We start from the raw sequence: 56135 nt of genomic DNA on the forward strand, positions 1-56135 counted from the left end.
CGGCACCGTCACCACGGTCGCAGAAGCGCTGGCCTGGGAAGCGGTCGGCGCCGACGCGGTGGTGGCGTCCGGGATCGAGGCGGGCGGACACCGCGGCACGTTTATCGGGCGCCAGGAAGAGGCGACGCTCGCGGGTGCAGAGCTATGGCCGGCGGTGGTGGCAGCGGTGAACATTCCCGTGATTGCCGCTGGCGGCATCATGAATGGTGCAGATATCCGGCGGGCGCTGGCGCTGGGTGCGCGCGCGGTGCAGATGGGCACCGCTTTTCTCGTCACCGATGAAGCGGCGCTGCATCCGGCGTATAAAGCGCGGCTGCTGAGCGGGGAAGGGCGGACGCGCTTGACGCGCAGTTTTTCCGGACGCTACGCACGCGGTATCGAGAACCGTTTCATGCGCATGATGGAAACGGCCGAGCCGAACGTGCCGCCGTATCCGGTGCAGAATGCCTTGACCGGTCCGATCCGCGCGGCGGCAGCGCAAAGCGGCGATACCGAACTGATGTCGCTATGGGCCGGCGCCGAATTCAAACGGGCGCGGCCGATGCCGGCGGCGGACCTGGTGAAGTTGCTGGAATCCGAATTGGCATCCAAACAGTAACCCTGAGGAGTGCGCGTGGAATCGGCTGGAGAATACGACTACATCATCGTTGGCGCCGGCACCGCGGGCTGTGTTCTTGCCAATCGCCTGACCCAAAACAAGCACGTCAAGGTGCTGCTGATCGAAGCCGGCGCGCGCGACGATTATTTGTGGATCCACATTCCCGTCGGTTACCTGCATTGCATCGGCAATCCGCGTACCGACTGGCTGTTCAATACCGAACCCGATCCCGGCCTCGGCGGGCGCGCCCTGATCTATCCGCGCGGTAAAGTGCTGGGCGGCAGTTCGTCGATCAACGGCATGATCTACATGCGCGGCCAGAAGCAGGATTACGCGCGCTGGGCCGAGGCCTGCGGCGACGATGCCTGGCGCTGGGAGCAGGTGCTGCCGCTGTTCAAGAAAAGCGAAGACCACTACCTGGGTGCCAGCGAGGTACATGGCGCCGGCGGCGAATGGCGCGTCGAAAAGCAGAGACTATCCTGGAAAATCCTGGATGCCTTCCGCGACGCCGCCGCCGAAGTCGGCATCGCCAAGGTCGACGATTTCAATACCGGTGACAATGCCGGTTCCTCGTATTTCGAAGTCAACCAGCGCCGCGGTATCCGCCTGAACACGGCGAAAGCATTTTTAAAGCCGGCGGCGCAGCGGCCCAATCTGACCATCATGACCGGCTGCCACGTCGAGCGCCTGCTGCTGGAAACGACCGAATCCGGCACCGTTTGTCGCGGCGTGCAATTTACCGGCGGCGGCCGCGCCTTCAGCGCCACCGCCCAGCGCGAAACTTTATTGGCCGCCGGCGCGATCGGCTCGCCGCATATCCTGCAATTGTCCGGTATCGGCGCCGCGAATCACCTGCATCGGCATGGCGTCGCGCCGCTGGTCGACCTGCCTGGCGTCGGCGAGAATTTGCAGGATCACCTGCAACTGCGCATGGTTTATAAGGTGCAGGGCGTCAAAACCCTGAACATGAGTGCGGCGAGCTGGTTCGGCAAGTTCAAGATCGGGCTCGAGTATGCGTTGACGCGCAGCGGGCCGATGTCGATGGCGCCGTCGCAGCTGGGCGCATTTGCCAAGTCACACCCGCAGCAAGCGACGCCGGATCTGCAATACCATGTGCAACCGCTGTCCCTGGAAAAATTCGGCGACCCGCTGCACGGTTTTCCCGCATTCACCGCCAGCGTCTGCAACCTGCGCCCGACTGCGCGCGGGCACGTGCGCCTGGGATCGCACGACAGTTACGCAGCACCGAAAATCACGCCGAATTATCTCAGCACGGTGGAAGACCGCCGTACCGCGGCGGCGGCGCTGGCCTTGACGCGCCGGATCGTCGCCGCACCCTCTCTGGCGCGCTACCAGCCGCAGGAATTCAAGCCGGGCCCGCTCTACAACACCGAGGAAGAACTGGCGACGGCGGCTGGCCAGATCGGCACCACGATTTTTCATCCGGTCGGCACCTGCAAAATGGGCAAATTCGACGATCCGCTCGCCGTGGTCGACAGTCAATTGCGGGTGCGCGGAGTAGGGCGGCTGCGCGTGGTCGATGCCTCGATCATGCCGTTTATTACCTCCGGCAACACCAACTCGCCGACGCTGATGATCGCGGAAAAAGCGGCGGCGCTGATTGCTGCCGATGCAGGCTGAATAAAAGCGCTCTGTGTAAACCTGCACAATCGGTCTGCGCCAGCAGCACCATTGTGCACGGCTGCACAGGATGGCGTTGTATTGTGTAAAGACCCAATCTGTGACATATTTGCCAAGTAGTCCCGCGGCAGATCGTATTCACGCACTGGAGACACAATGGCAGACGTCATTCTTGAAACGAAGAACTTGACCAAAGAGTTCAAGGGATTTACCGCAGTTAATGATGTCAACCTGCGCGTCCAGCGCGGACACATCCATGCTTTAATCGGCCCGAACGGCGCCGGCAAAACCACCTGTTTTAATCTGCTCACCAAATTCCTGGTGCCGACCTCGGGCCAGATCCTGTTCAACGGGCGCGACATCACCCGCGACAAACCGGCGCAAATCGCGCGCCGCGGCATCATCCGCTCTTTTCAGATATCCGCCGTATTTCCCCATTTGACCGTGCTGCAGAACGTGCGGATAGGATTGCAGCGCGAATTGGGTACCAGTTTTCATTTCTGGCGCAGCGAGGGTTCCCTGTCCACGCTCGACGCGCGCGCCATGGCGCTGCTCGACGAAGTCGATTTGGGCAGCTTCGCCGACACCGTCACCGCCGACTTGCCGTATGGTCGCAAGCGCGCGCTCGAGATCGCGACGACCTTGGCGATGGAACCGGAACTGATGCTGCTCGACGAGCCGACCCAGGGCATGGGCCACGAAGACGTGCACCGCGTCACGGCCCTGATTAAAAAAGTGTCACAAGGACGCACGATTTTGATGGTCGAACACAATATGAACGTCGTCTCCGGCATTTGCGACCGCATTTCCGTCCTTCAGCGCGGCGCCATGCTGGCCGAGGGAAGCTATGCCGAGGTATCGAAAAATCCGCAAGTGATGCAAGCCTACATGGGCACCGCCGACGGCGAACTCGAAGCGGGGCACGCATGAGCGGGGCACGAACGGCCGGGCCACGAGAGGCCGCGCCACGGGAGGCCGGGCCACGAAAGGCGGCGGCGCTGGAAATAAACGACTTGCAGGCCTGGTACGGCGAATCGCACATCCTGCACGGCATCAGCCTGGCGGTCGCACCCGGTGAAGTCGTCACCTTGTTGGGCCGGAATGGCGCCGGCCGTACCACCACGCTGCGCGCCATCATGGGCTTGACGGGCCGGCGCACCGGCTCGATCCGCATCAATGGCGTCGAGGCGATCGGCTTGCCGACCCACCGCATCGCCCACCTTGGCGTCGGCTATTGCCCGGAAGAGCGCGGGATTTTCTCGTCGCTGTCGACCGAAGAAAACCTGCTGTTGCCGCCGGCTTTGAAAGAGGGCGGGACGGCGATGTCGATCGACGAAATCTACGAGATGTTCCCGAATTTGAAGGAGCGCCGCCATAGCCAGGGTACGCGCCTGTCGGGCGGAGAGCAGCAGATGCTGGCAGTGGCGCGCATCCTGCGCACCGGTGCGCGCCTGCTGCTGCTCGATGAAATTTCCGAGGGACTGGCGCCAGTCATCGTGCAGGGACTGGCGCGCATGATCACCATGCTCAAGGCCAAGGGCTACACCATCGTCATGGTCGAGCAGAATTTCCGGTTTGCCGCGCCGCTGGCCGACCGCTTCCACGTCGTCGAACACGGGCAAATCGTCGAAACCATCGAGGCGCGCGATCTCGAGGCGAGGATGCCGGTCCTGACCGAACTGCTCGGCGTGTAGTTTAGTAAATACCATCCATCACAACAACGGAGACACCACAATGAAACGCACCGCCCTTGCCCTCGCCGCCAGCGCCCTACTGACCGGCTTCATGGCGCCTGCCCAGGCGCAGATCAGCGACGACACGATTAAAATTGGCCTCATTACGGACCTGTCCGGCGTCTATTCCGATGTCGACGGCAACGGCGGCGCCGAAGCCGTGCGCATGGCGATCGCCGACCTCGGCGGCGCCGTCAACGGCAAGAAGGTTCAGTTCATGGTCGCCGACCACCAGAACAAACCGGACATCGCCGCCTCCAAGGCGCGCGAATGGTTCGACCAGCAAGGCGTCGACATGCTGATCGGCGGCACCAATTCCGGCGCCAGCCTGGCCATGGCCAAAGTCGCGGCCGAGAAAAAGAAAGTGTTCATTGCGATCGGCGCCGGCACTGCCCAGCTGACCAACGAACAGTGTTCCCCGTACACCGTGCACTATGCCTACGACACCGTGGCGCTGGCGCGCGGCACCGGTTCGGCGGTGGTGAAGCAAGGTGGCAAGAGCTGGTATTTCATGACCGCCGACTATGCCTTCGGCCAGTCGCTGGAACGGGACACCACCGAGGTGCTGAAGAAAACCGGCGGTCAAGTGCTGGGCAGCGTCAAGCACCCGTTGTCGGCGTCGGATTTTTCGTCCTTCCTGCTGCAGGCGCAATCGTCCAAGGCGCAGGTGCTGGGCCTGGCCAATGCCGGCGGCGACACGATCAACTCGATCAAGGCGGCCAAGGAATTCGGGCTGACCAAGAACATGAAGATCGCCGGCTTGCTGGTGTTTATTAACGACGTTCACACGCTGGGCCTGAACGCGACCCAGGGCATGTATCTCACCGACGGCTGGTACTGGGACATGAATGCCGACACCCGCGCCTGGTCGAAGCGATATTTCGCCAAGATGAAGAAAGAGCCGTCGATGCTGCAGGCGGCCGATTACTCGGCGACGACCAATTACCTGAATGCCGTCAAAGCGATCGGTACCGACGATTCGACCAAGGTCATGGCCAAGCTGCGCGCGACCAAAATCAACGACATGTTCGCCAAGAATGGCGAGATCCGCCCGGATGGCCGCATGGTGCACGACATGTACCTGATGCAAGTGAAAGCGCCGAACGAATCGAAGTATCCATGGGATTACTACAAGCTGGTTGCCACCATCCCGGGCGCGCAGGCGTACACGACCAAGGCCGAGACCAAGTGCGCGGCGTGGAAGTAATTTGAATGGTTTCGCGCCTGCGGTAATGCAGGCGTGCGTTGAACGCGTGGGCGGGTGACCCGCCCACCTTACGTCCCTCCGGTTCAAGCAGGTGTTCCGCGAGCCTGCGTAAGGTGGGCGGGTTCCCCGCCCACGCGTTCAACGACGATTCGCAAGTCGCGTCCTTTGTATGTTTTCGTTGTTGCTTCACTCCCTTTGGCCGGTCCGGCCGCCCCCGCTGGCCGCCATCCCGCTATCCTGACTTTTGCTTTGGGTACCTATGGAAATTTTCGGCGTCCCCCTCCAAGCCATGATGAGCCAGCTGCTGCTGGGCTTAGTAAATGGTTCCTTCTATGCGATGCTCTCGCTCGGCCTGGCCGTCATTTTCGGTCTGTTGAACGTCATCAATTTCTCGCACGGTGCGCTGTACATGATGGGCGCCTTCATCGCCTACATCGGCGTCACCTCGTACGGCCTGAACTACTGGATGATGCTGGTGCTCGCGCCCTTGGTGGTCGGCGCCTTCGGCATCGCCGTCGAAAAGACGATGCTGCGCTGGCTATATAAACTCGACCATCTGTATGGGCTGCTGCTGACCTTCGGCATCACACTGTTATTGGAGGGCGTGTTCCGCTCCTTCTTCGGCGTGTCCGGCCAGACCCTGGACGTACCCGAAGCGCTGATCGGCGCCACCGACCTCGGCTTCATGATGCTGCCGAATTACCGTGCCTGGGTGGTGGTCGCCTCCCTGGTGGTCTGCCTCGGCACCTGGTTCGTGATCGAAAAAACGAGACTCGGCGCCTACCTGCGCGCCGGCACCGAAAATCCGAAACTGGTCGAAGCCTTCGGCATCAACGTGCCGCGCATGGTGACATTGACCTATGGTTTCGGCGTGGCGCTGGCCGGCCTGGCCGGGGTGCTGGCGGCGCCGGTGATCAACGTCACGCCGCTGATGGGCTCGAACCTGATCATCGTCGTCTTCGCCGTGGTCGTGATCGGCGGCATGGGCTCGATCCTCGGGTCGATCATCACCGGCCTGCTGCTGGGGGTGATCGAGGGGTTGACGCGCGTCTTCTATCCGGAAGGGTCCGAGGTCGTCGTGTTCGTGGTCATGGTCATCGTGCTGCTGCTGCGCCCGGCCGGCCTGTTCGGTAAGGAGAAATAAGCGATGAACAAGAAACTCATGGTCGCAATAGCCTTCGCCGTCGCCCTGGCCGCACCATACTTCGGCTATCCAGTGTTCCTGATGAAGCTGCTCTGCTTCGCGCTGTTCGCCTGCGCCTTCAACTTGCTGATCGGCTTTACCGGGCTGCTGTCGTTTGGCCACGCCGCCTTTTTCGGCAGCGCCGGCTACGTCACCGGCTACCTGCTGACCACGGTCGGCTTGCCGACCGAGCTCGGCATCCTGGCCGGGGTCGCCGCCAGCGCCGTGCTGGGACTGGTCATCGGTTCGCTGGCGATCCGCCGCCAGGGCATTTATTTTTCGATGATCACGCTGGCGTTGGCGCAAATGGTGTATTTCGCCGCGCTGCGCAGCCCATTTACGCATGGCGAAGATGGGCTGCAGGGTGTTCCACGTGGAACACTGTTCGGCGTGATCGATCTCGGTAACGACCTCACCTTGTACTACGTCGTGCTTGCCATTGTCGTGGCCGGCTTCGCGCTGATCGTACGCACCGTGCATTCGCCGTTCGGGCAAGTACTGAAAGCGATCAAGGAAAACGAGCCGCGCGCGATCTCGCTCGGGTATGACGCCGACAAATACAAATTGCTGGCGTTCGTGCTCTCCGCTGCGCTGACTGGCCTGGCCGGTTCCACCAAAACCCTGGTGCTCGGCTTCGAAACCCTGACCGACGTCCACTGGACCATGTCTGGCCTGGTGGTGCTGATGACCCTGGTCGGCGGCATGGGCACGATGGCCGGTCCGATCATCGGCGCCTTCATCATCGTTGCGCTGGAAAACAAGCTGGGCGAGGTCGGCAACTTCCTGGCCGAGGGGACCGGCATTAGTTGGTTCTCGACCTTGGGCGAGTCGGTCGGCATGGTCACCGGCCTGATCTTCATCGTCTGCGTGCTGCTGTTCCGGCGCGGTATCGTCGGAGAAATCGGCGCCTTGTTCGAACGCATGGGCCGCAAGAAGTCGGCGCCGGCGGCGCGCGCTGCTACGCCAGAACGGGAAACCGCATGAGACAGGAATCGCTGCAACTGATGGTGAATGGCTTGCGCCTGCAAGTGCAAAGCGTGGGGCAGGGGCCGGCAGTGGTGCTGCTGCACGGTTTTCCGGATTCCCACGTCGTCTGGCGCAAGCAGGTAGCGCCGCTGGTGGCCGCCGGTTACCGGGTGCTGGCGCCCGACCTGCGCGGCTATGGCGGCAGCGACGCGCCGCTGGCGGTCGACGCCTACCGCCTCGACCACCTGTGCGCCGACGTGCTCGCCATGCTTGATGCGCTCGGCATTCCGCGTGCGCGCATCGTCGGCCACGACTGGGGCGCGGTGATCGGCTGGCTGCTGTGCATGCGCGCGCCGGAACGCATCGACCAATTCGTCGCGCTGTCGGTCGGCCATCCGGCGGCGTTCGCGCGCGCCGGCATCATGCAAGCGCTGCGCTCGAGCTACATGATGTGGTTCCTGGTGCCGGGGCTGGCGGAACGCTCGCTGCTGGCCGGCGACTTTTATCTGATGAGCCGGTTCACCAAAGACCGCGCCCAGGTCGGGCATTGGAAGCGCAGTTTCCGCGACCCGAGCCGGATGACGGCGGCGCTGAATTATTACCGGGCCAACGTACCGCGCGGACTCGGACTGGCGAGCCAGGATGAACCGGTGCGGGTACCGGTGATGGGCGTCTGGAGCAGCGGCGATCAGGCGCTGGGCGAAACGCAGATGCGCGATTCAGCGCGCTACGTCGCCGGCGGTTGCAGGTATGAGCGCATCGACGGCGCCGACCACTGGCTGCAAGTGACGGCGCCGGATCAGGTCAACGCGTTATTGCTCGATTTCTTTGCAGGGTCGCCGCTGGCTGCGGCGCCCGTTTCTCCGCTCGACTAGAACGCCGCGGCGTAGATCGCGCGTGCATCGGCACGCGTGAGGTCGCGCGGATTGTTGCCCAGCAGGCGCGTCTGCAGCATGGCGTCGTCGGCCAAGCGGTCGAGGTCGGCTTCACCGATCCCCATTTCTTGCAGCCGCGTCTGGATCCCGGTGCGTGCGGCAATCTCCCGCATCGCCGCGATCAATGCCTCGGTGCGCTGTTCCGCGCTTCCGCTGCAGCCCGGTACCACGATGTCGGCCAGTTCGGCATACAGCGGCGCCGCATGTGAGGCATTGAAACGCAATACGTGCGGCAAGACCAGCGAATTCGACAGCCCGTGCGGCACATGAAAAATGCCGCCGATCGGGTAGGCGAGGGCGTGTACGGCGGCGACCGGTGCATTCGAAAACGCCTGGCCGGCCAGGCAAGCGCCGAGCAGCATGGCCTGTCTCGCTTCCAGGTTGGCGCCATCCTCGACCGCCACCAGTAGATTGCGCGACAGCAGGCGCAGCGCTTCGCGCGCCAGGTTGTCCGACAGCGGGTTTTTCTTGTGCTTGCTGGTATACGCCTCGATCGCATGCACCATCGCATCGATGCCGGTGGCGGCGGTGACCACTGGCGGCAAGCCGAGTGTCAGGCTTGCGTCGAGCAGGGCCAGATCCGCATACAGTTGCGGTGCGACGACGCCCATCTTGGTCGTCTCTCCAGTGGTGACGATGGCAATATTCGTGACCTCGGAACCGGTGCCGGCCGTGGTCGGCACTTGCACCAGCGGCAGGCGAGTACCAATAACGTTGCCGATGCCGTAGATCTGCTGCAGCGCCTGGCTGCTGTTGGCCAGCACTGCCACCAGCTTGGCGACATCCATCGAACTGCCGCCGCCGAAGCCGACGATCAGGTCCGCTTCCATGGCGCGCGCGGCGCCGACCGCATTGTCGACGATGTGCTCGGGCGGGTCCGCGACGACATCTGAAAACACGTCCACCGTAACACTCTGCTGCGCCAGGCTGGCGCGCGCCGGTTCGAGCAAGCCGGTGCGCAGGAAGCCGGCGTCGGTGACGAGCAGGACGCGGCGGGTGTTGGTGAAACGTTCGGCGATGAGCTGGCCGAGGCGGGCGGCGGCGCCAGGTTCCGAAACGATGCTGGCAACGGTATTGAAGGCAAAGGCAGTCATGGTTATCCCGAGTCGAAAGGAACGATCAGGTTACACCAGAAAGTGCGCAATGGACGGGCAGGGCCTTGCCGCGTTACCGTACAATTTCGCCTTTTCAAATTGAAGCGAAAGCAGTGAATCATGGATGTTGTTTGGCTCGGCGGCGCCGCCTTCCTGGCCGGGTTGGTAGATGCAGTCGTCGGCGGCGGCGGCCTGATCCAGGTACCGGCCATCTTTTCCTTCTTGCCGAAAGAAGCCGCGGCAACCCTGCTCGGCACAAATAAACTGGCCAGCATTTGCGGCACCGGCGCCGCCGCCGTGAATTATGCGCGCCGGGTGCGGGTCGCCTGGAGCGCAGCGGCACCGGCGGCAGTCGCCGCCTTTGCCCTGTCGTTTGTCGGCGCCTGGACCGTAACGCGCGTGCCCGGCGACTTCGTGCGCAGCCTGCTCCCTTTCGTTTTGCTGGCGGTGGCGTTCTACACCTTCCGCAAGAAAGACCTGGGCGCGGTGCACGCGCCGCTACACAGCGGCAGGGCGGAGCGCTGGTGGGCGGTCGGCATCGGCGCCGCGATCGGATTTTATGACGGCTTTTTCGGCCCCGGTACCGGCAGCTTCTTGATCTTCCTGTTCGTGCGCTTCTTCGGCTTCGATTTCCTCAGCGCTTCGGCGGCAGCGAAAATCGTAAACGTCGCCTGCAACCTGTCGGCACTGCTGTGGTTCGGGTACAGCGGTCACTTGCTGTGGCAACTCGGCTTGCTGATGGCCGTGTGCCAGGTCGGCGGCTCGCTGGTCGGTACACGCCTCGCGATCAAGCACGGCAGCGCCTTTGTCCGCAAGCTGTTCCTGGTCGTGGTGTCGACCCTGATCGTCAAGACGGGATTTGACGCAGTCGTACGGCTGGTTAGTTAAATTGTTTCACGTGGAACAAAGCCGGAGAGGTACGTACTGTCCGGTTTTTTATTGCTTGAAGTGTAGATAAACAGCCCCATTGTTTCACGTGAAACAGCCATTCACCTGCTCGCGACTGTGTTCCACGTGAAACAAAATCCGCCTCGATTTTGGCCACGCTGCGTTTGAGAACGCAAAAGATCCTATAATCGCGCATTAGACTCCTCGCCTCACACCTTCCCATCATGCTATTTCCAACTGAATTCGACGTGATCGTCGTCGGTGGCGGCCATGCCGGTACCGAGGCTGCACTCGCGTCCGCACGCATGGGGCAGAAAACCCTGCTCCTTACCCACAACATCGAAACCCTGGGCCAGATGTCCTGCAATCCGTCGATCGGCGGCATTGGCAAGGGCCACCTGGTCAAGGAAGTGGACGCCCTCGGCGGCGCCATGGCGATCGCCACCGATGAAGCCGGCATCCAGTTCCGCATCCTGAACTCATCGAAAGGACCGGCCGTGCGCGCCACCCGCGCCCAGGCCGACCGCATCCTCTATAAAGCGGCGATCCGCTCGCGCCTGGAAAACCAGCCGAACTTGTGGCTGTTCCAGCAGGCGGTCGACGATTTGTTGGTCGAAGGCGACCGCGTGGTTGGCGCCGTCACCCAGATCGGCTTGCAGTTCCGCGCCCGTGCCGTGGTGCTGACCGCCGGTACTTTCCTCGACGGTAAGATCCACGTCGGTCTGCAAAACCACACGGCCGGCCGCGCCGGCGACCCGGCCGCCGTCGCCTTGTCGAGCCGTTTAAAGGAGCTGAAACTGCCGCAAGGGCGCCTGAAAACCGGCACGCCGCCGCGCATCGACGGCCGCAGCATCGACTATGCGGTGCTGGCCGAACAGCCGGGCGACCTCGATCCGGTGCCCGTGTTTTCCGTCATGGGCAATGCCGCCATGCACCCCAGACAGGTGCCGTGCTGGGTCACGCACACGAATGCGCAGACCCACGACATCATCCGCAACGGACTGGATCGCAGCCCGATGTATACCGGCGTGATCGAAGGTGTCGGCCCCCGTTATTGCCCGTCGATCGAAGACAAGATCCACCGCTTCGCCTCCAAGGAATCGCACCAGATCTTCCTCGAGCCGGAAGGCCTCACCACGCACGAAATCTATCCGAACGGTATCTCGACGAGCTTGCCGTTCGACGTGCAAATCGCCCTGGTACGCTCCATGAAAGGTATGGAAAACGCCTTTATTTTGCGTCCCGGCTATGCCATCGAATACGATTATTTCGACCCGCGCGGCCTGAAATCGTCGCTCGAAACCAGGGCTATCCGCGGCCTGTTCTTCGCTGGCCAGATCAACGGCACCACCGGTTACGAAGAAGCCGCCGCCCAAGGCCTGCTTGCCGGCATGAACGCCGCCCTGCAAACCAAAGGGGAAGATGCCTGGACCCCGGGCCGCGCGGAAGCCTATCTCGGCGTGCTGGTCGACGATTTGACCACCCAGGGCGTGGCCGAACCCTACCGCATGTTCACCAGCCGCGCCGAATACCGTCTGTCTTTGCGCGAAGACAATGCCGACATGCGCCTGACGGAAATGGGCCGCAAGCTGGGCGTGGTCGGCGATGCCCAGTGGGCGGCGTTCGAGACCAAACGCGAAGCGGTGGCGCGCGAACTGGAACGCTTGCGCTCGACCTGGGTCAACCCGCGCATCCTGGCGGCTGCCGAATCCGAGCGCGTCGTTGGCCAGGCGTTGGAGCGCGAGTACAACCTGGCGGACTTGCTACGCCGTCCGGGTGTCGAATACACGACCCTGATGACGATGACCGGGGTCGAAGGCCAGCCATTGGCAGGACCAGGCGTTGCCGATCCTGCCGTCAAGGAGCAGGTCGAAATCCAGCTGAAATACGCCGGTTACATCGACCGCCAGGCGAAAGAGGTCGAGCGCCACGACCACTACGAAAACCTGAAATTGCCCGAGAACCTGGATTACCTGGACATCGCCGCGCTCTCCTTCGAGGTACGCCAGAAGCTCGATAAACAGCGTCCGCAGACCCTGGGCCAGGCGTCGCGCATCTCCGGCGTGACGCCGGCGGCTATTTCACTATTGCTGGTGCACCTGAAAAAACGTGGCGCAAAAGGGTTTACGGCTACTGCAGCGACCAACGAGGAGGCAGCACAGTGAGGGGTTTTGACCGCGAAAAATTGATGGGCGTGCTGAGCGACGGCATCGATGAGATGGATTTACCCCTGTGGGCGGCCCAGCGCGAACAATTGATGGATTACCTGGCCCTGATGGCCAAGTGGAACGGCGTCTACAACCTGACCTCGCTGCGCGACCCGCTGCAGATGGTCACGCACCACGTGCTCGATTCGCTGGCAGCGGTGCCGGCCTTCGCCGCGGCGAAGAACGTGCTCGACGTCGGGGCAGGGGGCGGTTTGCCGGGCATCGTGCTGGCGATTGCGCGGCCGGACATCAAGGTGTCGCTGATCGACACCGTGCACAAGAAAACCGCGTTTTTGACCCAGGTAAAAGCCGAACTGGGTTTGACCAACGTCACCGTGTACACGATGAAGGTGCAGGAACTGCAGGCCGGGCCCTTCGACGTCATCACCTCGCGCGCCTTTGCCGACCTGTCCGATTTCGTCAACTGGTCCGGGCATTTGCTGGCCGAGGGCGGGCAATTCATTGCCCTGAAAGGCACGGCGCCGGCCGAGGAACAGGAGCGGCTGCCGGCGGAGTGGAAAGTGAAGGAATTGCGGCCGATTCGGGTGGCAAAACTGGAAGCGGAGCGGCACCTGGTTTTCATCGAAAAGCAGAACGAAAAATCAGCGCAAACAAACTAACGATATAAATCGTTTATACAATTTATTCGATATAAATCAAGATAACGGTTTATTGAGAATGATCGGTATAAACCGTATGTTCGTGTCCGGAAAGAACAGATGGCAAAGATATTTTGTGTGGCAAACCAAAAGGGTGGCGTCGGCAAGACGACCACCAGCGTCAACCTGGCGGCGGGACTGGCCAAGCTGGACCAGCGCGTGCTGCTGGTCGATCTCGACCCGCAGGGTAATGCGACCATGGGCGCCGGCATCAACAAGGCCAGCCTGGCAGCGTCGACTTATCACGTGCTGCTCGGCGAAGCGGAAGTCACCGAGGCGCGCCAGCGTTCGGAAGCGGGGCGCTTCGACGTGCTGCCCGCCAACCGCGAGCTGGCCGGCGCCGAAGTCGAGATGGTGGAACTCGACAGCCGCGAGCGCAGGCTGAAGCACGCGCTGGCCAAGGTCGATGGCGACTACGATTTTATTCTGGTCGACTGTCCGCCGGCCCTGTCGATGCTGACCCTGAACGGCCTCTGTGCCGCCCATGGCGTGATTATCCCGATGCAGTGCGAGTACTACGCCCTCGAAGGTTTGTCCGACCTGGTGAACACGATCAAGAAGGTCCATGCGAACTTGAACACTGATCTAAAGATCATCGGGCTGCTGCGCGTGATGTTCGATCCGCGCATGACCCTGTCGCAGCAAGTCTCGGCCCAGCTCGAGCAGCATTTCGGCGGCAAGGTCTTTAAAACGATCATTCCGAGGAATGTTCGCCTGGCGGAAGCGCCTTCGTACGGTGTGCCGGGCGTGAGTTTCGACCCGTCCTCGAAGGGCGCGCAGGCATACATCGCATTCGGGGCCGAAATGGTCGAGCGCATCAAGACAATGTAAGGGTAAATAGACAACCATGGCGACGAAAAAACTCAAGGGCCTCGGCCGCGGCCTCGATGCGCTGCTGGGCGGGGACATGGACGATGCACCCGCGCCCGCCGGCGCCCCGTCCGCACTGCCGATCGCCCAACTGCAGGCCGGCAAGTACCAGCCGCGCACCCGCATGGACGAGGGCGCCCTGGCCGAGCTGGCCGCCTCCATCAAAACCCAGGGCATCATGCAGCCGGTGCTGGTGCGTCCCATCGCTGCGGGACGCTACGAAATCATTGCCGGCGAGCGCCGCTTCCGCGCGGCGCAGCTGGCCGGACTCGAGGAAATTCCGGTGCTGGTGCGCGACGTCGACGACCAGGCCGCGGCCGCCATGGCCCTGATCGAGAACATCCAGCGCGAAGACTTGAATCCCCTGGAAGAAGCGCAGGGCATCGCGCGCCTGATCTCGGACTTCGATTTTACCCACGAGCAGGCGGCGCACGCCGTCGGCCGCTCGCGCAGTGCCGTCTCCAATTTGCTGCGCCTGGTGAACCTGGCGCAACCGGTGCAGACCATGCTGATGGCGGGCGATATCGACATGGGCCATGCCCGCGCGCTGCTGTCGGTGGATAACGCCAGCCAGATCGCGCTGGCCAGCCACGTGGTGGCAAAACGCTTGTCGGTGCGCGACACCGAAAAGCTGGTGGCGCGCGCGCTCGAAGAGCAGGCAAGCTCGAACACCCAGCCGCGCCTGAAAGACAAGTCGGGAGACATCGTGCGCCTGGAAGAGGAACTGTCGGACAAGCTCGCCACGCCGGTCGTGTTCAAGATGGGGCCGAAGGGCAGGGGGCAGATGATCATCGATTTCGCCGACCTCGATATTCTGGAAGGGGTGCTGGCGCGCTTGCGGGCTTGAGTTGTTCAACTTCTGCGCCGCACGCTTGTGGATAAGCTTGCCGATAAGCGTGTGGGCAGGGGTGTATCAGCGTGTGGGCAAGCGGTGGAAAGGGTGAGGATAACGATGAAGCTCCACCGGAATGGCCCGAATCAGCGTGACGACATGCACGGGTGCGAACGCGTGGGCACGAGTGCCCACCCTACGGTATGCATCAGCTTGTGGATAAAGATGTGGGCAAGCGTGTGCGTAGCCGGTGGATCGGGTGTGCGTAAGTGGAGGCACCAATCTGGTGCATTCGTCCAGGACACAAATCGGCGCAGTAAGTCATCAACAGGGTGGCTTTCGCGTTAGCACAGGATCCCGAACAGCGCTACCGCAAAACTACCGTAGACACCACAGTGGCACACGGCATTTCTGCTTCCACATCTGTATTTCCTGTCGCGAACTACTGCGAAAACCCCTGTTTCGAGCAATATTCCGATGCCATTTCACGCTCGCAGGAAATGGATTGGCACAACGGGAATCGTTTGACTCAGATGCACTAACGAACATATAATCCCGCTGATTCATGTAATTACCACACCGTAACTCGGTTCAAACGGCCAAGGCGAAAGAATAAAAATGTTGCGCCTGGTCTCCCTGCAATTGATCGCAACAGCAGTCGTCGGCCTCATCGCCGCACTGTTGGGGGGATGGCCTGCGATGTTTTCGGCGGTACTCGGCGGAATCTGTTGTGTCGTGCCCAACGGCATCATGGCGGTGCGGCTGTTCGCCAGCGCGCAGAAAGCGGGCGGGGCAAACCCCGCAACGTTTTTCATCTGGGAATTTATAAAGATTGCACTGACGGTTGCTCTGTTATGGATGACCGCGACGCTGTACCACGACCTGAACTGGCTGGCCCTGATGGCCGGGTTCGTCGTAGCGCTGAAAAGTTACATTATTTTATTATTTAGGCACTGAAAATGGCGACGACAACCGTAGAAGGCGCACACCACGCGCCCACCGCATCAGAGTACATCACCCACCACCTTGGCCACCTGTCGAACAAGCATCAAAGCTTCGTCGTCGACTTCTCGGTCATCAACCTGGACACGATCTTCTGGTCGATCCTGATGGGCGTGGTCGGCTGCCTGTTGTTGTGGAAAGCGGCACGCCGCGCCACTTCCGGCGTGCCGGGCCGCTTCCAGGCCGCCGTCGAGATCCTGGTCGAGATGGTCGAGAACCAGTCGAAGTCGATCGTCCACGGCGACCGCAGCTTCATCGCCCCGCTGGCGCTGACCGTATTCGTCTGGGTTGCCCTGATGAACTCGCTGGACTTCCTGCCGGTCGACATGTTCTCGCAAGCATTCGCGTACCTTGGCCTGACCGACGTGTTCCCGTATCACCGCGTCGTGCCGACCGCCGACCTGAACGGCAGCCTGGGTATCGCCATCGGCGTGTTTATCCTGATGATTTACTACAACCTGAAAATCAAGGGCATCGGTGGCTGGATCCATGAATTGTTCGCCGCACCGTTTGGCATCTGGATGGCGCCATTCAATCTGCTCCTGAACATCATCGAATACGCAGCAAAAACCGTGTCGCTGGGCATGCGACTGTTCGGCAACATGTATGCCGGTGAGCTGTTGTTCCTGTTGATTGCTTTGCTCGGCTCCATGGCAACCGCGTTCGGCATTATTGGCCACGTGATTGCAGGTTCGATTTGGGCGATCTTCCACATCCTGATCGTGTTCCTGCAGGCATTCATCTTCATGATGCTGACGCTGGTGTATATCGGTCAGGCTCACGAAGGCCACTGATCGGCGCCACAAGCATCGAACAGAATTGTAGTAGTAACGAAGTAGTAGTTTTTAATCTAGTTTTTAAATTAACTTTTTGGAGTAATCATGACTGACCTTTCTTTTGTTGCACTGGCTTGCGGTTTGATCATCGGTCTGGGCGCTATCGGTGCATGTATCGGTATCGCTATCATGGGCGGTAAATACCTCGAAGCTTCTGCACGTCAGCCAGAACTGATGAACACCCTGCAGACCAAGATGTTCCTGCTGGCTGGTCTGATCGACGCGGCATTCCTGATCGGCGTCGGTATCGCCATGCTGTTCGTGTTCGCACGTCCATTCAGCTAATCAGATAGCGCCTCGTTCGTTCTGAAGGGCCGAACCATCGCGGTTCGGCATCCGTTTTTGTGAGAAGGAAAATACCGTGAACCTTAACGCAACCCTGTTTGCCCAGGTCCTGGTCTTCTTCGTCTTGGCGATGTTCACGATGAAGTTCGTCTGGCCACCGCTGATGAAAGCGCTCGACGAGCGCGCCGAGAAGATCGCCAATGGACTGGCCGCCGCCGACCGTGGCAAGGCCGACCTCGCAGCCGCCGAAAAGCGCGTGCAGGTCGAACTGGCCGGTGCCCGTGACGAAGGCCAGAAGCGCATCGCCGACGCCGAAAAGCGCGCTGCACTGATCATCGATGAAGCCAAGAAGACCGCCGCCGAAGAAGCCGCCCGCATCGTTGCCAACGCCAAGGCCGACGCCGAGCAGCAAGTCACGCGCGTGCGCGAAGAACTGCGCGGCCAGGTCGCTGCCCTGGCAGTGCAAGGCGCCGAGCAGATCCTCAAGCGTGAAGTGAACGCAGAAGCGCACGCCGCCCTGCTGTCGCAACTGTCGACCGAGCTGTAATCATGGCCGAACTCGCAACCGTCGCCCGTCCCTACGCCGAAGCGCTGTTCCGTGTCGCCCAACAGGGCGACATGGCAGCCTGGTCCGAACTGGTGTCGCAACTGGCACAAGTCGGCGCCAACCCTGATGTGCAGGCGTTTGCCGCCAACCCGAAACTGAGCGCCACCGACCTGGTCGCCACCCTGGCCTCGCTGGTCAAGGCGCCGATGACGGCAGAGGCGCAGAACTTCCTGACGATGCTGGCCGAAAACGGCCGCATCAGCCTGCTGCCGGAAATCGGCGCGCAGTTCCAGGAACTGAAGAACGCCCAGGCAGGTGCTGCCGACGCGACCATCTTCAGCGCCTTTGACCTGACCGATGCGCAGACCGCGCAACTGGTCGGTACGCTGGAAAAGAAATTCGGCCGCAAGCTCAACCCAACGGTGACCGTCGACCCGTCGCTGATCGGTGGTGTGCGCGTGGTGGTCGGCGATGAAGTGCTCGATACCTCGGTCCGCGCCAAGCTGCAACAGATGCATGTTGCGCTGACGTCGTAATCCGAACTTTGCACCATCGCCGGCATCTCACGTCCTTGCCCTACGCATCAAGAAACTATTAGGAGTTAGCACTCATGCAACTTAATTCATCTGAAATCAGCGAACTGATCAAGAGCCGCATCCAGGGCCTCGAAGGTTCCGCTGACGTCCGCAATCAAGGCACGGTGATCTCCGTCGCCGACGGTATCTGCCGTATTCACGGTCTGTCGGACGTGATGCAGGGCGAGATGCTGGAATTCCCTGGCAACACCTTCGGCCTGGCGATGAACCTCGAGCGCGACTCGGTCGGTTCGGTCATCCTGGGTTCGTACGAGCACATCTCGGAAGGCGACACCGTCAAGACGACCGGCCGCATCCTGGAAGTGCCGATCGGTCCGGAACTGCGTGGCCGTGTGGTCAACGCCCTGGGCCAGCCGATCGACGGCAAGGGTCCGATCGCCACCACGCTGACCGCCCCGATCGAAAAGATCGCGCCAGGCGTCATCGCGCGCGAATCGGTCTCGCAGCCAATGCAGACCGGCCTGAAGTCGATCGACGCGATGGTGCCGATCGGCCGTGGCCAGCGCGAGCTGATCATCGGCGACCGCCAGACCGGTAAATCGGCCGTGGCAGTCGACGCGATCATCAACCAGAAGGGTCAGAACATGACCTGCGTGTACGTCGCGATCGGCCAGAAAGCGTCGACCATCAAGAACATCGTGCGCTCGCTCGAGCAGCACGGCGCGATGGAATACACGATCGTCGTCGCCGCATCGGCATCCGAATCGGCCGCCATGCAATACATCGCCGCCTACTCGGGCTGCGCGATGGGCGAATACTTCCGCGACCGCGGCCAGGACGCGCTGATCGTCTATGACGATCTGTCGAAGCAGGCTGTTGCCTACCGCCAGATCTCGCTACTGCTGCGCCGCCCACCAGGCCGCGAAGCGTATCCAGGCGACGTGTTCTACCTGCACAGCCGCCTGCTCGAACGCGCAGCACGCGTGAACGCCGACTACGTGTCGAACTTCACCAACGGCGAAGTCACCGGCAAGACCGGCTCGCTGACCGCATTGCCGATCATCGAGACGCAAGCGGGCGACGTCTCGGCCTTCGTGCCGACCAACGTGATTTCGATTACCGACGGCCAGATCTTCCTGGAGACCTCGCTGTTCAACGCCGGTATCCGTCCTGCGATCAACGCCGGTATTTCGGTCTCGCGCGTCGGTGGCGCGGCACAGACGAAGGTCATCAAAAACCTGTCGGGCGGTATCCGTACCGACCTGGCGCAGTACCGTGAACTGGCTGCCTTCGCGCAGTTCGCATCGGACCTGGACGAATCGACCCGCAAGCAGCTGGACCGTGGCGCGCGCGTGACCGAGCTGCTCAAGCAGCCGCAATACTCGCCGCTGCCGATCTCGCTGATGGCCGCATCGCTGTTTGCCGTCAACAAGGGCTACTTCGACGACATCGAAGTCAAGCAAGTGCTGGCCTTCGAAAGTGGCCTGCACGGCTACCTGAAGACCAAGCAGGCTGCGCTCCTGTCGAAGATCGAAGAAACCAAGCAACTGGACAAGGACGCCGAAGCAGCACTCGCCGCCGCCATTGCTGATTTCAAAAAGTCCGGCGCATTTTAATGTATGAAGAATCCGGCGGCGCGCTTGCAAGGGCGCGCTGCCGGTGACCGGAAGGAGTAAGGACTCATGGCAGTAGGCAAAGAGATTCGTGGCAAGATCAAGAGCGTAGAGAATACGAAGAAGATCACCAAGGCGATGGAAATGGTCGCCGCATCGAAAATGCGCAAGGCGCAGGACCGCATGCGCGCCGCCCGTCCCTACAGTGAAAAAGTTCGGACCATCACCGCCAATCTGGCCGGCGCAAACCCGGAGTACACGCACGTCTTCATGGCGCAAGCCAAGCACGTGCAGGCAAAAGCTGTCGGCTTCATCGTCGTCACGACCGACAAGGGTCTGTGCGGCGGCATGAACACCAACATCCTGCGCCAGGTGACGACCAAGTCGCGCGAACTGGAAGCGGCGGGAAACCGCATCGAGGCAGTTGCCATCGGCAACAAGGGCCTCAGTTTCCTGAACCGCGTCGGCGTCAAGCTGGTGTCGCACGCGACCCAAATCGGCGACACCCCGCACCTGGACAAGCTGATCGGCCCGATCAAGGTCATGCTCGACGCATACCAGGATGGCCAGCTGGACGCCGTCTACCTGAGCTACACCAAGTTCATCAACACGATGAAGCAGGAGCCGGTGATCGAACAGCTGCTCCCGTTGCCAGCGAAACACCTGGAAGCGGAAAAGGGCGCGATCTCGTGGGATTACATCTACGAACCGGAAGCGCAAGTCGTGATCGACGAACTGCTGGTGCGTTATGTCGAGGCCCTGGTGTACCAGGCCGTCGCGGAAAACCTGGCGTCCGAGCAGTCGGCGCGCATGGTCGCGATGAAAGCCGCAAGCGACAACGCAGGCAGCGTCATCGGTGAGCTGAAGCTGATCTATAACAAGACCCGCCAGGCAGCGATTACCAAAGAACTCTCCGAGATCGTCGCCGGTGCGGCCGCGGTCTAAAAAACGAATTTAACTATATCTGAAGGAACGAACATGGCTGATGGCAAAATCGTTCAGTGTATCGGCGCAGTGGTTGACGTGGAATTCCCGCGTAACGCCATGCCGAAAGTTTTCGACGCACTGAAAATGGCAGGCTCCGAGCTGACCCTGGAAGTTCAACAGCAGCTGGGCGACGGCATTGTCCGTACCATTGCGCTGGGCAGCTCCGAAGGTCTGCGTCGCGGCATGATGATCCAGAACACCGGCAACCCGATCATGGTGCCGGTCGGCACCGCGACCCTGGGCCGCATCATGGACGTGCTGGGTAACCCGATCGACGAATGCGGTCCGGTCTCGCACGAGCGCATGGCATCGATCCACCGTACCGCACCGCAGTACGACGACCTGTCGCCATCGACCGATCTGCTGGAAACCGGCATCAAGGTCATCGACCTGGTCTGCCCGTTCGCCAAAGGCGGTAAGGTCGGCCTGTTCGGCGGCGCCGGCGTGGGTAAAACCGTCAACATGATGGAATTGATCAACAACATCGCCAAAGCGCACTCGGGCCTGTCCGTGTTCGCCGGCGTCGGTGAGCGTACCCGCGAAGGTAACGACTTCTACCACGAGATGGCGGACGCCAAGGTCGTCGACCTGGAAACGCCTGAAAACTCGAAGGTCGCGATGGTCTACGGCCAGATGAACGAACCGCCAGGCAACCGCCTGCGCGTCGCGCTGACCGGCCTGACCATGGCCGAAGCCTTCCGTGACGAAGGTAAGGACGTTCTGTTCTTCGTCGACAACATCTACCGCTTCACCCTGGCCGGTACCGAAGTCTCGGCACTGCTGGGCCGTATGCCGTCGGCAGTGGGCTACCAGCCGACCCTGGCCGAAGAGATGGGCCGCCTGCAAGAGCGCATCACCTCGACCAAGACCGGTTCGATCACCTCGATCCAAGCCGTCTACGTCCCTGCGGATGACTTGACCGACCCATCGCCAGCCACCACCTTCGCCCACCTGGATTCGACCGTCGTTCTGTCGCGTGACATCGCCTCGCTGGGTATCTACCCTGCGGTCGACCCGCTCGACTCGACCTCGCGCCAGCTGGACCCGCTCGTCGTCGGCCAGGAACACTACGACACCGCGCGCGCCGTCCAGGGCACCCTGCAGCGCTACAAGGAACTGCGCGACATCATCGCCATTCTGGGCATGGACGAACTGGCGCCGGAAGACAAGCTGCTGGTCGCACGTGCGCGTAAAATGCAGCGTTTCCTGTCGCAGCCATTCCACGTCGCCGAAGTGTTCACCGGTGCCCCAGGCAAGTACGTTTCGCTGAAAGACACGATCAAAGGTTTTAAAATGATCGCATCGGGCGAACTGGACCACCTGCCGGAGCAGGCGTTCTACATGGTCGGCACCATCGAAGAAGCGGTCGAAAAAGCCAAGAAACTGGCTGCCTAAGTCGGCTCTTCAAGGGAAGGACACACATGGCAAACACAATTCACGTTGACGTGGTCTCGGCCGAATCCCAGATTTTTTCCGGGGAAGCCACCTTCGTCGCGCTGCCTGGTGAAGCGGGTGAGCTCGGTATTTACCCGAAGCACACCCCGCTGATCACGCGCATCCGCCCGGGTGCCGTGCGCATCGAGAAGGCCGGCGGCGGCGAAGAATTCGTCTTCGTTGCCGGCGGTATTCTCGAAGTGCAGCCGAACGGCGTGACGGTCCTGGCCGACACCGCGATCCGCGGTGGCGACCTCGACGAAGCAAAGGCGCAGGCGGCCAAGCAGGCCGCCGAAGAGCTGATGCAGTCGCAGGATGCCCAGATCGACTACGCGAAAGCGCAAGCCGAACTGGCGTCGGCCATCGCCCAGCTGGCGGCAATTCAGAGATTGCGTTCGCGCGGTCGCTGATTCTAGAAACACACAGCAACAAGAAAGGCAGCGCTTCGGCGCTGCCTTTTTTTTCGCCTGTGCCCGCCGTAGCGGCCGCGTCAACCCACTTCCTTGATGGCGCTCAATACCGATATGGTTGGCGAGCAACAGTAGACTCTTGGTCGCTAGATTTCCATGGATAAATAAAAATGGCCTGCTTATGATGGCCGACGGTAACGCTGGAACCTGACAAGAAGCAACATTTCTTTACTCATTGGGGAAGCACATGACCTACCGTTCCAAGACTCTCCTGACCCTCGTTGGCATGCTGTCCGGGCTGGGCATGGCAGCCTGGAGTTCTCCCAGCTACGCTTGCGCCGCTGAACCACTGATCGCCAGCGTGTGCACCATGGCACTGGTGCCCGGCACGCGCTTCCAGTCGATGAACCAGACCTATCTGCTGGCGGCGGGGCAGGTCTTGCCGTTGCAGCAGTACGCCGCCCTGTATTCGCTGCTCGGCGTCACCTACGGCGGCGATGGCCGCACCACCTTCGGCTTGCCCGACCTGCGCGGCAAGGTCGTCGTCGGCTACGACCCGCGCGACCCCGCGCGCCAGACCGGCGCCGTCGGCGGCAGCGCCACCATCAAACTGAGCGTGGCCCAGCTGCCCCCGCACGCCATGACGCTGGCCAACGTGCCGGTCACGCTCACCAACTTGCAGGCAGCGACCACGCTCACGGGCCTGAGCGCTACCGCCAACCTGTCGGGCCTGGTACTGCAGGGTGCCGCCAGCGGCCTCACGATCAAGGTCGCGTCAAGCGCCAACGGCCAGCCTTCGCCGGCGGGTAACTACCTCGGCAAGTCGGGCGGCACCTCCAGCAATATTTATTCGAACACCAGCACGCCCGACGCCACGCTCAACCCCGCCTCGATCGCCGGCAACCTGAGCCTGACCGTGAACCAGGGCGTCACCGCGCCGGTGGCGATCGCCGGCACCGCCAGCACCACCGTCAGCGGCGCCGGCAGCGCCAGCGGCACCAGCGCGGTGATCGGCGCCGGCGCCGACGTACCCGTCATGCCGCCGTATGTCGTGCTGCCGTATTACATCGCCTCGAACGGCATCTATCCATCGGGCGACTGACCAACACCTGTGCCCGACATGCGCTTGCGACACTTGGTATTGACCGTTTCCCTGCTGGCCGCCGAGCTTCCGTGCCATGCCCTGGCGAAGGACTTGCGCACGCAACTGGCGCCGGCCGAGCGCGCGCTCGCCGCCCGCGATTACGCCGCCGCCCGGCAAGCGTATATTCTCCATGCCGGCACGAATGGCCTGGCCCAGTTCACCCTCGGCCTGTTCGAACAAAACGGCTGGGGCCGTCCCGCAGATCCGGCGGCCGCCTGCGCCTGGTTCGAAAAAGCGGCGCAGCGGGACATTCCCGCCGCCCAGCAATTCCTGGGCGACTGCCTGGCGCAGGGGATTGGACGCGCCGTCGACGGCGCGGCGGCGCTGCGCTGGTACGGCAAGGCGGCTAACGCCGGCCTGGCTTACGCGCACTGCGCGGCGGGCGAACTCCTCATCGCCGGCGCCATCGTGGCGCCCGACGTGGCGCGCGGCCTGTCTCTGTGCACGGCGGCGGCCCAGGCCGAATCGGTACCGGCCATGCTCAAGCTGGCGCATTACTACCGCGCAGGCGCGGGCGTGCCGTTTGACCCGCGCCTGGCGCGCTTCTGGTACGAACAGGCGGCGCAGCGCCATCACCATGAGGCGCAGTTCCGCCTCGGCGTGATGCTGAGCGAAGGAGAAGGGGGCAATGCGAACCCGGCGCAGGCCCGCTTCTGGCTCGAGCACGCCGCCATGGAGGGCTATGCCCCGGCCTACCTCGCCACCGCCATCCTGTACGCCAACGCGCCGCTCGATATCAACACCGGCGCGCTGGCGCCGCACGACCTCGCCAAGGTCTACATGTGGAACCGGGCCGCCCGCGCCAGTACCAGCAACCCGGACCAGCTGGCGGAGATCGCCCGCATCGACGCGCTGACCCTGGCCGCCATGCCGGCGCAATGGCAGGCCGACCTGGACCGCCGCGTCGCCCGGCACCTCGCCAGATTCGCTCCGCCCCCATCACGCTAACCAGAGAACACACCATGCACCGCCACGCCTCGCTCAACAGGATTTTCCGTCTGGTCTGGAGCCATGTGCACCAGACCTGGGTCGTCGTCGCCGAAACCTCGCGCGGGCGCGGCAAGTGCGCGCGCCGCAAGCTGCTGCTGGCCGCCGCCGCGCTGGCGGCGGTGAACCTGGCGCAGGCCGGACCCACCGGCGGCCAGGTGACTGCCGGCAGCGGCAGCGTCAACCAGTCGGGAACCACCACCACGGTGCACCAGTCCAGCCAGAACCTGTCACTGCAGTGGACCAGTTTTAATACGGGCGCGGCGGAAACGGTGAATTTCGTCCAGCCGTCGCGCAGCGCGATCGCGGTCAACCGCATCCTCGACACGAACGCCACCCAGTTCTTCGGCCAGCTCAATGCCAACGGCCAGGTGTACGTGATCAATCCGAACGGCGTGCTGTTCGGCGCCGGCGCCCAGGTCAACGTCGGCGGACTGGTCGCTTCCACGCTGGACATCGGCGACCAGGCCGCCGGCGGCGCCACGCGCCGCTTCGGTGGCAGCGGCGGCGGCAGCGTCGTCAACCACGGCGCCATCAACGCCGCCGAGGGCGGTTACGTCGCCTTCCTCGGCCAGCGCGTCGGTAACCAGGGGACGATCACCGCGCCCGGCGGCAGCGTGGCGCTGGGCGCCGGCAGCGAGGTCACCCTGGCGTTTGCCGGCAACCGCCTGATCAACATGCAAGTGGAACGCGGCACGCTCGACAACCTGGCCGAGAACGGTGGCCTGATCCAGGCCGACGGCGGCGCCGTGCTGCTCAGCGCCGGCGCGCGCGATGCGGTGCTTGCCAGCGTGGTCAACAATACCGGCCTGATCCAGGCGCGCAGCGTGCGCGAAGTGAACGGTACGATCGTGCTCGACGGCGGCCAGCAGAGCAGCGTGCAGCACAGCGGCACGCTCGACGCGTCCGGCCGCAATGCGGGAGAGACCGGCGGCAGCGTCCGGGTGCTGGGCCAGGAGGTGGCGCTGGCGGCCGCCAGTCTGGTCGACGTCGCCGGCGACGCCGGTGGCGGCACGGTCCTCATTGGCGGCAATTTTCTCGGGGCCGGACCGGAGCGCAATGCGCACAACACCAGCGTGGCGGCCGGCGCCAGCGTGATTGCCGACGCGTTTGGTGTGGGCGAGGGCGGCCGCGTTGCCGTCTGGTCCGACGGGACGACCCGTTTCGATGGCCGCATCAGTGCCCGCGGCGGGGCAGGGGGCGGCAATGGCGGCGCTGTCGAAACGTCCGGCAAACACCTGAAAATCGGCGCGCAGGCATCCGTCTCCACGCTGGCCGCGCGCGGCAGCGCCGGCGAATGGCTGCTCGACCCGCAAGATTTCACGATTGGCGGGTTCGAGCCGGGCGACAGCGACATCGACGGCGCCCTGGTCACGGCCGCCCTGCAATTCTCGAACGTGACGATCAAGACCGGTCCCACCGTCGCCTGCACCAACCTGGCCTGCAGCGCCGGACAATCGGGCAACGGCGACATCATCCTGGCCAACGGCGCCCTGGTCGGCGGCAACGACTGGACCAGCGGCACCACGCTGACGCTGAGCGCTTACCGCAACATCGACGTGCGCGGCACTGCCAACATCGATGCCTACGCCGGCGCCGGGAATATCGTCCTGCGCGCCGACAACAGCGGTACCGGCAGCGGCACTGTCATCCTCAGCAACCAGTCGAACATCTTCGGCAGCGGCAGCGGCAGCGTCAAGATCTACTACAACCCGACCAGCTACGCGGCGCCGACCGACTACGCCGGGCTGACCGACACGAACGGCGATCCGACCATCCGCTACGCCAACCTGAGCAGCTACATGCTGGTCAACCTCGGGGCCGCCATCGCCAATAAAACCTACGACGGCACGACGGTGGCGACGATCGCCGCCATCTGGCCGAACGCCGGCCTGCCGTCCGGGATCGTGATCGACACCAGCGGCGCCCATGCCAGTTTCGCCAACAAGAATGCCGGCGCCAACAAGGCGGTGACCATCGGCGGGATCGTCATGAGCGGCGCCAATGCCGGGATGTACGCATTGAATGGCCTCGACGGCAAGACCGCCACCATCAACAAGGCGAATCTCGCCCTCTCGGGCGTCAGCGCCAACAACAAGACCTACGACGGCACCGTGGCGGCGACGCTGACCGGCAGCGCCAGCGTGTCCGCCCTGGCCGGCGACGTGGTCAGCGTGGCCGGCAGCGGCGCCGGCAGCGTCTTCGCCAACAAGAACGCCGGCAGCGGCAAGGCCGTCACCGTGAATGGCTACAGCCTGGCCGGGTTTGACGCCGGCAACTACAACCTGGTCATGCCGACCGGGCTCACCGCCAGCATCGGCAAGGCCAGCCTGGCGGTGCAAGGGATCGGCGCCGCCAGTAAAACCTACGACGGCACGACCGCCGCCACCCTGACCGGCAGCGCCCACGTGAGCACCTTCGGCAGCGACGTGGTCAGCGTGGCCGGCAGCGGCAGCGCCAGTTTCGCCGACAAGAATGCCGGCAGCGGCAAACCCGTGAGCGTGAGCGGCTACACGCTGGCCGGGGTTGACGCCGGCAACTACAACATCGTCCAGCCGGCCGGCCTGAGCGCCACCATCAACAAGGCCAGCCTCGCGCTCGCCGGCCTGGGCGCCGCCGACAAGACCTACGACGGCACGGTCGCCGCGACACTCTCCGGCAGCGCTGCCGTAGCGGCCATCGGCAGCGACGTGGTGAGCGTGGCCGGCAGCGGCAGCGCCGCGTTCGCCGACAAGAATGCGGGCACCAACAAAGCGGTCGTCGTCGGCGGTTTTTATCTGACCGGGCTGGACGCCGGCAACTACAACCTGGTCATGCCTGCTGGCTTGAGCGCCAACATCGGCAAGGCCAGCCTGGCGCTGTCCGGCCTGAGCGCTGCCGACAAAACCTATGACGGCACGGTCGCCGCGACACTCACCGGCAGCGCCAGCGTGAGCGCCTTCGGCAGCGACGTGGTGAGCGTGGCCGGCAGCGGCAGCGCCAGTTTTATCGACAAGAACGCCGGCGCCAACAAACTGATTACTGTCGGCGGCTACGCGCTGGCCGGGTTTGACGCCGGCAACTACAACCTGGTCATGCCGCCCGGCTTGACGGCCACCATCGGCAAGGCCAACCTGGCGCTCACCGGCGTCAGCGCCAACAACAAGACCTACGACGGTACCAGTTCCGCCACGCTGGCCGGCAGCGCCAGCGTCAACCCCTTCGGCAGCGACGTGGTGAGCATCGGCGGCTGCGGCTGCGGCACCTTCGCGGACAAGAACGCGGGCAGCGCCAAGGCGGTGACCGTCAGCGGGTTTACGCTCGGCGGCCTCGATGCCGGCAACTACAACCTGGTCATGCCGACCGGTTTGACGGCCAATATCGCCAGGGCGAACCTGGCGCTCGGCGGCCTCACCGCCAACGACAAGACCTATGACGGCACGCTGGCCGCCACGCTGGGCGGCAGCGCGCAGGTGCATGCCCTGGGTGCCGACGTGGTGAACGTGACCGGTAGCGGCAGCGCCAGTTTCATCGACAAGAACGTCGGCAGCAACAAGGCGGTGAACGTCGGCGGCTTTACGCTGGCCGGCCTCGATGCCGGCAACTACAACCTGCTCATGCCGGCCGGCTTGCACGCGAATATCGGCAAGGCCAGCCTGGCGCTGTCCGGCCTGAGCGTTGCCGATAAAACCTATGACGGCACGGTCGCCGCCACGCTGGCCGGCAGCGCCAGCGTGAGCGCTTTCGGCAGCGACGTCGTCAGCGTGACCGGCAGCGCCAGCGCCGGTTTCATCGACAAGCAGGCCGGCGCCAACAAGGCCGTCACCGTCGCCGGCTTGTCGCTGGCCGGTCTTGACGCCGGCAACTACGAGCTGGTCATGCCGGCCGGCCTGAGCGCCGCCATCGGCCGCGCCGACCTGGCGGTCACCGGTGTCAGCGTGCTTGATAAAACCTATGACGGCACGCTGGCTGCTACCCTCGGCGGCAGCGCGCAGGTCAGCGCCCTTGGTGCCGACGTGGTGAGCGTCACCGGCAGCGCCAGCGCCAGCTTCGCGGACAAAAACGTCGGCACCGGTAAAGCCGTGACCGTCGCCGGCTTGACGCTCAGCGGCGCCGATGCCGGCAACTACCAGATCGTCCAGCCGGCCGGCCTGCACGCCAGCATCGGCAAGGCCGATCTCAGCGTCGGCGGCCTGCAGGCCAGCGACAAGGTCTATGACGGCACCGTAAATGCCGTGCTGGCCGGCAGCGCCAGTGTGGCCGCCTTCGGCAGCGACGTGGTGGCGCTCGGCGGCAGCGGCAGCGCCGTGTTCGCGGACAAGGGGGCGGGCAGCGGCAAGGCCGTCAGCGTCAGCGGTTTTACGTTGAGCGGGCTCGACGCCGGCAACTACCAACTGGTGATGCCGGCCGGCCTGCGAGCCGACATCGCGCGCGCCAGCCTGCTCCTGTCCGGCCTCGGCATCCACGACAAGACCTATGACGGCACGCTGGCCGCGACCTTTGACGGCAGCGCCAGCGTGTCCGCGCTCGGCAGCGACCTGGTGGGCCTGGCGGGCAGCGGCAGCGCCAGGTTTATCGACAAGCACGCCGGCACCAATAAAGCCGTCAGCGTCGACGGTTTTACGCTGACCGGCCTGGATGCCAACAACTATCAGCTCGCCATGCCAGCCGATCTGCGCGCGAATATCGGCAAGGCCAGCCTGGCCGTAACCGGCGTCGGCGCCGCCAATAAACCCTACGATGGCGGCACCGCCGCCACGCTCGTGGGCACTGCGGCCGTCAGCGCTTTCGGTGACGACGTGGTGCTGGTCGGCGGCAGCGCGGTCGCCACCTTCGCCGACAAGAACGTCGGCACCAACAAGACTGTCAGCGTCGGTGGTTTTACGCTTGGCGGCCAGGACGCGGGCAATTACGACATCGTCCAGCCGACCGGCCTGAGCGCCGCCATCGACAAGGCGACGCTTGCCGTGTCCGGCCTGGTGGCCGCCGACAAGATCTATGACGGCGGTACCGGCGCGGCCTTGCACGGCAGCGCCGTCGTCGACGCCTTCGGCAGCGATGCCGTCACCGTAACCGGCAGCGGCAGCGCCGCGTTCGCCGACAGGCATGCCGGCAGCGACAAGCTGGTGACGGTGAGCGGCTATGCGCTGGCCGGCGCCGACGCCGGCAACTACGACATCGTCCAGCCTGTTGGCCTGCGCGCCAGCATCGGCAAGGCCGACCTGCTCCTCGACGGCTTGGCGGCCCTCGACAAGGTGTATGACGGCGGCGTTGCCGCCAGCCTGTCCGGCAGCGCCGGTGTGCATGCGTTTGCTGGCGACGAGGTACGCGTCTCCGGCAGCGGCAGCGCCGTGTTCGCCGACAGGCATGCCGGCAGCGCCAAGGCGGTGATCGTCAGCGGTTTTCATCTGACCGGGCTGGACGCCGCCAACTACGAGCTGCTCTTGCCCGCCGATCTGAGCGCGAATATCGGCAAGGCCCGGCTGGCGGTCACGGGCGTTGCCGCGCGCGATAAAACCTATGACGGCACGCTTGGCGCCACCCTGTCCGGCAGCGCGACCGTCAACGCCATCGGCAACGACGACGTGCGTGTCGCGGGCAGCGCCGGCGCCAGCTTCACCGACAAGAACGCCGGCAGCGGCAAGGCGGTCAGTGTCGACGGCTATACCCTGGCTGGCGCCGATGCCGGCAATTACCAGGTCGTCCAGCCGAGCGGCCTGCACGCCTCCATCGCCAGGGCCAGCCTGGTCCTTGGCGGCCTGGTGGCCAGCGACAAGGTCTACGACGGCACGCTGGCAGCGAACCTTGCCGGCAGCGCCAGCGTGGCCGCCTTCGGCAACGACCTGGTGAGCGTGACCGGCAGCGCCAGTGCCAGCTTCGCCGACAAGCATGCGGGTACAGGTAAAGCCGTGAGCGTCGCCGGTTTCAGTCTGGACGGCCCAGACGCCGGCAACTACGAACTGGTCATGCCGGCCGGCCTGCGTGCCGCGATCACGCCGGCGCGGCTGGTCGTCAGCGGTATCGTCGCCGCCGACAAGACCCATGACGGCACGACGGCCGCCAGCGTCAGCACGGCCGGCGCGCTGCTGGCCGGCAGGATCGGCACCGACAGCGTGACGCTGGCGTCGACCGGCGTGTTCGAGGATGCCGCCGCCGGCGCCAACAAGACGGTGCGCCTGACGAACGTCTACGGCGGCCTGGACGCCGGCAACTACGTCATCGTCGACCAGGCCACGGCGCTGGCCAGTATTGCCGCCTTGCCGCAGGCGCCTGTCGTCACGCCGCCGCCGCTGCCGGCGCTGCCGGTTGCACCCGCCGCCCGGATCCGCAACACGATCGCGCAAGTGCAATCGTCCGTGCTGGCGCCGCAGGCAGGCGCCCAGCCGCAGGCATTGCAGCTGTCCTCGACGCTGGTCGTGGTCGGCGCCGACGCAGACGGGACCGAGGGCGAAAAAACGCGCGCACAGGGCGCCACCGGCGCGCTCAACACCCGCCTCGGCAGCGGCGCCAGCGCGCCGACCCTCCAGATCCAGAACGGCGGCGTGCAGCTGCCGCTAGCCCTCACCATCGAATGAAGACCTTCATGAACGCCGTTTATATCCCGCGCCTGCCATTAACACCCCTTGCCGCGCTGCCGATCCTGCTGTCCATGGCGCTGCCGGCCCATGCCCAACCAGGCGTCCCGAATGCGGGTTCGATCCTGCAGCAGGTGCAGCCGGCACTGACGGCGCCGCCGCAGTCGGCCCAGCCGGCGCTGCGGATTCAGCCGGACGGCGCGCCCGCCGCGCCGGCGTCGGCGCCGTTCCAGGTGACGCAGATCCGCATCGTCGGCAACACCGCGTTTACCACCGATACCCTGCATGCGCTGGTGGCCAGCGCCGAGGGCCGCAGCGTCACCCTGGCCGAGCTCGAACAGCTGGCCGCGCGCATCACCGCCTATTACCAGGAACAGGGTTTTCCACTGAGCCGGGCGCTGGTGCCGGCGCAGACCATCCGCGCCGGCGAGGTCGTGATCCAGGTGGTCGAAGCCCGTTATGGCGCGGTGCGGCTGGCAAATGGCAGCCGGGTCGACGACGCGCTGCTGGCCGCCACGCTGTCTCGCCTGCAGCCGGGTGACGCCATTGCCGGACCCGCGCTCGACCGTGCGCTGCTGCTGCTGTCCGACGTGCCGGGCGTGGGCGTGGAAGCGGTCATCAAACCCGGCGCCGCGGTCGGCAGCGCCGATCTCGCGGTGGCCACCCGCCGCAACCCGGCCACCGTCGCCAGCCTGGTGCTGGACAATGCCGGCAACCGCTACATCGGCCGCACGCGCCTCGGCGCCACGGCGTACCTGGTCAATCCGCTGCGCCATGGCGACGTGCTCGATGCCAGCATCATCAGCACCGGCCACGGCATGGATTACGGGCGCGTCGGCTACGAGACGCTGCTGAACGGGGCCGGCACCCGCGCCGGCATCGCCTGGTCGAGCGTGCATTACAAGCTGCAGGGCGAGGTCGAGGCGCTCGATGCCTATGGCAGGGCGGGCGTGGCGGGCGCCTGGATCAAGCAGCCGTTGCTGCGTGGCCGCGCAACGAACCTGTACCTGCAGGGCGCCTACGATGCCAAGCGCCTGCGCGACCGCATCGGCGTGAGCGACACCCGCACCGACCGCCGGCTCGGCAACTGGATGCTGAGCCTGAACGGCGACTTGCGCGATGGGTTGCTGGGCGGCGGCGTCAACGCCTGGAGCCTGGGCTGGACGAGCGGGCGTACCCGCTTCGAGGATGCCGCGGCGCAGGCGGCGGACGCTGCATCGGCGCAGACGCGCGGACGCTTCGCGAAATGGAATGCCAGCGCCTCGCGCCTGCAGCGGCTGGGCGCGCGCAACGCGTTGTACCTGAACGCCGGCGCACAATGGGCGAATACCAATCTCGACTCGGCCGAAAAGATGAGCGTGGGCGGCCCGTACACGGTCCGCGCCTACGACAGCGGCGCGCTCTCGGGCGACAGTGGCTATGTCGCCTCGGTGGAACTGCGCCACGAATTCGGAGCGTTCGCCGGGGGCAGCCTGCAGGCGCAGGTGTTTGCCGACAGCGCCCGCATCAGGATCAACCACAGCCCCTGGACCGCTGCGCTCGACACGGCCAGGCTGTCCGGCGCCGGCCTCGGGCTGGCCTGGAGCGGTGCCGGCGCATGGCGCGCCACGGTCGCGGTGGCCACGCCGATCGGCGCCGAACCGCTCCTGCTCGGCGCGCAGCCGACGACCCGCACCTGGGCCACGCTCAACAAGGCGTTCTGAGCATGGCGCCCGCCGCGACCGGTGAGGGCGTGGCCGCGGTCAGGGCTTGACCAATTTTGCGGCGACCTGTGCGCGGAACCAGCCGCTCTGCACGTAGCGATACAGGTTCGCACCCGGGCAGACGGTGTTGTTCGAATGGTCGCGGTGGCTGGCGATGTGCTCGACCGGCACGCCGTACTGTTTCGCCAGCATCGTCATCAGGTCGACCACGGCATCGAGTTGTTGCTGGTTCGGTTCGACTTCCTCGAAATTGCCCACCACTTCGATCAGCGCATGTCCGCTCGGATCGTATTCGGTATTGGTGTCGCCGGCATAGGCGATGTCGCGCGCGGCCCAGGTTTTACCTTCCAGGTCGATCACGTAGTGGTAGGGGATGTCGAGCCAGCCCTTGGTGTTGCGCGACCAGGTCTGCAGGTTGCGCAGGTACTGGCGCACGTCGGTGCCGGCTTTAAAGGTTTCGCCCTGGTGGTGCAGGGTGATGTGGGTGATGGCGTGGCGCCGCGCCCTGGTCGCGTCGGCCGCGGTGCCGCCCCAGTCGGCCACCGGCACAATCGGTGGCGTCGCCGGTGGCTGACTGGCGCAACCGGCCAGCAGCAGTGCCAGCGCCAGGGCGGGGAGGGCGCGCGCGCGGAAATTGAAATTCATGGATGAGTCCGGATTGAAGAAGCCGCCATCTTTCCACAGGTGGCCGGGTGCGCGCAACGCGCGCCGTGCGATGCTTTCCTGTTAAGCTTACACGGACCGAAAAAATCCAACAAAGCGACCATGAGAACGATTGCCCAGATCCTCGAAGACAGCACGACCATCGCCATCGTCGGCCTGTCCAGCAAACCCGAGCGCGCCAGTTACGGTGTGGCCCACTACCTGCAAGGGGAGGGGTACCGCATCCTGCCCGTGAATCCGGCCTATGCCGGCGACGAGATCCTCGGCGAAAAGGTCTACGCCAGCCTGCAGGAAGCGGCCGATGCGCTGGCGCCAAGCGGGCAGCGCATCGACATCGTCGACTGCTTCCGCAAATCGGAAGACATTCCGCCGCTGGCGCGCGACGCCATTGCCGTGCGCGCCGGCTGCCTGTGGATGCAGCTCGAGATCGAGAACCAGGCCGCCGCCGACCTGGCACGCGCCGCCGGCCTCGACGTGGTGATGAACCACTGCCTGAAAATTGAACACCACAAGCTCAACGCCTGACCATTAAAACAGACCCGAACGGACCTCATCATGCTGAAAACCGCCTTGTCGCTTTCCCTGCTGGCCGCCATGGCATCCGTCAGCGCCCAGACCACGGGCGTGGCAAATCCGCGCCCCCTGGTCGCCGCCACGCCCGCGCCGGCCAGCTGCCCGGCGCTGCTGAAACAAAGTTTCAAGCGCCTCCAGGACGAAGCGCCGCAGGACCTGTGCCAGTACGCCGGCAAAGTGGTGCTGGTGGTGAACACGGCCAGCAAATGCGGCTATACCAAGCAGTACGAGGGTTTGGAAAAGCTGTATGCCAAATACAGCCCGCGCGGCCTGGTGATCCTCGGCTTCCCCTCCAACGATTTTAAGCAGGAAGTGGCCAGCACCAAGGAAATCGCGGACCTCTGCTACAACACCTATGGCGTGAAATTCCCGATGTTCGCGCCAACGGTGGTGACCGGCGCCAACGCCAACCCGCTGCACGCGGCGCTGGCGCGGCAGACCGGCCAGCAACCGAAATGGAATTTCACGAAGTACCTGATCGGACGCGATGGCCAGGTCATCGAGCACTTCCCGAGCAAGGTGACGCCGGAAGATCCGCAACTGGTCAACAAGATCGAAGGCGCGCTGTAGGGTGGGCATGCCCACGCGGACGCCCGCTCGGTGTTAGCGGAATCGAAGTTCACACGCCAGCACGATGCACGTGTCCGCGTGCGCCAAATTTATCCGAGAATCGCCAGCATGGGCCCGCGCAGCGCATTGCACACCACGATCCCTTCGGCCCGCGCCAGCATTTCTCTCGTGATGACGCGTTCGGCCGCGTCCCAGGCCGGCGCATGTAACATCACGGCGCGCATCACGCCCGGCAGCAGGCCGCAGGACAGCGGCGGCGTGTACCAGTTGCCCTCCAGGCGCACGAACACGTTGCTGCGTCCTCCTTCGGTCAATTCGCCGCGCTCGTTGAAGAACAGGGTGTCGAATGCGCCTTGCGCCTCGGCGCCGCGCCAGGCGGCGTCGTAGCGGCTGCGTACCGCCGTTTTATGGCGCAGGAAGACGTCGCTCGAGTCGGTCGGCGCGTCGGCCAGCAGCACGCGCACCGGTTCATGCAGTGGCGCCAGCGGGGCCGTGGTGATCGTCAGTTCGCCATCCGGATCGAGCGCGAGGCGCAGCCGGTGTACGCCACCCTCCGCCGGCAAGCCGAGGCAGGCGTCGCGCACGCGCGTGCGGGCGGCAGTTTCATCGAAGGGCCGGCCGAAATAGCGCGCCGAAGCGGCCATGCGCGCCAGGTGCAGGTCGAGGTGGCGCGGGCCATCCTGCCACGAGGCCTTGATGGTTTCGAACAGGTCGAAGTCATTCCTCAAACCGGTCAAAAAGCGCGCCTTGAGTTTGCATTCGGCGTATTCTCCCTGCGGATCGCTGTCGTAGACGATGCCGGCGCCGACGCCCAATTCTCCACGGCGCAGTCCCTCTTCAGGTCCCAATGCGAGCGTACGGATCGGCACCGACAGGCAAAAGTCGCCGAAGGCACGGCCATCGCCCGGCGGATCGAACCAGCCGATCGCGCCCGTGTACAGGCCGCGCGAGTCCGGTTCGACTTCGTCGATGATTTCCATCGTGCGCCGCTTGGGTGCGCCCGTGATCGAACCGCACGGGTACAGCGCGGCGAACAGCTCGGCCAGGGTGACGTCCGCGCGCAATCGCGCCTGCACGGTCGAGGTCATCTGCAGCACGGCGCCGAAGCGCGTCACCTCGAACAGTTTGGGCACCGCCACGCTGCCGGTCTGCGCCACGCGTCCGAGGTCGTTGCGCAGAAGGTCGACAATCATCAGGTTTTCGGCGCGGTTCTTGGGGTCGAGCGCGAGCGCGGCGGCGCGTTCGCGATTCACCGCTTCGTCGTCGCTGGCGGGCGCGGTGCCCTTCATCGGGCGCGCCAGCAGCGTATCGCCGCTGTGGCGCACGAACAGCTCGGGCGAGAACGACAGCACGGCGCCGCCGTCCGGCAAGCCGATCAGGGCGCCATACGGCACCGGCTGGCGCGCGCGCAGGCGGCTGTACAGCGCATACACCGAACCGAAGGCGTCGAAGCGCAGGCGGTAGGTGTAGTTGACCTGGTAGGTGTCGCCGGCGGCGATGTAGGCGCGGATGCGATGGATGGCGTCGACGAAGCGCGCCTCGTCGACGTTCGCCGTCACGGCGGCGATGCCGGCCGGGGCGGTGGCGTCGGTACGGGTGGCAATCCACCCCTGCACCGCGCCGGCATCGAGCAGTTCGCAGCGCTCGAACAGCAGGATCTGCGCCAGCGGGCCTGGCAGGGGTTGCGTGGGAATGCCGAGCAGGTGCGCACCCAGTTCATAGCTGAGCAGGGGCACGGCGTACAGGCCGCGCGCCAGGGCTGCCTGTAGTTCCGCCAGCACGCCATTCCAGCCGGCGGCATCAAGGCAGGCGAGGGTGCCGGCGTGGCCGGTGTACAGGCGCGAGCGGGCTTGCGCATGACCCTCCGCGCTCGCATCGTCGAGCAGTGCAAAGACGTTATGCATGATGAACTCAGGCGGCCAGCAGCAACGACAATTGTACGCCGCTGGCATCGGCCGGATGCTGTTTGAAACCGCTCTTCGCGTAGCGGTGCCAGCGTCCGGTGACGTAGCTCACCAGCAGGCTGGCACGGGCGGCGACGTCGTCCTCGCTGCCGTGGCCTTGCGTGACGGCCAGGCGCAGCGCGCCCTTGCAGGCCAGTTCGACACGGTCATAGAAACCGTTCATGCGCGCCTGCAGGCGTTCGTCTTCGCCGACCAGGGCGTCGCCGATCAGCACGCGCGTCATGCCCGGGTTGTTGGCGGCGAAGGCCAGCAGCGTGGTCAACATCGCGTGCAGCTGGTCGACGCCGCGTTCTTCGTTCTCGCCGATCTGGTCGATGACGCCGAACACGCTGGACTCGATGAAATCGATCAGTCCCTCGAACATCTGCGCCTTGCTGGCGAAGTGACGGTACAGCGCCGCTTCCGACACGGACAGACGCGCCGCCAGCGCGGCGGTGGTGATTTTTTCACCTTTGGGTTGCTCGAGCATGGCCGCCAGGGCCTGGAGGATTTGCAGTTTGCGCTGGCCTGGCCTGGTGCTTGCCATGGGATCCCGAAAGAAGAGTTAGTCGAATGAGCGTAGCCGCTGCAGGCGCTGCGGCAGCTGGCGCACGGATTTTACTTTGACATCGACATAGTTGGGGCGAATCACCCGTCGCGGGCGCGCCATCGCCAGCGTGCTGCGCTCGGCGTGGCGCAGGTATTGGGTAATCCACACCGTGCGCAAGCCGAGCTGCTTGGCGCTTTTCAGGTTGGCCAGCGTGTCTTCGACCAGGATGCAATCGCGCGCGGCGATGCCGTACTTGCGCAGCAGGCGCGCCAGCATCAGCTTCGACGGCTTGGGACGCAACTGGCGGTGCACGTGCATCTGCTCGATCGCGATGTGGTGCGCAAAATGGCGCCCGAGACCGAGGTGGCGCATCACGTGGGTCGAATAATCGAGCGGCGCGTTCGTCAGCAGGATCTTGCGGCCCGGGAGTTTCATCAGCAATCGCCCGAGGCCGGTCTCGGAGCGCATCATCGCGCGTAAATCCTTCAGATCGTGGGTCTCGCGCAAAAAATCGGCGGCGCTGACGCCGTGGTGGCGCATCATGCCGAGCAGGGTGGCGCCGTACTTCTTCCAGTAGCCGAGACGGGCGGCATCGATCCGCGCCTGGGTCACCGGCGTGATGCCGTCGTCGAGCACGCGCGCGATATACGTGTTCATGTTGGCGCTGATCGTCGGGAAGATCGCATGCGAGGCGTCGTGCAGGGTATTGTCCAGGTCAAATAACCAGACAGGGGCGGCGGGGGTATGATTCGACACGTTGAATTTTGATGACAGGAGCAATGGATGCGACGTCCGATTATAGTGGCCTTCCTCGGCTTCGTTCTGCTGGCGTGCCAGGCGCTCGCCGCCGAACGCGGCGCGCTGTTCAAGGTGAGCGGTGCAAAACACAGTTTGTACCTGTACGGCACCATCCATGCCGGCAAAGCGGACTACTATCCGCTCGAGCCGCGCATTGGCAAGGCGGTCGCCGCCGCACCGACGCTGGCGCTGGAAGTCGATGTGCAACGCGACCCCGGCGCCACGGCGGCGGCCTTCCAGCAACACGGCCTGTTCGCGGCCGGCAGCACCGACTTTGCGCAGTTGCCGGCCGCGCGCCGCCAGCGCATCGAGGCCGGCCTCAAGGGGCAGGGCATCGATCCGGGCGCGCTGGCGCAGCTGAAACCCTGGGTGCTGGCGACGATGCTGGCGGTGGTCGACCTGTCAAAACTGGGTGTCGACCCGGCCCTGGGCATCGACCTGCACCTGGCGTCGCTGGCGCGCGGCAAGGCGCGCATCGCCGAACTCGAATCGGTGCAGTACCAGGCGGCGCTGCTGGACCGGCTGCCGCTGGCGCTGCAGTGGGACTTGTTGGAAGAAACCCTGGAGCACATGGCGTCGGGACAACAACTGCGCGAGACGCGCGAATTGTTCGCAGCGTATGAGCGCGCCGACCGCACCGCGCTGGACGCCATCGCGCACCGCATCGAGACCGACGACAGCGTCAGCGGCAAGTTCATCCGCGACATGGTGCTCATCGAACGCAACGGGCCGATGGCCGACAAAATCGCCGCGCTGCTGGCGCGCGAAGACAATGCGGTGGCCGCGGTCGGTTTATTGCACTTGTTGGGGAAACACGGCATACCGGAGCTGTTGCGCCAGCGTGGTCTGAAGGTGGAGCGGGTGTACTGAAACGAGAGAACTGCGGGGGAGGAGAGTGGTGCCCTTTACGTGGATTGAACACGTGGCCTCTCCCTTACCAAGGGAGTGCTCTACCACTGAGCTAAAAGGGCGGTACTGGTATGACGGCAGAGACGCCGTCACATTTGCTTTAGTGCGACCGGATCATAGTGCCAAATGCCTGTTCGGTCAAGACTTCCAGCAACAAAGAGTGTTCGATGCGGCCATCGATGATGTGCACGGTGTTCACGCCGGACTTGGCGGCATCCAGTGCCGACGAGATCTTCGGCAGCATGCCGCCCGAAATCGTGCCGTCTTCGAACATCTCGTCGATCTCGCGCGCCGACAGGTCGGTGACCAGGTTGCCGGCTTTATCTTGCACGCCGGCGATGTTGGTCATCATGATCAGCTTTTCGGCTTTTAGAATTTCCGCGATCTTGCCGGCGACCACGTCGGCATTGATGTTGTAGGCTTGCCCGTCCTGGCCGAAGCCGATCGGCGAGATGATCGGAATGAAGGCGTCGTCCTGCAATGCCTTGACGACCGCCGGATTGATCGCCTCGATTTCGCCGACGAAGCCGATGTCGAGGAATTCGCCCGGTTTATCGCGGTCGGGCATTGACATCTTACGGGCGCGGATCAGGCCGCCGTCCTTGCCGGTCAGGCCGACTGCCTGGCCGCCGTAATGGTTGATCAGCATGACGATGTCCTGCTGCACTTCGCCGCCCAGCACCCATTCGACCACTTCCATGGTTTCTTCGTCGGTGATGCGCATGCCTTGCACGAAGGTGCCTTGCTTGCCGATTTTTTTCAGGGCGTTGTCGATCTGCGGACCGCCGCCGTGCACCACGACCGGGTTCATGCCCACCAGTTTCAGCAGGATGACGTCGCGCGCGAAGCCGTGCTTCAGACGTTCGTCGGTCATGGCATTGCCGCCGTACTTGATGACAATCGTCTTGCCATGGAAGTTGCGGATATACGGGAGCGCCTCGGCCAGGATCTGTGCCTTGATTTGCGGGGAAACCCCGGTCAGGTCACTCGATGGGTCGTCGGTTTTCAAGCTGGTCACGTGAGCGTTCATGGGGAGTCCGAAAAGAATGTGGCGGAGATTTTACAGGCAACGCGGGCGCCCTTGTAGGCATTCTGCGGCGCGCCTGGTGTATTTTATTGGATGACCGGGTCTGGATCGCTGCCGATGAATGCCTTTACGATATTACACATGACGAATAATTTATGTCGCAAGGGTGTGCCATGAGCCTGTGCATACGTTGCGGCGCCGCCTTCGGCTGCGCCATGGCCGATGGATCGAACGCACCCTGCTGGTGCACAACGCTGCCGCCGGTGGTGCCGGTGCCGGGCCTCGATGCCGCCTGCTGGTGTCCGGCTTGCCTGCGCGCCCATATTGCCGAGACTGCCAGACCAGCCGCCGAAAAGTTCCCGCTGGAGGATTGAGGCGCTGCGGTGTTCGGTGGTCGCCGTGCGCGCATCATCTTCGTGTCGGGACGGTGGACATCGGGCGCCGTCACTGGGCTGCATGACGCGCCCGGAGGCTCAACGATGCGTACTGAAGAAACGCAGCATTTCGCGGCTGGCGTCGGGTCCCTTGCCGTCGGTATAAGAACCGCGTGCGCTGCCGCCCGACCAGGCGTGGCCGGCGCCATGGATGACCCAGTGTTCGCCGTGCACCTTGCCGTCGGCGCGTTTGTGCATGGTGCGGGTAAAGGCGTGCCCGTCCGGTACCCGGCCTGGTTCGATCGCCATGGCATGGGCGGCGTCGCGCGCCTGCACCATCAGCTCGTCGCCATTGGTGGGGTGCACGGTATGGTCCTGGTCGCCATGGAAGACGATGATCGGGATCGCTTTGCCGGGTTTGTTCTGGCGCTGGAGTTGACCCTGCATCGCGGCCAGGGCCGAGGGCAGGTCGTGCGCGGAGGCGTAGGGCAGGCCCGAGTGCACGCCGACGGCGGCGTACAGTTCCGGGTACAGCGTGCCCATGATGGTGGCCATGGCGCCGCCGGCGGACAGGCCGGCGACATATACCTGGGCCGGGTCGATGCGGTACTGGCCCATGATCTCGCGCGTGATGCCGGCGATGATCGAGGGTTCGCCCTGGTCGCGCTTCTGGTCGACGGCATTGAACCAGTTCCAGCAGCGCGAGGAATTGGCCTGGCGCGATTGCGATGGATAGACCACCAGGCAGCCGGTTTCCTCGGCCAGCGCATTCATTTGCGTGCCGGTGGCGAAGTCGTCCGGGTCCTGGGTGCAGCCGTGCAGCATCACGACGAGTGCCGTCGGCTTGCCTTCCTTGCCCTGGTAATTGCTGGGCACGTACAGTTTATAACTGCGGGTGCCGGCGCGATTGGTAAAACTGCCTTCGCTGAAGGTGCCGGGCAACAGCGCCGCCGGTTCGTTGGCGGCCGCGCCGCCATGGCCGAATTTGCGGCTGAGTTCAGCCAGCATGTCGGGCACGTCGCCTGCCGAGCGCAAGTTGGCCATGCCGTTCGCCTGCGACAGGCCGCTCATCTGTGCCTGCGCCGCCTGGGTCAGCGCCGAAGCATTCTTCAGCGCGTCCTGGATCACTTTGCTGGTATCGACCTGGGGCTTCTTGATCAGGCTACGGGTCGCGGCGCGCATTTGCGCCAGCAGTTTATTGTTCATGTTCATTTTCATCTGGCTTCCTTTTGTGCGCTTTAAAGAATGCGCTCTGCCAATGCGGTCTTGACGGCACTGCTGGCATGCAATGCGCCCAAGACCGAAATCGATTCGATGGTGGCCAGCGCCAGTTCGACGGAGACGTCGCTGGCGATGCTGGCCATGCCGAGCACCTGGATCTGCAACCGGATACCGGCTTGCTGCGCCGCTTCCAGGTCGGCGCGCGAATAATGGTGCATGCCGAGCACGAGGCTGCGGCGCGCCACGGTTTGCCGGACCACATCCGCATGGGTATTCAACTGGTTGCGGATGGCCGTGCGGATCAGGTCGGTGCGGTTGCTATAAAAACCTTCGCTCACCAGTAAATCGATCTGGCCCAGGTCGATCATGCCCAGGTTGATCGTGATTTTTTCCGAGTCCACCACCTTCGGTTTTGCTTCGTTCGTGTTCATAACTTGACCCCGCATGCTTACACCATACTTTCAAACCATCTCCGTACCATCCACATGGATGGTTTTATTTGAGGCCAAGTCTACGCTCCTGAGTGTTGAGGTCAAGCGCAATTCGATTGAATCGGGTAATCTCTTTCTTCATGAGTCCAGAATTACAACCCGGCCTGCGCTTCGCATGGCAGTACACGGTGCCGCCGCGCGCGACCGTGCCGCAGCTGTACCACGACACCCCGTTTTGCCGCGACATGCCCGACGTGCTGGCGACCGGCTACCTGGTCGGCATGATGGAACTGGCGTGCGTGCACGGCATGCTGCCCTACCTCGACTGGCCCCGTGAACAGAGCCTGGGCACGATGGTCAGCTTTCAACATTTGGCGCCGACGCCGCCCGGCATGCAGCTGCGCATCGAGGGCGAAGTGCTCGCCGTCGAAGGCCAGCGCGTGCGCTTCAACGTGCAAGCCTGGGACGAGCAGGAGCGTGTCTGCGCAGGCACGCACGAACGCTGCGTGATCGATACGGAACGTTTCAATGCGCGTGTCGCAAAGAAGCAACGCGCAATGTCGGGAGACGCCATATGAGCCTGGCATCTCCCGAACGGCAGACCCCGGTTCCCTCGCCCTGCATCAGCCTGTGCGAGATGGACCCGCGTAGCGGCCTGTGCCGCGGCTGCCTGCGCACGATCGACGAGATCATCGCCTGGGGCAGTGCCAGCGACGAGGTCAAACGGGCGGTGTGGGTCGAGATCCGCCGCCGCGAAGCGGACCTGGATTTTGGCTAGCCTGCCTGCGCAATTGCCCCTGACGATGCGCGTCTTTGAGCGCGGTTGGCTGTCGTCGAACAACGTGCTGTTCACGGGCGACGCCCCGGCGCTGGTCGACAGCGGCTACGTGACCCATGCGCCGCAGACGCTGGCGCTGGTGCGCCACGCACTCGACGCTCGCCCGTTGGTGCGCCTGTTGAACACCCATCTGCATTCGGACCACTGCGGCGGCAATGGCGCGCTGCAGGCGGCGTATGGCTGCCACACGGCGATCCCGGCAGGGGAATCCGTCAAGGTCGCCGCCTGGGACGAAGAGGCGCTGAGTTTTCGCGCCACCGGCCAGCAATGCGCGCGGTTCACGTACGACGCCCTGCTGGCGCCGGGGCAACGCCTGGAACTGGGCGGCATGGCGTGGCAGGTGCTGGCGGCCCCGGGCCACGACCCGCATGCCGTGTTGCTGTTCTGCGCACGCGAGGGCATCCTGATCGCGGGCGACGCGCTGTGGGAAAACGGTTTCGGCGTCATTTTTCCGGAACTCGACGGCGAACCCGGTTTCAGCGAAGCGCGCGCAACGCTCGACCTGATCGGTACGCTCGATGCGCGGGTGGTGATTCCGGGGCATGGGCGCATGTTTGCCGATGTGGCGGGCGCGCTGGAACGGGCGTACTCGCGGCTGGATTATTTATCGGCCGATCCGAAGAGAAATGCGGAGAATGCGGTCAAGGTGCTGGTGAAATTCTTGCTGCTCGAGCGCCAGCGGATTGCGTTGGCGGAGCTGCCGGCGCTGCTGGCGGCGATTCCGGTGGTCGCCAGTGCGATGCGGCAGATGGATATCGCCGGCCTGGCGATTGATCCTGCGCTGGTTGAACGCGTGGGCGGGAAACCCGCCCACCCTACGTCGCCAGGCGTGCCCCTCGGTCGGATCGACGTTGCCAGGACGCTTGATCAGACCTGTAAGGTGGGCGGCTCTGCCGCCCACGCGTTCAACGTACAGTTGCCTACCGCACCAGATGCTTACACGACGCTCGCCAACTGGGCCGCATCCTCCCTGATCCGCGCCAAGGCCGCCCGCATCGACGGCAATGACCTGGTCGACGCATAAATTAGAACCACTGATCTAGCACGATCGTGCTTTTTTTGAGGCTATAATCATCAGCCAGTCCGAATAACCCCACGCCGAAAGAGCTGCCCATGTCGCTGCCCACCGTACTGCAAAACCTCTCCTTACCCGTGATCGCCTCGCCGATGTTCATCGCCAGCGGTCCGGCCCTTGTCGCGGCGCAGTGCAAGGCGGGAATCGTCGGTTCCTTCCCGGCCCTGAACGCCCGTCCGGCCGAATTGCTCGATACCTGGCTGACCGACCTGCAGAAGGAGCTGGCCGACTACCAGACCGCCAATCCAGGCGCGAAAGTCGGCCCGATCGCGGTGAACCAGATCGTGCACGCCTCGAATGCGCGCCTCGAGCACGACGTCGAAGTCTGCGTCAAGCACCAGGTGCCGATCATCATCTCGTCGCTGCGCGCGCCGCCGAAAGAGATGCTCGACGCCGTGCACAGCTATGGCGGCATCGTGCTGCACGACGTGGTGTCGATCCGCCACGCGCACAAGGCGCTGGAAGCGGGCGTCGATGGCCTGATCCTGGTCGCGGCCGGCGCCGGCGGCCATGCCGGCGCTTTATCTCCGTTCGCGCTGGTGGGAGAAGTACGCAAATTCTTCGACGGTCCGGTCGCCCTGTCCGGTTCGATCGCCACCGGCGACGCGATCCTGGCGGCGCAGGCGATGGGCGCCGATTTCGCCTACATCGGCTCGCGCTGGCTCGCCACGCAAGAGTCGAACGTCAGCGACGACTACCGCGACGCGATCGTCGAATCGAGTGCGGCCGACGTGGTGTACACGAATCTGTTCACGGGCGTGCACGGCAACTACCTGAAAAAATCGATCGTCAATGCCGGGCTCGATCCGGATGCGCTGCCGGAATCGGACAAGAGCAAGATGAGCTTTGGCGACGGCAGCTCGAAAGCGAAAGCCTGGCGCGACATCTGGGGAGCCGGCCAGGGCGTGGGCCTGATGCACGATGTGCCGACGACCGCCGAGATGGTCGAACGCCTGGCGCGCGAGTACGAGGCGGCACGGACACGCCTGGCGCTGCGCTGATACCTTCCGCGGACGGCAAAGCCGTCCACGCTACAAAAACAAAGGCCTCCATCCGGAGGCCTCGATTACAAACCGATTATTCAGTTTACTCCGTTTCCGGAGGCTTTTGCATCCGGAATCGGATACTCGGTTTCCGGTTCCGCCGGTTTCAGATCTTCCTGGCGGATCGACCACAGCCCCGGCAGGTTGCGCCAGTAACCGTACACGTCCATGCCGAAGCCGACCACGAAGGCGTTCGGCAGCGTCAATCCGGTGATGTCGGCCGCAATCGGTTTATTCCGCCCGATATCCTTGTCCGCGAACACGGCGATGATGACCTCGGCCGCGCCCATGTCGAGCAGGCGCTGTTTTACATGGGCCAGGGTTTCTCCCTCGTCGAGGATGTCGTCGAGCACGACGATGGTGCGGCCGGCCACGTTCTGGCGCGGAATGACTTTCCACACGACCTGGCCACCGCGGTCGTCGTCGCCATAGCGGCTGACGTGGATGTAGTCGAACTCGAGCGGGAAGTCGAGCTGGGGCAGCAGGGTGCCTGTAAACACCACGGCGCCGCCCATCACGCCGAGCACCAGCGGGAAGCCGGCGCCGGGCGTTTTAAAACGCTCGTTGAGCACGGCGGCGACCTGGCTTACCGCCGCCTGCACCTGTGCCGGTGTGACGATCTCCTGCGCGTTCTGGAGCAGGGCCTGTGCGCGCGTAACATGAAAATCTTGCATGGACATTGACGTATAGAGGGCAATACATCAATTATCGCGAAATTTGCCAATGACAGGCGGACATTTGGCAGGAGAGGATGCCGACCCGATTCCGACGCTATTTTTCCCCTTTGCCATGCATGACCATGATGGTCTGCTGCATCAGCGCGCACAGGGTTTCCTGGCCGCCGCGGATGGCGAACACGTCGGCGCGGGTGACGACCAGCGTGCGTCCGGCCCGCACCACGGCGCCGCGCGCCACCAGCCGCTCGCCGTCCGCCGGCGCCATCAGGTTCAGCTTGTATTCGACGGTGAGCACCGACGCGCCTGGCGCGGCCACGCTCATGGCCGCATAGCCGGCCGCCGAATCGGCGATCATGCCGACCACGCCGCCGTGGATGAAACCGTGCTGCTGCTCGACGCCTTCCCAGTGCGGCAGGTGGATTTCGGTGCGGCCGTGTTCGACAATCTCCAGGCTGGCCCGGATCAGGCGCATCGCGTTCTGGCGCGCGAAGCTGGCGCGCACCTGCTGCGCCACCTGCGGATCAAGGGTCATGGTCATCGCTACCCCTTCAGCTGTAATCGCGTGCGTCTTCAATGACCTTGCCGTCCTGCGGCAGCGAACCCGGCGCCACGAACGCGACCTCGCCGCGCAGCTTGGTCACCTCGCGGATCGAGGCGGCAATCGCCGCTTCCAGCCCCAAGCCGGGCGTTCCCGCCACTTCGCACTGCAGCGTCATGACGTCGTTCGCCATCCGCCCCGAGACAACGAGTCTCGCTTTCAGGATCTGCGGATGGCGGCGCACGATGTTCTGCACCTGCGAGGCATGCACGAACATCGCCCGCACCTTGGTGGTCTGGTCGGCGCGTCCCAGCCAGCCGCGGATGCGGCTGTTGGTGCGCACGCCGGGGGCGGCATCCAGCAGCAGCGCCGACAAATCGCCGGTGGCGAAGCGGATCAATGGATAGTCATCGTTGAACAGGGTGACCACGATTTCGCCGATATCGCCCGGCGCCACCGGTTCTCCGCTGCCGGGCCGCACGATTTCCAATAACACCTCTTCGTCGAGCACCATGCCCGCATCGAGCACGCCGTTCGTCGCCGTCTCGTAGGCGATGCTGCCGATGTCGGCCGAGGCATAGGTCTGGAACACGTGCGGCACGCCGTGTTCGCGGAACCAGCTGCGCAGCGATTCCGGCAGCGCTTCGGCGCCGAGCAGGGCGTTCTGGACACTGCTGATGTCGAGTCCCGTCTCGCGCGCCTTTTCGATGATGATGCGCAGGAAGGAGGGCGTGCCGACATAGGTATCCGGACGCAGCGCCGCCATCGCCTGCACCTGCATTTCGGTCTGGCCGGTGCCGGCCGGGATCACGCTGCAGCCGATGCGCGCGGCCCCGCTTTCGACCATGAAGGCGGCCGGCGTGAAGTGGTACGAAAAGCAGTTCTGCAGCAGGCCGCCGGCGCGCACGCCGGCCGCGAACAGCGGCCGCCCGAAGCGCCACCAGTCACTACCACGCCCTTCGGGATCGAAGATCGGACCGGGCGACATGAACACGTGCGCCAAGTCGCTCGTCGCGGTCGCGTTCAAGCCGCCGAACGGAGGTTCCCCCTCCTGCAGCGCCTTTAAATCCGATTTGCGGGTTACCGGCAGTTGCGCCAGCGCGGCGCGGCTGGTCACCGCAGCCGGGTCGACCTCTTTTAAAATCCTGGCCCAGCCCGGCGCCGCCTGCGCCCGTGCGATCAGGGCCGGCAGGCGCGCCAGCAAGTCGCGTTCGCGTTCTGCCGGCGCGCGGGTTTCCAACGCATCGAGGGTGATGCCTGTCATGTGCTTCTCCGATTCAGTAGAGGCGTTCAGGCGAGCCAGCGTTTGCGGCGCCTATAAAACTTCATGTCCCTGAAACTCTTGCGGCCGGCGCTTGATACGCCCAGATAAAACTCCTTGACGTCTTCGTTGTTGGCCAGGTCCCGGGCCGCGCCATCCATCACCACGCGTCCGTTTTCGAGGATGTAGCCGAAGTCGGCGTAGCGCAGGGCGACGTTCGTGTTCTGCTCAGCCAGCAGGAAGGACACGCCTTCCTTGCGGTTCAAGTCCTGGACGATGCCGAAGATCTCGTCGACGATCTGCGGCGCGATCCCCATCGACGGCTCGTCGAGCAGGATCATCGACGGATTCGCCATCAGCGCACGGCCAATGGCGCACATCTGCTGCTCGCCGCCCGAGGTATAGCCGGCCTGGCTGCTTCTACGTTCTTTCAGGCGCGGGAAATAGTGGTACACCGATTCCAGCGCGGTTTTCAGTTCGCCGCGGCCGATCTTGCGGGTATACGCGCCCGTCAACAGATTCTCTTCGATCGTCAGGTGGCCGAAGCAGTGGCGTCCTTCCATCACCTGCGACAGCCCGCGCCGTACCAGTTCGTTCGGCGTCAGCTGGTCGATGCGTTCGCCCTGGAAGCGCACCTCTCCCTTGGTGACGTCGCCGCGTTCGCCGCGCAGCAACGTCGAAATCGTTTTCAAGGTGGTCGACTTGCCGGCGCCGTTCGCGCCCAGCAGGGCGACGATCTTTCCCTTCGGTACCTGCAGCGACACGCCTTTTAGCACCAAAATCACGTGGTCGTAGATGACTTCGATGTTGTTCACCGACAGATACGGTTGTTCGCTGGTGCTGGTCATGGATCGGTTTCCGAAATGCCCCCGCCGCAATGGCGGAGGCGGGTCCATCGAGGGCGCATTACTGCATGCAGCCAGGCGTGATGTTCTTTTCCCTGGCGTAGGCCAGCGACGACTCTTCCAGCAGCCTGCGCGTCAGTGCCTTGTCGCCCACCACCCAGTTCGGCGTGATCGCATTCCACTTCTTGCCATCCCATTGCTGCACTTTCACGGCGCCCGACCCCTCGTGGTCGTCGCAACTGGTCTTCACGGTCGGGAACATGCCAAAGGCCCCGATCGCCTTCTGGCGCGCGGCGTCGACGTTCAGGTTTTCCAGGCCCCAGCGTACCTGCTCGCCGGTCATGGTCTTCCCTTTACCGAATTTTTCCTGCGCGGTGCGGATCGCCTCGACCCAGAGCACCCCCAGGGTCACGCCGCGCATGTGGTAGACGGAACCGATGCGGCCCTGGTCGGCCAGGTTGCCTTTGCCGGCTGCGTAGACCTTCTTGCGGATCTCGTCCATCAGCGGGTAGTTGCCGGGCGTATTAAAGGTCATCGAGGTGTAACCCTTGGCCGCTTCGCCCGACGGGATCGTGTCTTCTTCCGAGCCGGCCCACCAGACGCCGAGGATTTTCTCGCGCGGGAAGCCATTGCGCTGGGCGGTCTTGATGGCGACCGAATTCATGACTCCCCAGCCCCACAGGATTACGTGGTCGGGGCGCGCCTGGCGGATTTGCAGCCATTGCGATTGCTGTTCGCTGCCCGGCGGCGCCACCGCGATCTTGATCAATTCAAAGCCGTACTGCTTCGCCTGCGCATCGAGCACCGGCATGGCTTCTTTGCCGAATGCCGAATCGTGGTACAGGTAGACGATCTTTTTACCTTTTAATTTCGGGTAGCCGCCGTTCTTGTCGCCCAAATACTTGATCATCGCCGCCGCCTGGTTCCAGTAGCTGGTCACCAGCGGAAACACGTACGGAAAAACCTTGCCGTTGGCGGCGTCCGAGCGGCCGTAGCCGAGCATGGTCATCGGGATCTTGTCGACGGCGACGCGATCGACGATGCCGTAGGCGATGCCGGTCGAGAGCGGGTCGACCAGGGTGGCGCCGCCATTCTTGGTTTTCAGGCGTTCGTAGCATTCCACCCCGCGCGAGGCGTTGTATTCGGTCTCGCATTCTTCCCACGTCATCTTGACGCCGTTGATGCCGCCGTTCGCATTCACCAGATTGAAATAATCGATCATGCCGCCATAAAAGCCGGAGCCGCCGGCGCCATACGGGCCGACGCGGTAGGACTGCAGCGCCACGAACTGGTCGGCGGCGAGCGCCTGCCCGAATGCGCCCGCCAGGGCAGCGCCGAGTACCAGCGTTTTGATGACTTTCATGGGTGTCTCCTCTTTATTAACGACGTTGAGTGGGGATACGAATCAATGCGGGAAGGGCCACAAACGCAGCTTCTCTTTGCCGATCTGCCACAGGCGCGCCAGCCCATGCGGTTCGACGATCAGGAAGAAGATGATCAAGCCGCCGAACACCATCAATTCCAGGTTCGACGCGTAATTGGTGGCGATGCCGAGCGTGTGCGCCAGCATGTTCAGGAAGATCGGCAGCAGCACGATGAACGCCGCGCCCAGGAACGAGCCCAGGATCGAACCGACGCCGCCGATGATCACCATGAACAGGATGCGGAACGACAGGTCCAGACTGTAGGCTTCCGGCTCCACCGTGCCGAGGTAGGCAAACGCATACAGGGCGCCGGCCACGCCGCAATAAAACGAGCTGACCGCAAAGGCGAGCAGCTTGGTGCGCAGCGGCCGAAAGCCGATCACTTCGGCCGCCATGTCCATGTCGCGAATCGCCATCCACGAACGGCCGACGTTCGAGCGGATCATGTTTTTCGCCAGCAGCGCCATCGTGGCGACAATGCCGAGTACCAGCAGGTATTTCGAGGCGGGCGTCACGAAGCGGTAACCGGCAATCTGCATCGTCTGCACCGTCACCACGCCCGAGGCGCTGTAATTGGTCAGATACGGGATCTTGGTCAGACACCAGATCACGAAGAACTGGGTCGCCAGCGTGGCGGCGGCCAGATAAAAGCCGCGGATGCGCAGCGAGGGCAGGCCAAAGGCGATGCCGACCATGGCTGCACAGAGGCCGCCCAGCACAAAGGCGAGCAGCAGCGGCATGCCGGGAATACGCGCCACAAAATTGAACGCCGCGTAGGCGCCGACCGCCATGAAGGCAGCGGTGCCGAGCGAGAGCTGGCCGGCGTAGCCCGTTAAAATGTTCAGCCCCAGCGCCGCCAGCGCAAAGATCAGGAACGGAATCAGGATCGCCGACAGCAGATAGGGCGAGGCAAACAACGGCACCACCACCAGCGCCACCAGCAGCAGCGCCAGCAAACCGATGCGGTCCTGGCGGATCGGCAGGATCTGCCCATCCGCGGCATAGCTGGTCTTGAATTGTCCGGCTTCGCGATACAGCATGATCTAGATCCTCCGGATGATTTTTTCGCCGAACAGCCCCTCGGGCCGCACCAGTAGGAAGCCCAGGGCCAGCACATACGGGAACCAGCCCTCGATGCCGCCGCCGACCAGCGGCCCGATATAGACTTCGGCCAGTTTTTCGCTGGCGCCGATGATCAAGCCGCCGACGATTGCGCCCGGCACCGAGGTGAACCCGCCCAAAATCAGCACCGGCAACGCTTTTAAAGCAATAAACGTCAGCGCGAACTGCACGCCATTGCGGGCGCCCCACAGCATGCCCGCCACCAGCGCCACCAGGCCGGCCACCGACCACACCACGACCCAGATCCGCTGCAATGGGATGCCGACGGCGAGCGCCGCCTGGTGGTCGTCGGCCACGGCGCGCAGCGCGCGCCCGACCCGGGTCTTGGTGAACAGCAGCGCCAGCGCCACGACCAGCACCGCGCACACGATCGCCGCCATCATGTCGAACTGCGAAACGAGGATATTGAAGTGTTCCATCAGGTATTCGTTGGGCACGTCCTCGATCGGCAACTCGAGTTTTCTAACCTGCGAACCCCAGACCAGCTGCGCCAGGCCCTCGATGAAAAACGCCAGGCCGATGGTGGCCATGAACAGGGTGATTTCCGGCTGGTTCACCAGCGGGCGCAAGACCACGCGCTCGATGGCGAAGGCGAGCGCGATCATGACCAGGATGGTGAGTGGTACCGCAACCCACAGCGAGACGCCGAATTTGTCGACGATGCCGACGCAGGTGAGGGCGGCGAAGAACACCATCGCCCCTTGCGCAAAATTGAACACGCCCGAGGCTTTGTAGATCAGCACAAAGCCGATCGCGACCAGCGCATACATTACCCCGGACAGCAGGCCGCCGAGCAGCACTTCGATGAAAAAGCTCATGCCTGCGCCTCCTTCTCGTTTGTCCCCTCGTGGGCCTGGCCCAGATAGGCCTTGATGACGTTCTCGTTGCTGCGTACCTCATCGGGCGTGCCGTCGCCGATCTTCTTGCCGTAGTCGAGCACGACGACGCGGTCCGAGATGTCCATCACCACGCCCATGTCGTGTTCGATCAGGACGATCGTGGTGCCGAACTGGTCGTTGACGTCGAGGATGAAGCGGCACATGTCCTGCTTTTCCTCGACGTTCATGCCGGCCATCGGTTCGTCCAGCAGCAGGATGTCCGGTTCGGCCGCCAAGGCGCGTCCCAGTTCGACCCGCTTCTGCAAGCCGTAGGGTAATCTCCCGACCGGCGTCTTGCGGATCGCCTGGATTTCCAGGAAGTCGATGATGGCTTCGGCCTTTTCGCGGTGCGCGATTTCTTCCCTGCGTGCCGCGCCCAGGTACAAGGCCTGCTGCAGGAAGTTGGTTTTCATTTTGAGGTTACGGCCGGTCATGATGTTGTCGAGGACCGTCATCCCCTTGAACAGCGCGATGTTCTGGAAGGTACGGGCGATGCCCGCTTTCGCCGCGCTGTAACAGTCCATGTTGGTGCGGCGGGCGCCGCGCAGCACGATCTCGCCGTGCTGCGGGCGGTACACGCCGTTGATCACGTTCAGCATCGAGCTCTTGCCGGCGCCGTTCGGGCCGATGATGGCGCGGATCTCGTGCCGGCGCACGTCGAACGAAATGTCGGTCAAGGCTTTGACGCCGCCAAAGGCGAGCGAGATGTTTTTCAGGTCGAGGATCACCTCGCCGATCTTGCGGCCGGGGTCAGGGCTACCCGGGCTGGCCGGCGGTTGCGTCATCTGCATCACGCGGCCTCCTGCATGTTCTGCATATTCTGCATGAGCGGATAGGTCGCGGCGTCGACGATGCGCAGGTCGGCGCTGACGCTACCCGTGCGGCCATCCTCGAATTTCACCTGCGTGCTGATGTATTGCGACGCTTTACCGGTGTACAGTGCGTCGATCAGCACCGCGTATTTGTCGGCGACGAATTTACGGCGCACTTTACGGGTGCGGGTCAGCTCGTCGTCGTCGGGGTCGAGTTCCTTGTGCAGCACCAGGAAGCGGTGGATCTGCGTGTGGCCCATCGGCGCCTCCTTGGCCAGGCCGGCATTCACTTGCTGTACGCAGTCGCGCATCAGGTCCAGCACTTGCGGATGCCCTGCGAGATCGGTGTAGCCGGAATAGGCGATATTTCTCCGTTCGGCCCAGTTGCCGACCGCTTCCATGTCGATGTTCAGGAAGGCGCAGACCTGGTCGCGCCCACTGCCGAAGGCGACCGCCTCCTTGATGAACGGGAAAAATTTGAGTTTGTTTTCGATGTAGTTGGGTGCGAAGATGGCGCCATTCTGCATGGTGCCGACGTCCGCCGCGCGGTCGATGATTTTCAGGTGGCCATCGCTGTCGAACATGCCGGCATCGCCCGTATGAAAATAGCCGTCGCCGTCGATCACTTCGGCGGTGGCATCCGGGCGCTTGAAATAGCCGCCCATGTTCGACACCCCTTTGACCAGCACTTCGCCATTCGGCGCCAGCTTTACTTCGACCCCAGGCGCCGGCACACCGACGCTGTCGAACTTGATGTTCCCGTCCGGCTGCAGGCATACATAGGCGCAGGTCTCGGTCGAGCCATACAGCTGTTTCAGATTGACCCCGATCGAGCGGTAGAAACGGAACAGGTCGGGTCCGATCGCGGCGCCGGCGGTATACGCCACGCGCACGCGCGACAGGCCGAGCACGTTTTTCAGCGGTTCGTAGACGAACAGCCGGCCCAGCGCATAGTTGAAACGATCGAGCACACCCACCGCTTTGCCATCGAGGATGGCGGCGCCGCTGCGCCGCGCCACGCCCATGTAAAAATCGAACATGCGCCGCTTGATGCTGCTGGCGTCTTCCATCCGGATCATGACGGTGGTGAGCATGTTCTCGAACACGCGCGGCGGCGCGAAATAATAGGTGGGGCCGATCTCGCGTAAATCGTTGAGCACGGTGTCGCTCGACTCCGGGCAGTTCACCGTAAAGCCGGCCACCATCGCCTGCGCGAACGAAAACAGGCAATCGCCGACCCAGGCCATCGGTAAATAGGAGAGCACGTCGTCGCGGTCGGTCAGCTTGTCGAAGCCGACGCCGCCGCTGCCGGCGGCGATCAGGGCCGCGTGCGATTGCATCACGCCTTTCGGCTTGCCGGTGGTGCCGGAGGTGTAGAGGATGATGGCGGTGTCGCCTCCCTGGCCGCGCTGGATGGCTTCTTCGAAGACGCCGGGATGCTCGCGGTCCCAGGTGCGTCCCAGCTCCTGCAGGGCGGCGAACGAGAGCAGGCCGGCGTGCCGGTAGTGGCGCATGCCCCGTTCATCCTCGTACACGATGTGGCGCACGCGCGGGCAGGTCGATTGCAGTTCGAGCAGCTTGTCGACCTGTTCCTGGTCTTCGACCACGGCAAATTCGATGTCGGCATCGTTCAGCACGTGGGCCATGTCGGCGCTGGGCGCATCCTGGTAGAGCGGCACCGGCACTCCGCCCAGGCACTGCGCCGCCAGCATCGCCCAGTACAGGCGCGGGCGGTTGTCGCCGATGATGGCCAGGTTCATGCCGCGTGCGAAACCGAGGGCGGCCAGGCCGCAGGCCAGCGCCCGCACCTCGGCGTCGACCTCGCGCCAGGACCAGGTCTGCCAGATGCCCAGGTATTTTTCGCGAAAGGCCGGACACGCGCCACGTTGTCGGGCGTGGTCGAGCAGGCGCCGCGGAAAAGTCTGCAATGGCAAGCTTCCCGATGTCTCCATCGCTGTCTCCCCTAGTTAAGGATCGTCGTCCGGCGCGGCACAAAATCTGTGACCGGTGGAATTTTTATGTGAAGATAGTACTTTGCGTTGGCGCGCCACGTTGTCATTTGAATGACAATTGGCCCGACTTTCGATGACGCGTTGCACAAACGCTTTGCACAAGTAAAAATGCCGACACTGACACTCGTGGAACACCTGCGCGCCACCATCTGGGGCCGCGTGCTCACGCCCGCCGAAATGGCGCGGGTCGAGTCCGTCTGTTTCGAGCAGCTGGTGCCGAAGGGCGGTTTTGTCTGCCGCAAGGGCGAGCCGCTGGAATACTGGGTCGGCATCATCGACGGCCTGGTAAAAATCAACAATTTTTCGCCGTCCGGAAAAAGCGTGACGTTTACCGGCGTGACCGCGGGCGGCTGGTTCGGCGAGGGGTCTTTACTGAAAGATGCGTTTCGCAAGTACGACGTGATGGCGCTGCGCGATACCCGCGTCGCGCGCATGCCGCGCGCCACCTTCGAGTGGCTGCTCGAGACCAGCCTGCCCTTCAACCGCTTCCTGCTCATGCAGCTCAACGAGCGCCTCGGCCAGTTCATCGGGCAAGTCGAAACCGACCGCATGCTCGACGTCGACACCCGCGTCGCGCGCTGCTTGGCGGCGATGTTCAACGACCACCTGTATCCGGGGCTCGACACCTTGGTGCACCTGTCGCAGGAAGAGATCGGCTACCTGTCGGGCGCCTCGCGCCAGCGCGTGAATGGCGCCTTGCAGCTGCTGGAAAAGGCGGGGCTGCTGCGGCTCGATTACGGCGGGATCCGGGTGCTGGACCTCGAAGGACTGCGGCAATTTCAAGCTTGAAACAGTCGCGTACCGTAGGGTGGGCTCTCGAGCCCACGCGGTGCGGCATATGCAAATCGAAAGGCAAAGCGGAGTACGTTGGCATGCGTTATTGACCTTCGCAAGTTGTGCGGTATTCAGCCGTACGACCGCGTGGGCACAAGTGCCTTTCGCGGCCCGGCCCACCCTACGTCACTGTTATCGGCTCGCGTGTGATAGATCGTTGGGGGTATGATAGGAACCATGTCAAATCCAACATCTTCCTCCCCCCGCGCCGAGCGCCTGCAACAGCTGCGCGCCGCCATGCAAAGCCACGGCATCGACGCGTATATCGTGCCGTCGAGCGACCCTCACCTGTCCGAATACCTGCCGCGCCGCTGGCAGGGACGGGAGTGGATTTCCGGGTTCACCGGTTCGGTCGGCACCTTCATCGCCACCGCCGATTTTGCCGGCGTCTGGACCGATGGCCGCTATTACACGCAAGCCGAAACGGAGCTGGCCGGTACCGACATCGCGCTGATGAAAATCCCGTCGGGCGCGAGCCTGCTGCACATCGACTGGCTGGCGGCGAACATGCAGCCCGGCCAGACGGTGGCGGTCGATGCGCGCGTGCTCGGCCTGGCCGTGGCACGCCTGCTGGGCGAGGCCCTGGCCACGCGCGGCGTCCTTCTCCGCACCGATATCGACCTGCTCGACGAGTTCTGGGCCGACCGTCCCGGCTTGCCGACGGACGCCCTGTACGAACACGCGGCCCCGCATGCGACGCTGGCGCGCGCCGATAAACTGGCCGCCACGCGCGCGGCGATGGCCGCCCTCGGCGCCGAGCGTCACTTCATTTCCACGCTCGACGACATCGCCTACCTGTTCAACCTGCGCGGCGCCGACGTCAGTTTCAATCCGGTGTTCGTGGCACACGCGCTGCTCGAGCCCGA

Annotated in this window: 52 protein-coding genes, 1 tRNA gene and 1 pseudogene (2 of these 54 running past the window's edge); 36 read left to right on the forward strand and 18 right to left on the reverse strand. The window is 63.9% G+C overall.

Features of this window, described 5'->3' with window-relative positions; translation table 11 throughout:
- The 8 genes from AC56LG_RS13980 to AC56LG_RS14015 form a co-directional block, all read left to right on the forward strand.
- On the forward strand, nucleotides 1–598 hold the 3' portion of the coding sequence (locus AC56LG_RS13980; RefSeq protein WP_497166682.1) for an NAD(P)H-dependent flavin oxidoreductase. The gene continues 440 nt to the left of window position 1, outside the view; only the last 598 of its 1038 coding nucleotides appear in the window; the start codon falls outside the window, past its left edge; the stop codon is at nucleotides 596–598.
- 15 nt (nucleotides 599–613) lie between these two features.
- Nucleotides 614–2239 (forward strand): GMC family oxidoreductase, encoded by a 1626-nt coding sequence (locus tag AC56LG_RS13985; protein ID WP_497166683.1) that lies wholly within the window; start codon nucleotides 614–616, stop codon nucleotides 2237–2239.
- 156 nt (nucleotides 2240–2395) lie between these two features.
- A complete protein-coding gene (locus AC56LG_RS13990; RefSeq protein ID WP_497166684.1) occupies nucleotides 2396–3169 on the forward strand; it encodes an ABC transporter ATP-binding protein in 774 nt (257 codons plus the stop codon).
- Between the two features lie 83 nt (nucleotides 3170–3252).
- Complete coding sequence (locus AC56LG_RS13995; protein WP_497166685.1) at nucleotides 3253–3933, forward strand: ABC transporter ATP-binding protein; 681 nt, start codon at nucleotides 3253–3255, stop codon at nucleotides 3931–3933.
- 40 nt (nucleotides 3934–3973) lie between these two features.
- Complete coding sequence (locus tag AC56LG_RS14000; RefSeq protein ID WP_497166686.1) at nucleotides 3974–5179, forward strand: ABC transporter substrate-binding protein; 1206 nt, start codon at nucleotides 3974–3976, stop codon at nucleotides 5177–5179.
- Nucleotides 5180–5438: 259 nt separating this feature from the next.
- A complete protein-coding gene (locus AC56LG_RS14005; protein WP_497166687.1) occupies nucleotides 5439–6323 on the forward strand; it encodes a branched-chain amino acid ABC transporter permease in 885 nt (294 codons plus the stop codon).
- A 3-nt stretch (nucleotides 6324–6326) separates the two neighbouring features.
- Entirely contained in the window at nucleotides 6327–7346 is a 1020-nt protein-coding gene (locus tag AC56LG_RS14010) for a branched-chain amino acid ABC transporter permease (protein WP_497166688.1), read from the forward strand.
- The gene (locus AC56LG_RS14015; protein WP_497166689.1) at nucleotides 7343–8203 is read left to right on the forward strand and encodes an alpha/beta fold hydrolase; all 861 of its coding nucleotides are present in this window, start codon (nucleotides 7343–7345) and stop codon (nucleotides 8201–8203) included. Before AC56LG_RS14010 ends, AC56LG_RS14015 begins: the two co-directional genes overlap by 4 nt.
- Here AC56LG_RS14015 and AC56LG_RS14020 read toward each other — a convergent pair.
- Nucleotides 8200–9357, reverse strand: coding sequence for an iron-containing alcohol dehydrogenase (locus tag AC56LG_RS14020; RefSeq protein ID WP_497166690.1), 1158 nt, complete (start codon nucleotides 9355–9357; stop codon nucleotides 8200–8202). The genes AC56LG_RS14015 and AC56LG_RS14020 overlap by 4 nt on opposite strands.
- A 120-nt stretch (nucleotides 9358–9477) precedes the next feature.
- Here AC56LG_RS14020 and AC56LG_RS14025 point away from each other — a divergent pair, with 120 nt between their 5' ends.
- From AC56LG_RS14025 to AC56LG_RS14110, 18 genes are all read left to right on the forward strand, one after another.
- Nucleotides 9478–10245, forward strand: a complete 768-nt coding sequence (locus AC56LG_RS14025) for a sulfite exporter TauE/SafE family protein (protein WP_497166691.1) — start codon at nucleotides 9478–9480, stop codon at nucleotides 10243–10245.
- A 224-nt stretch (nucleotides 10246–10469) separates the two neighbouring features.
- Entirely contained in the window at nucleotides 10470–12410 is a 1941-nt protein-coding gene (gene mnmG, locus AC56LG_RS14030; protein WP_497166692.1) for a tRNA uridine-5-carboxymethylaminomethyl(34) synthesis enzyme MnmG, read from the forward strand.
- Nucleotides 12407–13072, forward strand: a complete 666-nt coding sequence (rsmG, locus tag AC56LG_RS14035) for a 16S rRNA (guanine(527)-N(7))-methyltransferase RsmG (RefSeq protein WP_497166693.1) — start codon at nucleotides 12407–12409, stop codon at nucleotides 13070–13072. Before mnmG ends, rsmG begins: the two co-directional genes overlap by 4 nt.
- A gap of 99 nt (nucleotides 13073–13171) precedes the next feature.
- Entirely contained in the window at nucleotides 13172–13942 is a 771-nt protein-coding gene (locus AC56LG_RS14040) for a ParA family protein (RefSeq protein WP_497166694.1), read from the forward strand.
- 16 nt (nucleotides 13943–13958) lie between these two features.
- A complete protein-coding gene (locus AC56LG_RS14045) occupies nucleotides 13959–14828 on the forward strand; it encodes a ParB/RepB/Spo0J family partition protein (RefSeq protein WP_497166695.1) in 870 nt (289 codons plus the stop codon).
- A gap of 603 nt (nucleotides 14829–15431) precedes the next feature.
- On the forward strand, nucleotides 15432–15770 hold the full coding sequence (locus AC56LG_RS14050; RefSeq protein ID WP_497166696.1) for an ATP synthase subunit I: 339 nt from the start codon (nucleotides 15432–15434) through the stop codon (nucleotides 15768–15770).
- 2 nt (nucleotides 15771–15772) lie between these two features.
- The gene (gene atpB / locus AC56LG_RS14055; RefSeq protein WP_497166697.1) at nucleotides 15773–16609 is read left to right on the forward strand and encodes a F0F1 ATP synthase subunit A; all 837 of its coding nucleotides are present in this window, start codon (nucleotides 15773–15775) and stop codon (nucleotides 16607–16609) included.
- Between the two features lie 87 nt (nucleotides 16610–16696).
- A complete protein-coding gene (atpE, locus tag AC56LG_RS14060; protein ID WP_056340707.1) occupies nucleotides 16697–16936 on the forward strand; it encodes a F0F1 ATP synthase subunit C in 240 nt (79 codons plus the stop codon).
- Between the two features lie 76 nt (nucleotides 16937–17012).
- Nucleotides 17013–17483, forward strand: a complete 471-nt coding sequence (locus AC56LG_RS14065) for a F0F1 ATP synthase subunit B (RefSeq protein ID WP_497166698.1) — start codon at nucleotides 17013–17015, stop codon at nucleotides 17481–17483.
- Between the two features lie 2 nt (nucleotides 17484–17485).
- On the forward strand, nucleotides 17486–18019 hold the full coding sequence (locus AC56LG_RS14070) for a F0F1 ATP synthase subunit delta (protein WP_497166699.1): 534 nt from the start codon (nucleotides 17486–17488) through the stop codon (nucleotides 18017–18019).
- A gap of 74 nt (nucleotides 18020–18093) precedes the next feature.
- Nucleotides 18094–19635, forward strand: a complete 1542-nt coding sequence (atpA, locus tag AC56LG_RS14075) for a F0F1 ATP synthase subunit alpha (protein WP_497166700.1) — start codon at nucleotides 18094–18096, stop codon at nucleotides 19633–19635.
- A gap of 66 nt (nucleotides 19636–19701) precedes the next feature.
- Nucleotides 19702–20577 (forward strand): F0F1 ATP synthase subunit gamma, encoded by an 876-nt coding sequence (gene atpG / locus AC56LG_RS14080; RefSeq protein WP_497166701.1) that lies wholly within the window; start codon nucleotides 19702–19704, stop codon nucleotides 20575–20577.
- A 33-nt stretch (nucleotides 20578–20610) separates the two neighbouring features.
- Nucleotides 20611–22014, forward strand: coding sequence for a F0F1 ATP synthase subunit beta (atpD, locus tag AC56LG_RS14085; RefSeq protein ID WP_192054089.1), 1404 nt, complete (start codon nucleotides 20611–20613; stop codon nucleotides 22012–22014).
- Nucleotides 22015–22040: 26 nt separating this feature from the next.
- Complete coding sequence (locus tag AC56LG_RS14090; protein WP_497166702.1) at nucleotides 22041–22463, forward strand: F0F1 ATP synthase subunit epsilon; 423 nt, start codon at nucleotides 22041–22043, stop codon at nucleotides 22461–22463.
- A 247-nt stretch (nucleotides 22464–22710) separates the two neighbouring features.
- On the forward strand, nucleotides 22711–23565 hold the full coding sequence (locus tag AC56LG_RS14095; RefSeq protein WP_497166703.1) for a phage tail protein: 855 nt from the start codon (nucleotides 22711–22713) through the stop codon (nucleotides 23563–23565).
- An 18-nt stretch (nucleotides 23566–23583) separates the two neighbouring features.
- On the forward strand, nucleotides 23584–24555 hold the full coding sequence (locus AC56LG_RS14100) for a tetratricopeptide repeat protein (RefSeq protein ID WP_497166704.1): 972 nt from the start codon (nucleotides 23584–23586) through the stop codon (nucleotides 24553–24555).
- A 14-nt stretch (nucleotides 24556–24569) separates the two neighbouring features.
- Nucleotides 24570–31148 (forward strand): YDG domain-containing protein, encoded by a 6579-nt coding sequence (locus AC56LG_RS14105; RefSeq protein WP_497166705.1) that lies wholly within the window; start codon nucleotides 24570–24572, stop codon nucleotides 31146–31148.
- A gap of 8 nt (nucleotides 31149–31156) precedes the next feature.
- Nucleotides 31157–32851: a ShlB/FhaC/HecB family hemolysin secretion/activation protein gene (locus AC56LG_RS14110; protein WP_497166706.1), complete on the forward strand. Its 1695-nt coding sequence runs from the start codon at nucleotides 31157–31159 to the stop codon at nucleotides 32849–32851.
- Nucleotides 32852–32890: 39 nt separating this feature from the next.
- On the opposite strand, the gene AC56LG_RS14115 is transcribed toward AC56LG_RS14110, so the two are convergent.
- Nucleotides 32891–33496: a peptidoglycan recognition protein family protein gene (locus AC56LG_RS14115; protein ID WP_497166707.1), complete on the reverse strand. Its 606-nt coding sequence runs from the start codon at nucleotides 33494–33496 to the stop codon at nucleotides 32891–32893.
- A gap of 120 nt (nucleotides 33497–33616) precedes the next feature.
- On the opposite strand from AC56LG_RS14115, the gene AC56LG_RS14120 reads away from it, so the two are divergent.
- Entirely contained in the window at nucleotides 33617–34039 is a 423-nt protein-coding gene (locus AC56LG_RS14120; protein WP_497166708.1) for a CoA-binding protein, read from the forward strand.
- Nucleotides 34040–34069: 30 nt separating this feature from the next.
- Nucleotides 34070–34657 (forward strand): glutathione peroxidase, encoded by a 588-nt coding sequence (locus tag AC56LG_RS14125; protein ID WP_497166709.1) that lies wholly within the window; start codon nucleotides 34070–34072, stop codon nucleotides 34655–34657.
- An 89-nt stretch (nucleotides 34658–34746) separates the two neighbouring features.
- On the opposite strand, the gene AC56LG_RS14130 is transcribed toward AC56LG_RS14125, so the two are convergent.
- Genes AC56LG_RS14130 through AC56LG_RS14140 form a run of 3 tightly spaced genes read right to left on the reverse strand, consistent with a single transcriptional unit; the run spans nucleotide 34747 to nucleotide 37906 of the window.
- Nucleotides 34747–36561, reverse strand: coding sequence for a chorismate-binding protein (locus tag AC56LG_RS14130; RefSeq protein ID WP_497166710.1), 1815 nt, complete (start codon nucleotides 36559–36561; stop codon nucleotides 34747–34749).
- A 7-nt stretch (nucleotides 36562–36568) separates the two neighbouring features.
- Nucleotides 36569–37147: a nucleoid occlusion factor SlmA gene (slmA, locus tag AC56LG_RS14135; RefSeq protein ID WP_497166711.1), complete on the reverse strand. Its 579-nt coding sequence runs from the start codon at nucleotides 37145–37147 to the stop codon at nucleotides 36569–36571.
- Between the two features lie 18 nt (nucleotides 37148–37165).
- Nucleotides 37166–37906 (reverse strand): HAD-IA family hydrolase, encoded by a 741-nt coding sequence (locus AC56LG_RS14140; RefSeq protein ID WP_497166712.1) that lies wholly within the window; start codon nucleotides 37904–37906, stop codon nucleotides 37166–37168.
- Between the two features lie 27 nt (nucleotides 37907–37933).
- On the opposite strand from AC56LG_RS14140, the gene AC56LG_RS14145 reads away from it, so the two are divergent.
- Nucleotides 37934–38818: a TraB/GumN family protein gene (locus tag AC56LG_RS14145; protein WP_497166713.1), complete on the forward strand. Its 885-nt coding sequence runs from the start codon at nucleotides 37934–37936 to the stop codon at nucleotides 38816–38818.
- Between the two features lie 26 nt (nucleotides 38819–38844).
- Here AC56LG_RS14145 and AC56LG_RS14150 read toward each other — a convergent pair.
- Together AC56LG_RS14150 and argB are read right to left on the reverse strand one after the other, a co-directional pair.
- Nucleotides 38845–38919: transfer RNA gene (locus AC56LG_RS14150), tRNA-Thr, on the reverse strand.
- 38 nt (nucleotides 38920–38957) lie between these two features.
- Complete coding sequence (gene argB, locus AC56LG_RS14155; RefSeq protein WP_192052439.1) at nucleotides 38958–39887, reverse strand: acetylglutamate kinase; 930 nt, start codon at nucleotides 39885–39887, stop codon at nucleotides 38958–38960.
- Between the two features lie 170 nt (nucleotides 39888–40057).
- Between argB and AC56LG_RS14160 the strand changes: the two genes are divergently transcribed.
- Nucleotides 40058–40258, forward strand: a complete 201-nt coding sequence (locus AC56LG_RS14160) for a cysteine-rich CWC family protein (RefSeq protein WP_497166714.1) — start codon at nucleotides 40058–40060, stop codon at nucleotides 40256–40258.
- A gap of 99 nt (nucleotides 40259–40357) precedes the next feature.
- Here AC56LG_RS14160 and AC56LG_RS14165 read toward each other — a convergent pair whose 3' ends face one another.
- Both AC56LG_RS14165 and AC56LG_RS14170 read right to left on the reverse strand, forming a co-directional pair.
- Nucleotides 40358–41470: an extracellular catalytic domain type 1 short-chain-length polyhydroxyalkanoate depolymerase gene (locus AC56LG_RS14165; protein WP_497166900.1), complete on the reverse strand. Its 1113-nt coding sequence runs from the start codon at nucleotides 41468–41470 to the stop codon at nucleotides 40358–40360.
- Nucleotides 41471–41496: 26 nt separating this feature from the next.
- The gene (locus tag AC56LG_RS14170; RefSeq protein ID WP_497166715.1) at nucleotides 41497–41910 is read right to left on the reverse strand and encodes a CopG family transcriptional regulator; all 414 of its coding nucleotides are present in this window, start codon (nucleotides 41908–41910) and stop codon (nucleotides 41497–41499) included.
- Between the two features lie 140 nt (nucleotides 41911–42050).
- Between AC56LG_RS14170 and AC56LG_RS14175 the strand changes: the two genes are divergently transcribed.
- The 4 genes and pseudogenes from AC56LG_RS14175 (at nucleotide 42051) to AC56LG_RS14190 (ending at nucleotide 44824) form a co-directional block, all read left to right on the forward strand.
- On the forward strand, nucleotides 42051–42488 hold the full coding sequence (locus tag AC56LG_RS14175; RefSeq protein WP_497166716.1) for a thioesterase family protein: 438 nt from the start codon (nucleotides 42051–42053) through the stop codon (nucleotides 42486–42488).
- Nucleotides 42485–42688 (forward strand): DUF1289 domain-containing protein, encoded by a 204-nt coding sequence (locus AC56LG_RS14180; RefSeq protein WP_497166717.1) that lies wholly within the window; start codon nucleotides 42485–42487, stop codon nucleotides 42686–42688. The genes AC56LG_RS14175 and AC56LG_RS14180 overlap by 4 nt, the downstream gene beginning before the upstream one ends.
- Nucleotides 42689–42713: 25 nt before the next feature.
- Nucleotides 42714–43496 (forward strand): annotated as a pseudogene (locus AC56LG_RS14185) (MBL fold metallo-hydrolase); the annotation flags it as partial.
- Nucleotides 43497–43861: 365 nt separating this feature from the next.
- Nucleotides 43862–44824 (forward strand): NAD(P)H-dependent flavin oxidoreductase, encoded by a 963-nt coding sequence (locus AC56LG_RS14190; protein ID WP_497166718.1) that lies wholly within the window; start codon nucleotides 43862–43864, stop codon nucleotides 44822–44824.
- An 80-nt stretch (nucleotides 44825–44904) separates the two neighbouring features.
- On the opposite strand, the gene AC56LG_RS14195 is transcribed toward AC56LG_RS14190, so the two are convergent.
- The 9 genes from AC56LG_RS14195 to AC56LG_RS14235 all read right to left on the reverse strand — a co-directional run bounded on the left by AC56LG_RS14195 (nucleotide 44905) and on the right by AC56LG_RS14235 (nucleotide 54375).
- Nucleotides 44905–45540, reverse strand: coding sequence for a hypoxanthine-guanine phosphoribosyltransferase (locus AC56LG_RS14195; RefSeq protein ID WP_497166719.1), 636 nt, complete (start codon nucleotides 45538–45540; stop codon nucleotides 44905–44907).
- 97 nt (nucleotides 45541–45637) lie between these two features.
- Nucleotides 45638–46081: a PaaI family thioesterase gene (locus tag AC56LG_RS14200; RefSeq protein WP_497166720.1), complete on the reverse strand. Its 444-nt coding sequence runs from the start codon at nucleotides 46079–46081 to the stop codon at nucleotides 45638–45640.
- Nucleotides 46082–46091: 10 nt separating this feature from the next.
- Nucleotides 46092–47345, reverse strand: coding sequence for a phenylacetate--CoA ligase family protein (locus AC56LG_RS14205; protein ID WP_497166721.1), 1254 nt, complete (start codon nucleotides 47343–47345; stop codon nucleotides 46092–46094).
- A 26-nt stretch (nucleotides 47346–47371) separates the two neighbouring features.
- On the reverse strand, nucleotides 47372–48190 hold the full coding sequence (locus AC56LG_RS14210) for an ABC transporter ATP-binding protein (RefSeq protein WP_497166722.1): 819 nt from the start codon (nucleotides 48188–48190) through the stop codon (nucleotides 47372–47374).
- A 58-nt stretch (nucleotides 48191–48248) separates the two neighbouring features.
- Nucleotides 48249–49550, reverse strand: coding sequence for an ABC transporter substrate-binding protein (locus tag AC56LG_RS14215; RefSeq protein ID WP_497166723.1), 1302 nt, complete (start codon nucleotides 49548–49550; stop codon nucleotides 48249–48251).
- A 42-nt stretch (nucleotides 49551–49592) separates the two neighbouring features.
- A complete protein-coding gene (locus AC56LG_RS14220) occupies nucleotides 49593–50651 on the reverse strand; it encodes a branched-chain amino acid ABC transporter permease (RefSeq protein WP_192052450.1) in 1059 nt (352 codons plus the stop codon).
- Between the two features lie 3 nt (nucleotides 50652–50654).
- Nucleotides 50655–51551 carry a branched-chain amino acid ABC transporter permease gene (locus AC56LG_RS14225; RefSeq protein WP_497166724.1) on the reverse strand — a complete coding sequence of 299 codons (897 nt, stop codon included), beginning with the start codon at nucleotides 51549–51551 and terminating at the stop codon, nucleotides 50655–50657.
- Nucleotides 51548–52402, reverse strand: a complete 855-nt coding sequence (locus AC56LG_RS14230; RefSeq protein ID WP_497166725.1) for an ABC transporter ATP-binding protein — start codon at nucleotides 52400–52402, stop codon at nucleotides 51548–51550. Before AC56LG_RS14230 ends, AC56LG_RS14225 begins: the two co-directional genes overlap by 4 nt.
- Nucleotides 52402–54375 carry an AMP-dependent synthetase/ligase gene (locus tag AC56LG_RS14235; protein WP_497166726.1) on the reverse strand — a complete coding sequence of 658 codons (1974 nt, stop codon included), beginning with the start codon at nucleotides 54373–54375 and terminating at the stop codon, nucleotides 52402–52404. The genes AC56LG_RS14230 and AC56LG_RS14235 overlap by 1 nt, the downstream gene beginning before the upstream one ends.
- A 168-nt stretch (nucleotides 54376–54543) precedes the next feature.
- Between AC56LG_RS14235 and AC56LG_RS14240 the strand changes: the two genes are divergently transcribed.
- Nucleotides 54544–55224: a Crp/Fnr family transcriptional regulator gene (locus AC56LG_RS14240; RefSeq protein ID WP_497166727.1), complete on the forward strand. Its 681-nt coding sequence runs from the start codon at nucleotides 54544–54546 to the stop codon at nucleotides 55222–55224.
- A gap of 222 nt (nucleotides 55225–55446) precedes the next feature.
- On the forward strand, nucleotides 55447–56135 hold the 5' portion of the coding sequence (locus AC56LG_RS14245; RefSeq protein ID WP_497166728.1) for an aminopeptidase P family protein. The gene runs 1129 nt beyond the window's last position; only the first 689 of its 1818 coding nucleotides appear in the window; its start codon is at nucleotides 55447–55449; its stop codon lies beyond the right edge, outside the window.

Source organism: Telluria sp. ZB2R32 (assembly GCF_059685715.1).

Excerpts from the sequence above, each read along its gene's own strand:
- AC56LG_RS13990 (WP_497166684.1), top strand. The coding sequence starts at position 2,396 with ATGGCAGACGTCATTCTTGAAACGAAGAACTTGACCAAAGAGTTCAAG.
- AC56LG_RS14000 (WP_497166686.1), top strand. The coding sequence starts at position 3,974 with ATGAAACGCACCGCCCTTGCCCTCGCCGCCAGCGCCCTACTGACCGGC.
- AC56LG_RS14005 (WP_497166687.1), top strand. The coding sequence starts at position 5,439 with ATGGAAATTTTCGGCGTCCCCCTCCAAGCCATGATGAGCCAGCTGCTG.
- AC56LG_RS14010 (WP_497166688.1), top strand. The coding sequence starts at position 6,327 with ATGAACAAGAAACTCATGGTCGCAATAGCCTTCGCCGTCGCCCTGGCC.
- AC56LG_RS14015 (WP_497166689.1), top strand. The coding sequence starts at position 7,343 with ATGAGACAGGAATCGCTGCAACTGATGGTGAATGGCTTGCGCCTGCAA.
- AC56LG_RS14020 (WP_497166690.1), bottom strand. The coding sequence starts at position 9,357 with ATGACTGCCTTTGCCTTCAATACCGTTGCCAGCATCGTTTCGGAACCT.
- AC56LG_RS14025 (WP_497166691.1), top strand. The coding sequence starts at position 9,478 with ATGGATGTTGTTTGGCTCGGCGGCGCCGCCTTCCTGGCCGGGTTGGTA.
- mnmG (WP_497166692.1), top strand. The coding sequence starts at position 10,470 with ATGCTATTTCCAACTGAATTCGACGTGATCGTCGTCGGTGGCGGCCAT.
- AC56LG_RS14040 (WP_497166694.1), top strand. The coding sequence starts at position 13,172 with ATGGCAAAGATATTTTGTGTGGCAAACCAAAAGGGTGGCGTCGGCAAG.
- AC56LG_RS14045 (WP_497166695.1), top strand. The coding sequence starts at position 13,959 with ATGGCGACGAAAAAACTCAAGGGCCTCGGCCGCGGCCTCGATGCGCTG.
- AC56LG_RS14050 (WP_497166696.1), top strand. The coding sequence starts at position 15,432 with ATGTTGCGCCTGGTCTCCCTGCAATTGATCGCAACAGCAGTCGTCGGC.
- atpB (WP_497166697.1), top strand. The coding sequence starts at position 15,773 with ATGGCGACGACAACCGTAGAAGGCGCACACCACGCGCCCACCGCATCA.
- atpE (WP_056340707.1), top strand. The coding sequence starts at position 16,697 with ATGACTGACCTTTCTTTTGTTGCACTGGCTTGCGGTTTGATCATCGGT.
- AC56LG_RS14070 (WP_497166699.1), top strand. The coding sequence starts at position 17,486 with ATGGCCGAACTCGCAACCGTCGCCCGTCCCTACGCCGAAGCGCTGTTC.
- atpA (WP_497166700.1), top strand. The coding sequence starts at position 18,094 with ATGCAACTTAATTCATCTGAAATCAGCGAACTGATCAAGAGCCGCATC.
- atpG (WP_497166701.1), top strand. The coding sequence starts at position 19,702 with ATGGCAGTAGGCAAAGAGATTCGTGGCAAGATCAAGAGCGTAGAGAAT.
- atpD (WP_192054089.1), top strand. The coding sequence starts at position 20,611 with ATGGCTGATGGCAAAATCGTTCAGTGTATCGGCGCAGTGGTTGACGTG.
- AC56LG_RS14090 (WP_497166702.1), top strand. The coding sequence starts at position 22,041 with ATGGCAAACACAATTCACGTTGACGTGGTCTCGGCCGAATCCCAGATT.
- AC56LG_RS14095 (WP_497166703.1), top strand. The coding sequence starts at position 22,711 with ATGACCTACCGTTCCAAGACTCTCCTGACCCTCGTTGGCATGCTGTCC.
- AC56LG_RS14100 (WP_497166704.1), top strand. The coding sequence starts at position 23,584 with ATGCGCTTGCGACACTTGGTATTGACCGTTTCCCTGCTGGCCGCCGAG.
- AC56LG_RS14105 (WP_497166705.1), top strand. The coding sequence starts at position 24,570 with ATGCACCGCCACGCCTCGCTCAACAGGATTTTCCGTCTGGTCTGGAGC.
- AC56LG_RS14110 (WP_497166706.1), top strand. The coding sequence starts at position 31,157 with ATGAACGCCGTTTATATCCCGCGCCTGCCATTAACACCCCTTGCCGCG.
- AC56LG_RS14115 (WP_497166707.1), bottom strand. The coding sequence starts at position 33,496 with ATGAATTTCAATTTCCGCGCGCGCGCCCTCCCCGCCCTGGCGCTGGCA.
- AC56LG_RS14120 (WP_497166708.1), top strand. The coding sequence starts at position 33,617 with ATGAGAACGATTGCCCAGATCCTCGAAGACAGCACGACCATCGCCATC.
- AC56LG_RS14125 (WP_497166709.1), top strand. The coding sequence starts at position 34,070 with ATGCTGAAAACCGCCTTGTCGCTTTCCCTGCTGGCCGCCATGGCATCC.
- AC56LG_RS14130 (WP_497166710.1), bottom strand. The coding sequence starts at position 36,561 with ATGCATAACGTCTTTGCACTGCTCGACGATGCGAGCGCGGAGGGTCAT.
- slmA (WP_497166711.1), bottom strand. The coding sequence starts at position 37,147 with ATGGCAAGCACCAGGCCAGGCCAGCGCAAACTGCAAATCCTCCAGGCC.
- AC56LG_RS14145 (WP_497166713.1), top strand. The coding sequence starts at position 37,934 with ATGCGACGTCCGATTATAGTGGCCTTCCTCGGCTTCGTTCTGCTGGCG.
- argB (WP_192052439.1), bottom strand. The coding sequence starts at position 39,887 with ATGAACGCTCACGTGACCAGCTTGAAAACCGACGACCCATCGAGTGAC.
- AC56LG_RS14160 (WP_497166714.1), top strand. The coding sequence starts at position 40,058 with ATGAGCCTGTGCATACGTTGCGGCGCCGCCTTCGGCTGCGCCATGGCC.
- AC56LG_RS14165 (WP_497166900.1), bottom strand. The coding sequence starts at position 41,470 with ATGAACATGAACAATAAACTGCTGGCGCAAATGCGCGCCGCGACCCGT.
- AC56LG_RS14170 (WP_497166715.1), bottom strand. The coding sequence starts at position 41,910 with ATGAACACGAACGAAGCAAAACCGAAGGTGGTGGACTCGGAAAAAATC.
- AC56LG_RS14175 (WP_497166716.1), top strand. The coding sequence starts at position 42,051 with ATGAGTCCAGAATTACAACCCGGCCTGCGCTTCGCATGGCAGTACACG.
- AC56LG_RS14180 (WP_497166717.1), top strand. The coding sequence starts at position 42,485 with ATGAGCCTGGCATCTCCCGAACGGCAGACCCCGGTTCCCTCGCCCTGC.
- AC56LG_RS14190 (WP_497166718.1), top strand. The coding sequence starts at position 43,862 with ATGTCGCTGCCCACCGTACTGCAAAACCTCTCCTTACCCGTGATCGCC.
- AC56LG_RS14195 (WP_497166719.1), bottom strand. The coding sequence starts at position 45,540 with ATGCAAGATTTTCATGTTACGCGCGCACAGGCCCTGCTCCAGAACGCG.
- AC56LG_RS14200 (WP_497166720.1), bottom strand. The coding sequence starts at position 46,081 with ATGACCATGACCCTTGATCCGCAGGTGGCGCAGCAGGTGCGCGCCAGC.
- AC56LG_RS14205 (WP_497166721.1), bottom strand. The coding sequence starts at position 47,345 with ATGACAGGCATCACCCTCGATGCGTTGGAAACCCGCGCGCCGGCAGAA.
- AC56LG_RS14210 (WP_497166722.1), bottom strand. The coding sequence starts at position 48,190 with ATGACCAGCACCAGCGAACAACCGTATCTGTCGGTGAACAACATCGAA.
- AC56LG_RS14215 (WP_497166723.1), bottom strand. The coding sequence starts at position 49,550 with ATGAAAGTCATCAAAACGCTGGTACTCGGCGCTGCCCTGGCGGGCGCA.
- AC56LG_RS14220 (WP_192052450.1), bottom strand. The coding sequence starts at position 50,651 with ATGCTGTATCGCGAAGCCGGACAATTCAAGACCAGCTATGCCGCGGAT.
- AC56LG_RS14225 (WP_497166724.1), bottom strand. The coding sequence starts at position 51,551 with ATGAGCTTTTTCATCGAAGTGCTGCTCGGCGGCCTGCTGTCCGGGGTA.
- AC56LG_RS14230 (WP_497166725.1), bottom strand. The coding sequence starts at position 52,402 with ATGCAGATGACGCAACCGCCGGCCAGCCCGGGTAGCCCTGACCCCGGC.
- AC56LG_RS14235 (WP_497166726.1), bottom strand. The coding sequence starts at position 54,375 with ATGGAGACATCGGGAAGCTTGCCATTGCAGACTTTTCCGCGGCGCCTG.
- AC56LG_RS14240 (WP_497166727.1), top strand. The coding sequence starts at position 54,544 with ATGCCGACACTGACACTCGTGGAACACCTGCGCGCCACCATCTGGGGC.